Genomic DNA, 54,913 nt, shown 5'->3' with positions numbered 1-54,913 from the left:
GGCGGGCGCGATCCGCCGCACCCTGGCAGGGTCGAGGGCAGAGGCGACCGCGGTGTTGTGGCCGTACGGGTAATCGGCGTCGTGGTCCTGGCCCCAGCCGCCGCCCGGCAGGCCGAGGAGCGTCCCGCAGACCAACAGGGCCGCGGCGGCGGCGAGCGCGGCCCCGCCGTACTGGCGGCGGCGCATCAGATCGGTGGGCCTTGCCTGGAGCGAGCACGGATCGAACTCGGGTGAACGCAACAGCTCGACGGGGTCCGCCGTACCGATCCGCTGCTCGGCGGCGTCCGCCGCCTCGGAGAGCGCGGTCTCCGTGTCCGCTGCCCCGGCCGCGTGAAGCAGCCGGCGTACCTCCTCGTCGGTCAGCAGCTCCAGACCGCGCAGCACGAAGGCCGCGCGAGCCGGTCCCGACAGGCCGGAGAGCCGCTGGTCCAGGGCGAGCTCATCGGCGCCGCCCGAGCGCGGGAACAGCCGCAGCCCCCATACGTGCGGCAGCAGCGGAGGCAGTTGGGCGCGCCGGGGCCGGGCGAGCCGGCGCAACGGCCGCCCGGCGTCGAGCGCTTGGCGCAGCACGCGCCCGCGTACGTACGCGTACCCCGGGTTCCGCCCCGCCCCGGTCGGGGTCCGGCCTTCGGCCCCTTCGGCCTCTTCGGTGCGGCTCTGCGCCGGGATCGCGGACCGGTCGGCAGGCGTCGCCGCCGTACGCCCGCGCGGCAGCGAGCGCTGCACGAGCGCGTGGGCGCTCAGCACGCGCCGGTTGCGGCCGAGCGACGGCGGCAGCACGAGATACGCGAGACGTACGAGACGGGTGTAGTGCTCGACGAGAGCCGCCTCGGCCCGCTCGACACCGGGCATGGCGAGGGGAGCCGTTTCGGATACGGACGTCTCCGCGGGAACGGCTGTGGGGGTGGCGGGCGAGGCGGTGTCGGCGCTGGATGGGGGCACGTTGAGCAGAACGAGCGATTGGTCCGATGGTCACCCCGGAATCCGGCCGTTCCGCCGCGCGGCGACCGGCTGCCGGGGGACGATGGCCGTATGCGTACAGGACGATCTCCAGGGCGTGTTTCAGAAGTAGCGTCGTCCGCCCGCAGGGCGGGCACCGCGGCGGCCGGTGCGTGCGATCGCAAGGCGGAGGATCGCCCGTGTACTGGACGTACTCGGGCGACTCCGACAACGCGGCGAGTGTGCGTGCCGGCCGCCGCGGTGCAGACGGGACTTCGGAAACACGCCCTAGTGGTGCTCGCGGCCCTGGCCCTGGCGCTGACAGCGGGCTGCGGCGGCAACGGCGGCAACGACGGCAAGGCTCCCACGACACCGGAGACGGAGACGGCGACGGCGACGGGGAGCCTCGAACAGATCGCCTCGAAGGCGGAGTGCGAGCCGAACATCCAGACCGACGCCGACGAGTTGCGGCAGGGCAACTGCGCGACGGACGACGGGAAGTACGTGCTGGTCACCTTCGCCACTGACCGGGGTCTGCGGGAGTGGATCAACGAGGCCAAGGACTACGGCGGTTCGTATCTCGTCGGCAGGAAGTGGGTCGCGGTCGGCGACGAAACGGTGGTGACGGCGCTGCGCGGCCGGCTCGGCGGGACCGTGGAGGCCGGCTCGTCGCACCACTCGGGGGGAAGTGGTGGCGGTGGGGGAGACGAGGGGCACTCCGGTCACCACACGGGCTGACCGCGCAGCGCGGATGTGGGGGACGGGACGGGACGGGCACGGGACGTGAGGGCTGGGTCAGCGGGCGGCGGGCCGCCGGCTCACCTGCACTTGCGTCCGCCGTTGATGCAGTTCACGACCTTCTTCATCAGGTTGTCGTCGAAGACGTTGATGAAATCGCCGTGGTCGGTGACGGGCTTGTGCAGTTGCTCCGGGAAGGAGTCCACGGCGAAGCCGGGCCCCGGCGGTACGTCGTACACCACGCGCTGCTGGAGCTGCGGGATCGCCTTGAAACCGTTCTGGCAGCGGCCGTTCCCGTCGGCGAACGCCACATGGGTACGGTGGTTGGCGCTGTCGACGTTCTGGCCGTCCCAGCAACTCTGGAACGTGAAGCTGCGGACCACCTGGCTGCCCTCGGGGCAGATCGGGTATTTGTCCTTGAGCTGGCGGTCCTCGAATCCGGTGCAGCTCCATGAGGCGTTCGCATTGGCGTCGCCATTGGTGAATGCCTTGGCGTCACCGGTGATGATCCGCAGGAACCGCGGCATGGCGGTGACCTTGGACTTCGGGCTGCCGGCGAATGTCAGGGTCACCTGGGACGGCGTCTGGATCTCGCCGACATTTCCCTCCCTGCCGCCGCCGTCCGCATTGGCGTCGGCTTCGTCCTGGCCGTTCTGGAGACGCAGCACCGGCCAGTAATAGGTGGACTTGTCGCCCTGATTACGGCAGCTGGTCTCACCGGCGGCGAGAGAGTCGTCGGTCGCGAACGCGTCATTGGCCTGGTTGCCGACATAGTCGTGCATATGGTGAGCGCCATTGCTCACACCTGGCGCGACGATGACATTGTCCGAATTGAACTTTCCGGCCGCGTTGACCCCGCAATTGGTGCTGAAGGTGCCCTTCGAGCCGCCGCGCGCGGTTCTGGCCTTTTTGACATTGGGCTGGACGGTGGTGATGTCGACGAAGTCGGAGGCCTCGGGGCCGTTGCCGGCCTGGCCGCCACCGCTCTGACCACCGCCGTCCTGACCGCCGTCCTGACCGCCGTCCTGCCCGTCGCCCTGGCCGCCCTGGCCGGGGGAGGTGCCGGCCCGCAGGGTGCAGGGCGCGAGCCCCTCCAGCCCCTGCGGCCGCTCCGCCACCCTGCCGATCGAGAGGGCGATCCGCTCAAGAGTGGCCGCCCGCTTGTCCTTCAGTGGATTGAGAATCGCATTGTCGGCGAATCGCGGATCACGTTCGATCTGGGCCTTCTCATCGGCGAACCGTTTGTACGCCTCGGTGATCTGGCTGTCGATGAGGGCAAGATTCCGGTCGACCTCCGGACGCGCCGCCTCCGGAACATTCGTCAGCTGATCCTGGGTCGCCACATCCGGGCAGTCGATGGTCGACATCCACTGCCCGGTGTTCTGGGTCCGTGGAGCGGACCGGTTGGACTCGCCCTCACCCGCGGATGCGTAGACATTGACCGCTACCAGCCCACCCCCGCCCAGGAGCAAGGCAGCCGAGGCGACAATCGCCCGGTTTGCCAGTGTGGAGCGTTTTCTCGATGTGCGTGGCATGGAACTCCTCAAGCTTCGTCGCCGGTTACGGGAAAGCGCGGCAGGGGAGAAGCGAAGCGCTCCGTTCCATACGGATCTCGGCCGAGGGGTGTTCAGCCGCCGGGGGAATTCATAGAAATCTCCAGCGCCAAACCGGGCGGATGCCCCCCAATCACCTGCCGTGGTCCAGATAGGCGAGAACCGCCAGTACCCGGCGGTTGTCGTCGTCCGACACCGGCAGATCCAGCTTGGCGAAGATGTTCGAGGTGTGCTTGGCCACCGCCCGCTCCGTGACGACGAGTTGGGCGGCGATGGCGGCGTTCGAGCGGCCCTGTGCCACCAGCTCCATCACCTCGCGCTCGCGCGGGGTCAGCCCGCCGATCGGCTTGTCCTGCGCCCGCCTGGAGAGCAACTGCGAGATCACCTGCGGATCCATCGCCGTACCGCCCGCCGCGACCCGGCGCACCGCGTCGATGAACTGGTCCGCGTCGAAGACCCGGTCCTTCAGCAGATAGCCGATGCCGCCGTTACCGTCCGCCAGCAGCTCGCGCGCGTACAACTGCTCAACGTGCTGGGACAGTACGAGGACCGGCAGACCGGGCCTGGCACGGCGCGCCGCGAGCGCGCACTGGAGGCCCTCGTCCGTGTGGGACGGCGGAAGCCGGACGTCGACCACGGCGACATCCGGCTCCAACTCCGCCAGGGCCCGGGTCAGTTCGGGCCCGCTCTCCACCGCTGCCAGGATCTCGAAGTCGTACGCCTCCAGCATCCGCACCAGACCGTCGCGCAGCAGGAAGAGATCTTCGGCTAGGACAACTCGCAAGGGATCTCCATGGTGACCATGGTGGGACCGCCCGCTGGACTGCTGACGGCCATGACGCCGTCGAATGTACCGAGTCGGCGTTCGAGCCCGCTCAGCCCCGAGCCGGTTCCGACCGCCGCGCCCCCGCCGCCGTTGTCCGTGACGGCGATCCGCAGCATCCCCCCGGAGTGCGAGATGTCGATCCACACCCGGTCGGCGCCCGAGTGCTTGACCACATTGGCCAGCGCCTCGCTCACCGCGAAGTACGCCGCCGACTCGACCGGGGCGGCGGCGCGGCCCGCCAGCTCCACCTGTACCTCGGTCCCCACCGGCAGCCGCAGCGCCAGCGCCTTCACGGCGTCCCCGAGACCGCGCTCGGCCAGTACGGGCGGATGGATGCCCCGGACGAGATCGCGCAGTTCGGTGAGCGCCTCGGCGGAGGACTGCCGGGCCTTGCCGATCAGCGCCTTGGCCTTGGCCGGGTCCTTCTCGATGAGCGCCTCGACGGTGCCCAGATCCATGCCCACGGCGACGAGCCTGGCCTGCGCCCCGTCGTGCAGATCGCGCTCGATACGGCGCAGTTCGGCGGCCGAGGTGTCCACGGCGTCGTGCCGGGACTCGGTGAGCCGCTCGATCCGCAGCGCCATCTCCTGGTCACTGCCGGGTGCGAGCAGCGCCTTGCTCAGCAGGAAGTGGCCACGCAGCAGATCGGCGTGGTAGCGCAGCCCGAGTCCGAACAGGACCGCGCCGAGGCCCGCCGCGGCGAGACCGGTCGCCTGGCTGCTGACCGGGACGAACCCGTACCAGTACCGGTCGTCCTCGAACACCCGCCACAGGCCCGCGGCGAGTACGAACCCCTCCACCGCGTAGCCGAGCAGACCGACTGTCAGCACGGCGGTGATGAAGCCCGCCGTCATGTCGACCAGCAGCCACTGGAGATCGCGCCAGGTGGCCGGATCCTTCAGCATCAGGGAGCAGCGCTCCACCCGGCCGGTGAAGCCGGTGCGCGCGTCCGGCGGGAAGGACCGGTACGGGACCGGGATCCGTACGTCCGACCACCGCGTGGCCAACAGCCGGCGCTGATTGGCATGCGCCCTGACCATCGTCAGTACCCAGGGCGTGGTGAAGATCCCGAACCCCAGCACGATGAAGACGAGGGAGAGCACCGTCAGTACGAAGAGTATGATCGATCCGGCGAGCGAGACGACGGCCAGCATCAGTCCTCGCCCGGCCGATACCAGCGGGCCCGGCCTCTTCGCAGTGCTGTCCATGGCGTTCTTCTCCCCTTCGCGGCCCGGACGGCCCGACGGCCCTCCGGCGGCCCGACCCCCGGACCTGGCACCAGTCTGACCTGCGCGGTCCGGCGGCGGCAGCCGGGCGGCCCCCGGTCCTGGGTGGTGCTGGATACACCCTGGTGGGCGCACCGGGATTGTCAGTGGTGCCTGGCACGATCGGTACTACGGGATGAGCGGGACATGGAACGACCGATGTGGAACGACCAGGGGGCAGACCATGGGCACGTGGGACACCGGCCACTTCGACAATGACGCCGCGGTGGACTTCTCGGCCGACTTGGACGAAGTGACCGTCGAGGAACGGACGGAGATCGTGCGGGCGGCGCTGCTGCGCGTGCTCGGTCCGGGTGGTGGGGACAGCGGGAATGGTGGGGACAGCGGGAACGATGGGGATGGTGGGTACGGAGCGGGGGGTCCGCTGGACGGTGGGGGTGGCGCGGGCGGTCCGCTGGACGGCGATGTGGGGGCGGCCGCCGTCGCCGCGGCCGCGCTGGTCGCCGCGCAGTGCCCCGGCGGGCCGCCCGTGGAGTCGGTGTACGGCCCGGAGGAGCCGCTGCCCCGGCTTCCCGAGGAGCTGAGGGAGCTCGCGCTCCTGGCCCTGGACCGGGTGGGCGCGGCCGGGTCCGAAGTGCGCGATCGCTGGGTCAAGGCGGACGGCGAGGACGGCGCGTGGCACCACGGAATCGCCGGGCTGCGGGGCGCGCTGACGGCGGCGACGGCGGAGCGGGCGGGGGACGGACCGGGGCCGGGGGCTCGCTGACACCGTGAGACCGGTCCGGTGGTCCGGGGGGACCCGGGCCGGTCTCACGGCCTCCGCCGTACAGGCCGTCCGGGCCGTACAAGTCGTCCGGGTCGTCCGGGCCGTACAAGTCGTCCGGCCGTAAAGGACTCAGCCCTGTGGGGACAGAACCTTGGCCTCCAGCTCCGGTGCCAGCCCCACCGGCGGACGGTCCGGGCGCTGGGGGGCCCGGCCGCCGATAGAGCCGAGCCAGGACCAGGTGTCCGCCACCGTCTCGGCCACCGGGCGGCAACGCAGGCCCGTGGCAAGGGCCTTGGAGACATCGCTGCCGTGCATGGTGTCGTGCATCTCGCCCGGCGGGATCCAGACCGGCAGGTCGGTCCAGGGCTCGATCCCCGCCGCGAGGATCGTCCCGGGGTCCGTCCAGCGCAGTTCGGCGTCGGATCCGGTGACGCGCACGCACGCGTCGAGCAGTTCACCCATGCTGGTGTGCCCGGCGGGGCTCACCAGGTTGTACGGGCCGCCCAGGCCGTCCCGTACGGCGTCCAGAGTCCATTCGGCGAGGTCACGCGCGTCGATGTACTGCAAGGGGTTGTCGCGCGGCCCCGGCGCCAGTACGGGGCCGCCCCGGGCGATCCGGCCCAGCCACCACGGCAGCCGGCCGATGTTCTCCCCGGGCCCGAGGATCAGCCCGGCACGGACCAGCAGGGCGCGGTCGCCGAAGACCGCCTCGGCCGCCAGCTCGCCGCCCCGCTTGTCCTGGGGGTACGCGGTCTGCCCGGCCGCCGCGGAGGCGCCCTCCACCAGGGGGCCGGCCTCGGGGAGCCCGGCCGGGGCGGGGCTCGCGTACACCGAGCGGCTGGAGACGTACGCATACCGCCCGACGCGGTCCGCCAGCAGCCGGGCCGTGGAGAGCACCGCCGACGGCGCGGCCGACCAGGTGTCGACGACCGCGTCCCAGGTGCCGGCTCCGTCCGAGAGGGCGCCGAGACCGCCGGGTGCGGTGCGATCGCCGCGCAGGGTGGTCACACCGGCGGGCGCTTCGTGACGGCCGCGGTGGAAGACGGTCACCCGCCAACCGCGGGCGAGCGCCGCCTCCGTGACCGCGCGGCCGACGAATTCCGTACCACCGAGGATCAGGAGTCTCATGGCATCGACTGTGCCCGCGCGCCCGCTTCGGGGACAGCCGAATTCGCTGCCAGAAGAATCGTTGATCCGGGATCTGCCGTACGCACCCGCGAGGATGGCAGCATGTGCGCACCATGACAGACGCCGGATCACCGATACGCGCCCTGCGGGCCGCCGCTTTCGCGGCGGTATGCGTGACTCTGGCGGCGATGGGGCATTCGTTCACATCCGGTCATGAGATGCCGCTCGGCGCGCTGTGGACGGCGTTCGGGGTGACCGCGGGCGTGGCCTGGCTCGCGGGTGGCCGGCGGCGCGGGTTCCACTCGATCGGGGCCGGGCTGCTCACCGTCCAGGGCGGACTGCATCTGATCTTCGCCGGAACGCTGCCGTTCGGCGGGTCCGGGGCACCGGACCACACACCTCATGGCGTCGACGGCGCCGCCGGTACCGGCACAGGCATGGACATGCGCGTCGGCGCGGGCACGGGCACGACCATGGGAGAGGACTTCGGAACCGGCGTTCTCCCCATCGACACCGCTGTCCCCTTCGGCCTGGACGGTCCGGTGGGGATGCTGGCCGCCCATCTCCTCGCCGCGGCCGTCTGCGCGCTCTGGCTGGCCCGGGGCGAGGCCGCGCTCTTCCGGCTCGCGACCGCCCTCGGCATCCTGGCCTTCTCCCCGCTCCGGCTGCTGCTGACCGCGGCCCGGCCGCCCGCCGGGCCACGGCCGGCGGGGGCGGTACGACCCGCCGCCGACGCTCCCGCGGCGCACCGCTTCCGGGGCGTCGTTCTCGCGCACACCCTGTCGCGGCGGGGCCCGCCCGCGCGTCCTGGGGCGTGTTGCGAAAGTCCCGCCTGGCTCGCGCTGCGGGCGGAAGGCGCTACTTTCGCACCACGCCCCAGCTTTCACGCGACGGCCCCGGCGACGGCCCTCATCACCACTGTCCGAACTTAGGCAGGCGGGCAGGGCGGGCCCGGGGTCCGCTTCCCCACGCCCACGCCAACTCCTAGGACAGTCATGGCCATTGACGACCCCGTACAGGGGCCCGAGACCGACGACCGGCCGACCACCCCCGCCGGCGAAGCACCGGAGACCGCGACAAGCACCGGCGCCCCCTCCGTCCGGAGTTCCCTGCGCCCCCTCGTGCTGCGGCTCCACTTCTACGCGGGCCTGCTCGTCGCTCCACTGCTGCTGATCGCCGCCACCACCGGATTCCTCTACGCGCTCTCCTTCCAGGCGGAGAAGGTCCTCTACCGCCACGAGCTGCGGGTCCCGGTCGGCGACCGTAGCCTCCCGCTCTCCGAGCAGATCGACGCCGCCCGCGCCGCCCGCCCGGACGGCACGGTCACCTCCGTAACCCTGCCCGCCGAGGACGACGCGACCACCCGCGTCCTGATGAGCACGCCCGACGCCGAGGAGAGCAAGTCCCTCGCCGTCTTCGTCGATCCGTACACCGCGGAGGTACGGGGAGAGCTGACCAGCTACGGCAGTTCGGGCGCCCTCCCGCTGCGCACCTGGACATCCGAGCTGCACCGCTATCTGCTGCTCGGCGAGCCGGGACGCGTCTACAGCGAACTCGCCGCCAGCTGGCTGTGGGTGGTGGCCCTCGGCGGCGTGCTGCTCTGGCTCGCCCGCAAACGCACCTCGAAGCGCGCGCTGCTCACCCCCGAGCGCGGGGCCACCGGCCGGCGCAGAACGCTCTCCCTGCACGGCTCCCTCGGACTGTGGGCCGTGACCGGGCTGGTGCTGCTCTCCGCCACCGGCCTGACCTGGTCGAAGTACGCGGGCGTGAACATCGGCTCGGTCAAGGACCAGCTGGGCGGTGGCACTCCCGTCGTCTCCGCCGCGCTCGAAGGGGGCACCGGCGGAGCGGGCGGCGGTGGCCACGAGGGGCACGAGTCGATGCCCGGTATGGAGAACATGCCCGGTATGGAGAACATGCCGGGGATGGAGGGCATGGCCCACGGGGACGTCGGTATCGATCTGGCGGTCGTCGCCGCCCGTCAGGCCGGTCTCGACGGACCGGTCTCGGTGACCCTGCCGACGGAGGGCAGCGGCTACGTGGTCGCGCAGACCGACAACCAGTTCCCGGTGCGGCTCGACTCCGTCGCCATCGATCCCGCCAACGGCATGGTCACGGACGAACTGCGGTTCGCCGACTACCCGTTGCTCGCCCAGCTCACCCGTTTCGGCATCGACGCCCACATGGGTCTCTTCCTCGGGGTCGTCAACCAGCTGGCACTCGCGGCGCTCGCCCTCTCGCTGATCCTCATCATCTGCTGGGGCTACCGGATGTGGTGGCTGCGCCGGCCCACCAAGGAGCGGAAGCTGAGCGCGGGCAGGGCGATACCGCGCGGTGCCTGGCGCAAGGTGCCGCTGACCGCGCTGCTGCCGCTCGCGGCGGCCGTGGCGCTGATCGGCTGGTTCCTGCCGCTGCTGGGCATCAGCCTGCTGGTCTTCCTCGTCCTGGACGGCCTGCTCGCCCTGCGGGCCCGCGTTCGCGCCCGTACGGCTCCTACGGCTCGTACCTGACGGGGTCGCGGGGGCCCCGCCGACGTCGGCATGGCCCCCGCCTCACCCCTCTCAGGGCGTGTACTTGTATCCGACCCGCCGTACCGTCTGGATGCTGTGGCGGTGGGCGGCCCCCAGCTTGCGGCGTAGCCGCGCCACATGGACATCGACGGTGCGGCCGTCGCCCACATGCCCGTAGCCCCAGACCGTGGTCACCAACTGGTCGCGGGTGTGCACCCGGTGGGGATGGGCCACCAGATGCGCGAGCAGCTCGAATTCGAGATAGGTGAGGTCCAGCTGCTTTCCGTCCACGACGGCGGTCCGCTGGACGCTGTCGATCGAGACGGGGCCGCTGTCGGCGCCCCGGGATCCGGCCCCGGCCCCCGCGCCGTCGGCGCCCGCGCCGGGGCCGCTGCCCGCGGTCTCCGTGGCGGCGAGGTACGGCGCCGAGGCCGCCGCCACGACCGCCGCGTGCTGATCGGCCGGTACGAGGACGAGATAGCCGACCATCGGCGGCTGTCCCGGCAGCGAGGGCAGGGCGTGCTGGGGCGCGGGCAGCCAGGTGGCGCCGGGCGGCAGGAAGTCCACGACCTGCCCGGCCGTGACCCCCGCCGGGAGATCCGGGAGCGCCGGGACGGCCGGCCGGGCGACCGGGGCGGTCTCGTCGCGGTCGACGGCCCGGAGCCGGTGCCGGCGCGGCGCGGCCTGCTTCTGGTTCGGTGCGGCTGCGGTGGCGGCTGCGGTGGCGGTCGCCGACGCGGACGCGGAGGAGAAAGGGCGGGGATTCGCCATGGGAGGTCAGCTCTTTCGCGCGGAGGATTCGTCGAATCGACAGGACGGACGGGACGTACGTCATGCGCGGCGGCCGAAGGCCGGAAAGAAGGCTTTAGAGGGCCGACGCGTTCCTCGCGCGGCAACACACCCGGTCGAAGTCGTGATGCTGCCGGGACGGCCAGAACGGCTCAAGGTCGAAACGACCTGTCGCGGGGTGCTGGAAGCTGGCCATGTCCCCATTGAAGCAGATGGCGGACGGGCGCAGCAGGTCCCTTTCGGCTGTCGATACGGCGCGGTCCCGTGACGGCCGACACAGTGAGGGGGTGCGGCGGTCCGCACCGTGACGGCCGGCTCACCGACGGGGGTGCGGGCCCGTGACGGCGAGGCTCACCGACGGAGGTGCGGGCCCGTGACGGCGAGGACAGCGCGGCGTGGCCGGACGCGACGAGGGGGCGACCGCCGGGTGGCGGCCGCCCCCTCGCGGAGTGCGGTGAGCCGAGAACGAGCCGACGGGTCAGACCTGGCCGGCCTTCTCCAGCGCGCCGCAGCAGGTGTCGACGATCAGCCGCGTCACCACATACGGGTCGACGTTGGCGTTCGGGCGGCGGTCCTCGATGTACCCCTTGCCCTCCTGCTCGACCTGCCACGGGATACGGACCGAGGCGCCGCGGTCGGAGACGCCGTAGCTGTACTCGTTCCACGGGGCGGTCTCGTGCAGACCGGTCAGCCGGTCGTCGATGCCCGCGCCGTAGTTCTTGACGTGGTCGAGCGGCTTCGAGCCCTCGCCGAGCGACTCGCACGCGGTGATGATCGCGTCGTACCCCTCGCGCATCGCCTTGGTCGAGAAGTTGGTGTGCGCGCCCGCGCCGTTCCAGTCGCCCTTCACCGGCTTCGGGTCGAGCGTCGCGGAGACCTCGAAGTCCTCGGCGGTGCGGTAGAGCAGCCAGCGGGCGATCCACAGCTGGTCCGCCACCTCCAGCGGCGCCAGCGGACCGACCTGGAACTCCCACTGTCCCGGCATGACCTCGGCGTTGATGCCGGAGATGCCCAGACCCGCCTTCAGGCAGTTGTCGAGGTGCGCCTCGACGATGTCACGGCCGAAGATCTCGTCCGAGCCGACACCGCAGTAGTAGCCGCCCTGAGCGGCCGGGAAGCCGCCCTCGGGGAAGCCCAGTGGACGGGCGCCCTTGAAGAAGGTGTACTCCTGCTCGATACCGAAGATCGGCTCCTGGGCGGCGAACCGCTCCGCGACATCGGTCAGCGCCGCACGCGTGTTGGACTCGTGCGGCGTCATGTCGATGTTCAGGACCTCGCACATGACGAGGACGTCGTCGCCACCCCGGATCGGATCGGGGCAGGTGAAGACCGGCTTGAGCACCCGGTCGGAGGCGTGGCCCTCGGCCTGGTTGGTGCTCGACCCGTCGAAGCCCCACACGGGCAGCTCCGCGCCGTCGTTGAGGATCTTCGTCTTCGAGCGCAGCTTGGCGGTCGGCTCGGTGCCGTCGATCCAGATGTACTCAGCCTTGAAGGTCACGGGCCTCATCCTTTGCGGGTGCAGCAGGTATGCCCCGAAGCTTCGCAATCCGTGATTTCCCGGCTGTTGCCCTTCCATGAACCACGCGTTACTCAGGTTTCCTTTGTTTCATTTCCCTTGTTTCAGCAGCGCGCCGAATCCGGCGGCGTGAATTCGGCGCACCTGTTCGGTGGGGGTGGTGCCCAGCGCCTCGGCAGTACAGTCCACACGCCAGTCGTGGGCCGCCGGCCGGCTCAGCAGATGGCCCCTTCTGAACTGCGCGTCCGACAGCCGGAACGTTCGGGGTGCGGCACGACGAAGGCGGCGGCGGGCGTTCGCCGGGGAGCGGCAGGACGGATCGCCGTCCACGAACCGCCGTACGCCAAATCCGTCCGCGTCGTATACGGGGTTCAGATGAACCACACTCGTCCTCCCCTCCTGGTCGAGCCGGGTGCGCCAGATCCGGAGCACCTCGCCCGCCGGCCCCGCAGGGGCGTTGTCCCAACCGTCCGAGACGTGAACGGCGGCTCGTAGAGCGTGCCCTGCTCGAAGTGGGCGCGGCCACTGCCCGAGCGGCCACCGGTTTTCGGCACCGCATCCGAAGCACTGCATCCGAAGCACCGCCTCCGACGAGCCGCCTCCGAAGAACCGCATCCGACGAACCGGCGCCGACTCGCTCTCCCCGTACCCGACTCCGGTCACGAGCACCGACACGGCACACTGGCCGTCATGAGCAAGCTACGCATCGGACTCCTCGGCACCGGCCCCTGGGCGGAGCGCACCCACGCTCCCGCCCTCGCCGCCCATCCCGGACTCGAACTCAGCGGCGTCTGGGGGCGGCGCCCCGAGGCCGCCGCGGCTCTCGCCGCCGCCCACGACACCACGGCCCACTCGGGCGAGGTCGGCCTCGACGCTCTCTTCGCCGAGAGCGACGCCGTCGCGTTCGCCCTGCCGCCGGACATCCAGGCACCGCTCGCGGCGCGCGCCGCCGCGGCGGGCTGCCATCTCCTCATGGACAAACCGGTCGCGACGACCGTGGCGGGCGCCCGCGAGGTGGCGGACGCGGCGGCGGCCACCGGGGTCGCGTCCGTCGTCTTCTGCACGCTGCGCTTCGCGGCGGGCACCGCGGGCTGGCTCGGCGAGCAGACCGCTAAGGGTGGCTGGTTCACCGCCCACGCGTTCTGGCTCGGCGCCCTCTACTCGCCGGGCGAGACCAGCCCGTACGCCGACTCCCCCTGGCGCCGCGACAAGGGCGGCCTCTGGGACGTCGGGCCGCACGCGCTGTCGGCGCTGATCCCGGTGCTCGGCGAGGTGACCGACGTGACGGCGGTACGCACCGAGCCGGACCTCACCCACCTGGTGCTGCGGCACGTGTCCGGAGCGGCCAGCTCGGTGGCGCTGAGCCTGAGCGCGCCGAAGGCGGGCGCGGGCACGGGGATCGAGCTGCGGGGCGAGCACGGCACGGCGGTGCTGCCGGGGGACTGGGGAGACCCGGTCACCTCGTTCGGGGCGGCGATCGACGCGCTGCTGGAGTCGGTCCGTACGGGGCAGCCACACGCCTGCGACGTACGGTTCGGGCTCCGGCTGACGGAGATCCTGGCGGAGGCGGAGCAGCAGCTGAACGCGTAGGTCCTGTTGCGAAGGTCGCGCCGGGGCCCGGCCGGTTGGTGAGGACCGGCCGGCCGGCTCCCGGCAGCGCGACGGAACAAGACCGGTCCGGACCTGTCCGATGCCCTGGATCCACCCGTCCCGATCTACCCGAACTACCCGATCTGTTCGATCCGGGCGTTGCGGATCAGGAACTTGCCCGGCTCGCGGACCTGCTCGAAGGCCGCGTCGTTCAGCAGGGCGCAGCTGCCCGACACCGACGTCACCCGCACCGTGGTGGACTTGTCGTTGTCGAGGTTGGTCACGCGGAGCGTGGTGCCCGCGGGGAACTGATTGCTGGAAGCGGCCGGGGCGCCCGCCTCGCCGGAGAGGGTGACGGTGGAGCCCGCGCAGACGACATCGCCCTCGGCCTGTGCGCCGGCCGTGGGTTGCGCCCCGGCCCCGTCATCCGCACCTCCGCCGCCGTCTCCGCCCTGACCGACCTGGCTGACCTCGCAGCCGGACGCCGCCTGCTTCCGCTTGATCTCCTCGATGACGGCGACCCGGTTGGCGATCCGCGCCTCGGACTGCGCGTCCGGGGCGGCCCGCTGCCCGGCGATGAAGCTCTCGTTGTTGCCCAGGGCCGTGGCCAGTCCGTCGCAGACCACCGACGCCTGGCTGGTGCCGGTCATCACCACCGCCGTACCGCCCACCAGCGCTGCCGCGCCGACGAGCAGGGCGAGCTTCTTCCGGCCGCTGAAGGTCTTCTTTCGGGACACGTGTGGGGGCTCCTGTCCCCGGCGCCGCGAACGGCGGCCGGTCGGGTTCCGTGTGCCGTTACGTACGAGCGGCGCGCCCGTTCGTCTCAACAGTCACCGCTGTGACGTGAACAACGCCCTCAACTCCCGCATCGCCCCCCAACTCCCCTTGTCCTGAATCGCGTTCACCTCCCCGGCGGCAGCGCCCGGCACAGCACGTCGAGCGCCCTCTCGTACCCGCGCTCCGGACGCGGTGATCCGCCGGTGGGGAACTGATGCGCCGGCGTCAACACTGAGCCTGCGAGGGGGTTCGTACCCCGGCGGCCGCGGCAGCGGACGCCGGGGCGGAAGAAGACCGTCAAATAGCCTCTGGCCAGGGGCGATTGTCAGTGGGGGGCGGTAAAATGGGGGTAGTTCGTGAGGGAACCACCACCGCGCCGGGAGGTCGCCGATGGCCGTTGCCACCATGCCGACGAAACCCTTCGAGAGTCAGCCAGCCCTCAAGCGCAAGCCACTGCCCGCGGGTCAGCCCCGTGAGTGGTACGAGACCCATAACCGCCGGCTCAAGGCCATGCGCCTCGCCATCGCCCTGCTCGACTCGGGCGTGTACCACCCGGCGAACGCGAACAACGGCAGGATACGGAGGACGGCGGCCCGGATCGGGATCCACCCGCCGTCGGACACCACCTGCCGCATGGTGCGAGCCCTGATCGGATAGCGCCTGTCCGGGGCCGGGCCCGGGGCCGCGTCCGGTCCGGCTCCTGGCCCGGGGCCGGGCGTTGTGCCCCGCCCGGCTTCCCTCCCACCGCTGGGAGAGGGAAGGGGGGCGGAGCGTCGTCGGTCCTGAGCGGTCAGGTCAAGGCCCGGCCGACGGTCGCTGATCGCCGGTCCGACGCCGACGCCACCGCACCTCGCCATCGTGTCGTTCACCGGTGGGCGTCAGCCCAACGGCCGCGGCGACGGCGGCCGATGCTCCATGGTCCGGATGGACATGAGCGACAAGGCTCCGGACGCCCTGCCCCTTCAGCCACCGTACGAGCCCCCGCGCCGCTTCGGTGGCGATACCGCGCCCCTGCCACGCCGTCCCCACGACCCAGGCGATCTCGGCGGTACGACCGTCACCGTCCGGGCCGATAGTGGCTTGTACGTAACCGACCAGCGAGCCCGCGAAAAACTCCACCGAGGACTCCACGGAGGACTCCGCCGAGCGCCGACCTTCTTGCGCCTCCTGCCGGATGCCGATCATCCAGTTGCACCAGACGACCTCCGGGTCGGGTGAGCCCGCGACCTGACGGGCGTAACGCGAGCGCAACTCCTCGACCGTCGGGGGTGCCCCACCGGTATAGGCGTACAGCGCCGGGTCGGAGAGTACGGCGGCCATCTCCTCGGCGTACGCGATACGGAGCGGCAGCAGTGTCAGCCGCTCGGTGTCGATGACCGCGGTACCGATGACCGTGTCACTGATCGAGGTCATGACGGCGCGACCGCGTGCAGCCGCCCGTGGCGGATCGCGAAGTGCGGCAAGGAGACGCCGAACATCTCCGCGATGGCGTCGAGACTCTCGTACTCGTCATCGGGATCCAGGGCCCAACTGCCTTCCGAACCAAGGCTTGAGCCCTCGTCGGAGTCGTCGTCCGAGCCCTCGTACGCGTTGTCGTACGCGTCCTCCTCGTCCCATCCGGGACCCGCGTCCGGGAAGAGATGCCCGGGGTCGAGCGCGTCGGGAATCTCCCCCCACTCCTCGGTCTCGCCGTCGCGCACGGTGAATCCGTACACGCGCTTCCCGTCCTCCGCGTAGGAGAAGTGGAAGGTGCCGGGGAGGGCCGCGGACCGGCCGCCGCGCTCGCACCACACCGTCACCGACTTCGTACCTCGCGACACCGCCTCACTCGGCGGCTCCGTACCGTTCCGCCCGCTCTCGAACGCGAAGCTCCAGCTCTCCGCGCCCGTTTCCCGACCTCCGCCCCGGTTCCCGTCCCCGTTCCCGTTCCCGCTTCCGTCCCCGCATGATCCGATACGTATCGCCTGCCCCGCCTCCGACTCGTCGCACGGTGCCAGCAGCGGTCCCTCGCCGATCCGTCCGGCCAGCTCCTCCGGCGAGACGCCGTGGACGAGGACGAAGCGGTAGGCATCCGGCGCCGGTGGCCGCGTGTCCTCGGCGAGCCAGCCGAGCCCGTCCGCTCTCGCCCGGGGAGCGTCCCGTTCTCCGCCGCCGGCCGTCGCGCCCTGGCCACCGGCACGGGGAGTCTCCAGGAGATACCGCCCGCGCTCCGCGGTGATCACCGGCCCGAGAAGGGGATCGGCGAGCAGTCCGACGGGAGCTATGTGCTCCTCGCCGTACGGCTCCCAGCCGGCCACGGCCGCCGCTACCGTGCGCCACGCGCCGTCCGTATCGCCCCACCGCGCCTGTTCGCGCGCCGAGGCGACCGCGTCGCCGAAGGGCCCGGGGGCCCCGTACCGGAAATTACGCTCATCGATCTCCCGCAGCAGGGCCAGCGCCCGCTTCCGGTCGTCCCCGTCATGATCGTGCCCATCGGAGGACCGGAGGAATTCCGCCTCGCCATGGCCCGCCCGCAGATGCTCCAGCGCGGCCAGCGGCAGAAGCTCGCGCGCGTACAGCGGATCGTCCACCCGCCCGACGACACAGGAAGCCGGCAATCCGCCGAGCCCGCCCCTGACCCCGCCCCCGCTCCCGCTGTTCAGCATCGCCTCCATCTGGACACGCAGCCCATGGGCGCGGGGCCGGCCGCACTCGGCGGCCTCGGTGAGCAGTTCGAGCGCGCCGTCGATGTCCTCACCGTCCAGACAGGCCAGCCGAGCCTCCTCGACATCGGCGTCCAGCTCGCGCGTCGTCTCGTTCGCGAACCCGGGCGTGCCCGCGTGAGCGCGGTGGAACTCCCGGAACAGGGTTTGCATGAGATCCATGAACGACCCGTGGCGCTCAGGCCGTTCGCCGCCCGCCCCGCCCCGGTGGAGATAGGCGGCCCACTCCCCGTTGGCGTCCGGATCGCCGGGGTCGAGGAGGACCTCGACCGTGTCCGGGGCGGTGGACAACCGCAGCGCTCTGCCCCACATACCGGCCCTCAGCGCCTCCTCCTCGGAGGCACGCTCGTCCAACGCGCCCTCGTGGACCGCCTGAAGGCCGTCCGGATCCCCGTACCAGTGCACGCCCTCCGCCGTGCCCACCCGGCTGGCAGCCGTCCCCGCGGGCCGCCACCCGTCGGTGGTCGCCAGAAACGAGCGGTATGTGGGCGGCAGCGTCACCCCCAACCGCTCCTCCAGCTCACTGATCCGGTCCTCCCCGGCGGCCGGGAAACCCAGCCACCGGTCCCGGAGGACCGGCTCGTCCACGTCTCCTCGCTCCCGCGCGTCGGGTGAGTCGAGCCAGTCCGCACTCCACCGCTCAAGGAAGGGGCGCCAGTTGTAGGTCTTCATGCGGTCATGGTGCCAGCGCCCACTGACAACGGACACCCGCCTCCGTCCGGACACCCGCCTCCGTCCGGACACCCGCCTCCGTCCGGACACCCGCCTCCGTCCGGACACAGAGCACGCCTCCCTCTTTGCGGAATCAGCAAGTTGGTTTGTCAAGGCGGCGGCGCGGGCGGACCATCTCCAGTGAACGGAGGTAATAGTGCGCATGAGTGATCAAACATGGCATAACGAGACCATCATCCCCGGGGCCGGGGAGCGCCGCCATGACGTCGTGGTCGTCGGCGGGGGAGCCGCCGGGCTGAGCGGAGCACTGTCCCTGGCGCGGGCACGGCGGTCGGTACTGGTGATCGACGGGGCCCGGCCGCGCAACGCCCCGGCGTCCCACGTCCACAACTTCCTGACGCGTGACGGCACACCCCCTGCGGAACTGCTGGCCGCGGGCCGCGAGGAGGTGACCGGTTACGGCGGCGAGATCATGGCAGGTGACGCCGTGGCGGCCGAGCGCCTGGAGACCGGCGGCTTCCGTGTCGCTCTGGCGGACGGGACGACCGTCCTGGCGCGGCGGCTGCTGGTGACCACCGGCCTGGTGGACGAACTGCCGCCGGTGCCGGGCGTGGCCGAGCGATGGGGACGCGAGGTGCTGCACTGCCCGTACTGCCACGGCTGGGAGGTACGCGACCAGCCGATCGGCGTCCTCGCCACCGGGCCGTTCGCCGCCCACCAGGCGCTGATGTGGCGGCAGTGGAGCAGTGAGGTGACGCTGTTCCTGCACACCGCGCCCGAGCCGGCCGAGGAGGAGTACGAGCAACTCGCCGCCCGCGACATCGCTGTGGTGGACGGCACGGTGACCGGCCTGGAGGTGACGGGCGACCGGCTCACCGGCGTCACCCTGGCCGACGGACGGACGATCCCCACCCGGGCCCTGGTGGTCACGCCGCGCTTCACCGCCCGCGCGGACCTCCTCACGAGTCTGGGCCTGGCACCCGTCGAACTGGAGAGGGGCGGCGAGGTGATCGGTACGCACATCGCCTCCGACCCGGTCGGGGCGACGGCCGTGTCCGGGGTGTGGGTGGCCGGCAATGTCACGGATCTGATGGAGCAGGTCGTGGGAGCCGCGGCCGCGGGTGTACGGGCCGCCGCGGCGATCAACGCCGACCTGACAGCGGAGGACACGCGCCGGGCTGTCGCCGCCCGCCGCGATCCCTTCTCCCCGAGGCGAGAGAGGGAGGCCGCGGAGCACCGCGCGCGTGGCGGCTCCGGGCACGGCCTCTGATCTCTGGGACCGCCGAAAGCGACCCGACCCGACCCGATCAGACCGAACCCCACCCCACCCCACCTCACCGAAGGAGAACACCCCGATGACGCTCGGTTGCACCCCGACGAGGCGTTCTGGGACACCCGCTAGGGCCTGTCTTCAAAGTCCCGCCTGCCCGGCGACCCCAACACCGTCCTGGTGCGGGAAGCCACCGGCCTGGAGGCGGGCAGCGCCCTGGATCCCGGCTGCGTTGCAGGCTGAGCGCGGCCCGCGGATACGGCCGTCGGCCGTGCCTCCAGCGAGCGGAGGGGCACGGCCGACGGCCCATGGACGGCTCGGGTGAGCGAAAACCAGCTCTGATCGAGGGCGTTCTTAAGTGTCGAAGTACAGCTCGACGCACGCTTCGACCCGCATAGATGTCCCGCTGGTGAGTGGACCGGTGCACAAGCGGTGCACATGGCCCGTGAGGCGGAGGGCTGGTGCACCACCATCCCGTATCCACTCGCTGCTGCCGGGACCGAGGAAGTCCCAAGTAGAGCTGTCTCTCTGGGGCGACCAGCCCATGGCCGGCGTATTCTCCGTCAAGTTCGGCGTGTCGGAGATGATCTACCGCCCGGGGGGGCACACGATCAACCGGACCAACCCTGGGCCGTGCGGGTCAGCTCTGACCGCCCTGACCGGCGCTACCGATCGGACCGACCTTCACCGGGGAGCCCGAACCGTCCGAGGCCGGCAGCGTCGCGGAGCCCGGCCACTCGAGCGAGAACGACTTCGTCTCGTCCGGCGGGGTCACCACAAGCCCCGTGACGCGGACGCCGGAGCCGCCCGACTCGTTGATCGGGTAGTTGATGCCGAAGAACGTCGACTCCCCGTCCTTGAGGATGGATGAGTCTGCCTGCTGACCAGTGCGCTCCGCGGACAGCGTCCCCGAGCTGGTCTTCAGGTCGACGCCCGCGTACGCGGACAGCACGCAGTCCCGGCCGCCGCCGTTCTTCAGCTCCACCGCGACGGTGCCCTCGGTGTCGCCGTCGATGGTGCTGTCCGCCGCCGTGATATCCAGATCGTCGGTGCGGCACTTGCCGACCTCGCCGTTCTCGTTGGAGCCGGTCCCAGCGGCCGTGCCCTGCCCGCCGGAGCTGTTCCCGGTGGAGTCCGTCCCGGCGGACTCCTTCCCACCGCCCTGATCCGAACCGGCGGCCGAGGGAGACGCGGTGGACGCCGCCGACGGGGCGCCCTGTCCCACGAGGTCCTCTTCGTTGCAGGCCGTGAGCGAGAGACTCGCGACAACGGCCAGGGCGGCGAAGGTCAGCTTGTGAACGCGCATCGTTTCTTCCTCAGTATCGGTCGGCGGTGCCGGCTGCTCGGTACGAGCGAGCGTTTCTGATCACCAGGACCCGCCCGGCCCGGCAGACCGTTGCACCCAACCGCCCCCTAATACATTGCTGTTACACGCACAGCCAGGCACACCAGGCAACCGCCACCGGGCACACCCCGCCCGCACCCGTCCCTCCCGCACCCCTGCGGTGACCCTCCCCCTGCCCCCCGTCCGGCCCAGGAAATGGGGCCCGCACACGGGTGCGCCGCACCGCTCCGGGGCGTGCCGCCGATGGGCCCGGACGGCGGTTCCGGCCGCCGCCGCGCACCATTTCGCGGCCGGCGCCCGCTGGGACAGACCCGTAACCCGGCGGATCTTGACCCCAACCGGTGCCATAGCCTCCGCAAGGGTCTCTGCGCGCCGGTGGTGCGGGCCCCGTGGACACGCGGTGAAGTTGTTGGACACGGCAGGGAGGTCGTCGAGGAAGTCGTACGTGCTCGTTCCGACCAGCGCCGCTCGCGAGGTTCCAGGGTCTGGCAATACAACAAATGAGGGCTGCCACCCCGGATGGAGGTGGCGGCCCTCACTTTGGGAAGACAAGTGTATTGGGATGGCCATGGCGTGGTGTTGACACCGACTCCCTTAATTGACCGTTGGAGTCTCTTCCTCGTGGGTCCGCGCAGACGTCTCGATGACATGCCTTGTGAGGCTCCTGAGAGCGTCTGCCTGCTGCTCTTGAGATCTGGCCGACTTCTTCGATTGCTCGGCAAGAACGTGGGTGCTCCATTCCAAAGATTCAGTGTCCAACCCGGTATTTCTCAGAATCTCAAGGTCAATAACGTAGCTCAGCGGCTCCATGACGCCGAAGGGTCCGGTGGCCTCGACCTTGACCGTGTAGAGGAGCGGAAGGTTTGAAGAGAACACTTTGTGGCCAACGCCCATGACGAACGGAAGTCGCCGACCAGGGGGCAGCGCAGCGATCTTCCTGGTAACCGCTTGGTTGAGAATGGCCTCTCTCTCCGCACCGAGAGTTGCGCGCAGAGGAGGGTCGACGGACAGTTGGACATCGCGGGCGAGAGTCGGCCCGATGTTTTCGATGACGAAAACTAGTAGCGATGACCCGGGTACTCTCGGTCGAATGTCGGCGATGACGTATGGCTCTGCCTGTTCGCGTTGTGCTCGCTAAGTGAGAGCGTTCGCTCTCGCGGCTGCTTCGGTTTGCTTGTGGCTGTACCGAAAGGTGACGAGAGCAGAGGAAACCGAGATCACAAGTGCGATACACGCGATGACTGATGCGGTATCCATCTTCCGAGTCTACGGTCGAACTGAACTCAGACGTCCTCCACGTGAAACAGCGTCCTAGGCCCCGATGCGCTCGGCGCCCTCCGGCCACACCACGTCGACCGGGATGCCTGTGGTGCGGGCGTCGAGGACCACGTCGGCCGTGCCGCCGCCCTTGCCGCCTGGGGGTTCGCCGTTCCAGACGGCGACCAGACGGTCTGCGTGCTCCAGGAGTACTTGGTTGGCTGCCTCGTATGCCTCACGGCCGGCTGTTTCGAAGGGCATGATCAGCACTTCGTCGGCGGCCTCAATGAGCTTGTCGAAGAGGGGAGCGTGCTGTGGCCTGACCTTTGTCTGACGGTAGTTCTGGGAGGGGATCACCGCTACAAGACGGCCGCCGGCTGCGAGTACGGCTTCGGCGAAGAGGCTGTCCGATCCGGCGGCGATGCAGGAGACCCCGACCAGACCCGGGCCGCTGTATCCGGCGAGCAGGTCTCGCAGAGCGTCGCGGACCAAAGGGACCGATGCGTCCGTGAGGTCCATGTGGCCCGTTACGGCAAGAGTCGTCACAGCGGCTTCTTCCTCTTTCTCAAGCGGCTTCATCAGTCGGCGAGTTGTTCGCGGAGTCTGGCCCGAGCTTCCCGGACCGGGCGGGACGCGCCATGTCCGACGGTGTACGAGTAGAGCCACGCCATGCCCTCCCGTACGCGTCCGGACCGCACCCGCTCGGCGTCCAGCGCGGCGTGAGTCTCCTGGCACCCGGCGGTCAGGTCGCCGCCGAGGAAGTAGACCTCTGCGAGACCGAGCCGGTCGAGGGCGTTGCTGCGGCCTGCTTCCGGGCCGCGCCGGGCGAAGGGCCTGTCGGATCTCCTCGCCCGCGCGGTTGGCGTGCGTACGAGGGTCTTGCCGGGCGAGTTCCAGCAGTCGGCCGCCGGTGGTGCCGGCGAGTTCGGCTTCGTCGAAGTAGGCGATCCAGTGTGGCTCGGTCTGCTCGGGAGCATCCTCGCCAAGGTCCTCTCGTGCCTGTTCGGTCGCCCGTGTGAACGCCGAGGTGGCAGTCCCCGGGCAGGGGACGGTTCCGCGCAACGGGGACCGTGCCGAGTCACGGCCCCCTCACCAGGGGACCGGCGATGGTCTCCACAGCGGGGACGGTCCCCTCGGCCCGGATACCGGAGACCGGTCCCGTCGTGCGGGGACCGGGGACCAGCCGCACCACCGTACTGCTCCGCTGCCACCGAAGGGCGCGCCATGGCCCCACGACCAAGCACGGTCCACGGAGCAGACATCCGCTGACGAGGAAGAGATGAAGGCCAGCGGCGCGCGGACCGAACCACAGGATGTGGACCATTCCGGTCCAGGCGCACCTGCGCCGTCCCCGAAGGCGGACGATAAGCCTGGTCCCGGTCCCCTGGCCCCCATTTTGGGGACCGGTCCCCAGGGCGCGGGGATGGAACCAGGGGACCGCGCGGCAGGGGACCACGGTCCCCAACGAGCTGCGGGGACCGACGGTCCCGTGGGGACCGAGCAGGTGCAGAGCGGGACCGTGGTCCCGGATGACGGTTCGGGGACCGGGGACAGTGGGGGCGCCGGCGCCGAGGCGACCGGTGACGGAGCCGTGCCGCTGGATGAGTTGCAGGCGGCGATCGGCCGGTACGTAGTGCTGCCGAGTGAGGAGGCGCTGACTGCGGTGACGCTGTGGGTGGCGGCCTCTCATATCCAGCCTGCTCTGCAGCACGCGCCGCGTCTGGCGGTGGTGGGGCCGACCAAGGGGTGTGGCAAGTCCCGTGTCCTGGATGTGCTTCACGAGACCGTGCACCAGCCGATGATGACGGTGAACACCTCACCGGCGGTGGTCTTCCGCGTCATAGGCAAGAACCCGCCGACGCTGCTGGTGGACGAGGCCGACACCATCTTCGGTCCCAAGGCGGGCGAGAAGGAGGATCTGCGTGGCCTGCTGAACGCCGGGCATCAGAGCAATCGGCCGGCCTGGCGCATCTCCGGACCGGAGCACAAGCCGACGGCGTTTCCCACCTTCGCTATGGCCGCGCTGGCCGGGATCGGCGACCTGCCCGACACGATCATGGACAGGGCGGTCGTACTTCGCATGCAGAAGCGTAAGCCGGGTGAGCGGATCACCCCGTTCCGCTCGCGCTACTCCGTGCCTGAACTGCACGCGGTGCGTAACCGGCTGGCCGCGTGGCTGACGCCGCTGCGTGGCACGGCTGCCGGTCTGGCGCCGAAGATGCCGGTTGAGGACCGGGCTGCGGACACCTGGGAGCCGCTGGTCATCGTCGCCGACCTGGCCGGCGGCCACTGGCCCACCAGCGCCCGCGCCGCCTGCCTGGCGATGACTCGGCACGAGGCCGTCCAGGATGAGCAAACGACCCTGAAGACGCGGCTGCTGCGTGATGTCCGCCGCATCTTCGAACAGGAGGGCAACAAGGAGGCCCTACGCTCACAGGATCTGCTGGCCGCTCTCCTGGCAGATGCTGAATCTCCGTGGCCGGACTACGGCGCCAAGGGGTTGACCGCCTTCCACCTTTCGGCGCTGCTGCGGGACTTCGGCATCCGCCCGGCGAACTACCGCTTCGAGCAGGGTCGTCAGGCCAAGGCGTACGCCCGCAACCAGTTCCTCGACGCCTGGGCCCGCTACTGCCCTGACCCTGCCCAGCCGACCCTCGCAGCCGGGCATCAGATCACGCCCGAACGCCCAGGCCAGGGCAAGCCGCCTGCCCCTCCGACCGGGCCGCTGCCCATCGGCCCGCCCGGCGGCGCCACAGGCCCCAAGCCCGCCCGCTGACCCACCCCCTGGGTCCGTCTCAATCCGTCCCATCCGTCCCCGCGCAGGTCAGCGCGGGGACGGACTTCCTCACCGGGACGGAGTTATCCGTACCTGCGGCCGAGTCCGTACCTGTCGTGACCAGCCATGGGACGGATGCGACGGACGTGACGAAGCCCTGCCCACATGCCACCGGAGCACCACCATGCACGACAACAACACGGACGACGCCCCCTCCCGCCACCACAGGGGACTGTTCAGGCTGGCCCGCCGAACAGCAGCAAGCTGGAGCGAACGAGCCTCTAACGAGGCTTCGTCCGCGCTTGCCCCCGCCCCAGGGGTGGCGGAGGAAGAGGCCGGGCGCCAGCGGGCGCCCGAGCCTGGGGAGGGGATGACCGAGCCCAGCACCGCACCAGTCGCCGACTGCGCCGCCCTGTGCCCCGAGCAGCCTGCTGACGCCCGACCGCCCGTTGAGCAGTCTGCCGATACGACGCCTTCCGATGAGGAGCCTTCGTGGGGCGAGCCCAGCGCCCCGGCGTTGCCCGCGCTGATGAACCGCAAGCGCACCACCGAGAAGCGCGACCAGGAAAAGACCATCCGCTTCACCCTGACCGCGGTTCGCATCATCGCCGAGGAGGCCGAGCGGCGCGGCCAGAAGTTCGCCGGGTTCGTCGGCGACGCCGCGCTCGCTGTCGCCCTCGGCAAGGCGGACATGGTCGGCAGTCCGGAGGACGATCCCATCCGACCGCTGATCGAGGCCGTCGAGGCTCACACCGTCGCGCTGAACCGCATCGGCAGCAATCTCAACCAGATAACCGGAGCCATCCACCGAGGAACCGTTCCCGAGCAGGCGGAGGCCGTGCTCGCTCACGTCGTGCGGACGGCCGAGAGTAGTTACCGGCTGATCGACCAGCTCCTGACGGAGGGGACCGGCCATGGTGCCTGACGTCTCCACGGGCTCCAGCACCCTCGGCCTGATCAACTACCTCTTCGGCCCAGGGCGGCGGGACGAGCACACCGACCCGCACATCGTCGCGGCCTGGGACATGGTCGGCGCCCCCGATCCCGGCCGCGACCACGAAGCCACCTACAGTCAGCTCGCCAGGCGCCTGGACCACCACGTTGATCTGCGCACCCACGAACTGGGCGGCCACAAACCGCCGCAGCATGTGTGGCACTGCCCGGTACGCACCGCACCCGGCGACCGCTACCTCGCCGACGCCGAGTGGGCAGAAGTCGCCCGCCGCATAGTGGCGGCCACCGGCATCGCGCCCGAGGGCGACGAGAAGGCGTGCCGGTGGATCGCCGTACGGCACGCGGACGACCACATCCATATCCTCGCCACTACCGTCCGCGCCGACGGCCGACGCCCCCGCACCCACCGCGACGGCCAGCGGGCACAGCAGGAGTGCCGGAGGATCGAGGCCGAGTTCGGCCTGCGCCGCCTGAAGTCCGGCGACCTCACCGCACCGCCCACACCGACCGGCGCCGAGCGCGCCAAGGCCGAGAGCCAGGGCCGGGACGTCACCGCGCGGGAGTGGCTGCGCGAGCAGGCGTACGCCGTCGCTGCCGCCGTACGCAGCGTTGACGACTACTTCACCGTCCTCACGTCGCTCGGCATCCAGGTCAAGCAGCGCATCGGCCCCGATTCAGGCGAGGTGACCGGCTACAGCCTGGCCGCCCCCGGCGATACCGCCCAAGGCGAGCCGGTCTGGTACGGCGGCTCCAAACTCGCCCCCGACCTGTCCTTCAACCGCCTGTGCGAACGCCTCCCCACTCAGGACGTAACCGACCGCCCGCAGCACATCGAGGACCCCCACACGGCATGGCGCCGTGCCGAGTGCGCCGTGCGCACAGCCCACACCGTCCTCGACTTGGGCGACGACGTCGCCGCCCAAGGCCACTTGGATGCCTTCAGCGACGCCCTGCACAACCTGGCCCGTGCCACAGATGGCCCGTACCAGGCCGAACTGCAGGCAGCAGCAACGGCGTTCAACCGCGCCCGCCGCTCTGTGATTCGGGCCGACCACCAGGCCGCCACATCCCTGCGGGACGCCGCCAAGGAACTCGCCGACGCCACACACGAGCCTGGCGGGCTCGCCATCGCCCTCATCTTCGCCGCCCTCCACCTGGCCCGCGCCGCCGCCAATTGGCATGCACAGCGCGGCCACCAGCAGCAGGCCGCCGCAGCTGAACAGGCTCTCCTCCACCTGCGGACCGGTTACCAGCAGGCCAGCGAGCCGGTCCTGGCAGACCTCTCCCGCCGAGCCCCACGCCAGCAGACCATTGACCGATTCGAGGCCACCGTGCGCCAAGCACTCCCTGACCACGCCGGCCAGATCCTGGCTGATCCTTTCTGGCCGGCCCTCACCACCACGCTCGCCCGCGCCGAGACCGCCGGCCACAATGCCCGCCAACTCCTGAGCGAGGCTGCCGCCGAGCGTGAACTCGACACTGCGGACTCACCGGCACAGGTCCTGGTGTGGCGCATCACCGTCCAACCGAACAGGCACGTGCAAGCAGCGCGCAGGCGAAGTACCGTCGGCGGCACCTCGTCCAGGTCAGCCGCGCCACAAAAGCCGGCCGCACCAGGGAACGTAAGGCCCGAAGAACGCGGTCGGCACCGCTGATCCCGTCAGATGCCCTCGCCATGAGTCGTGGCGAGGGCATCGATTCTTCTGCCACGGATTCGCGTCAGGCTGCTTCGGTTCCGCCCGGAGCAGCGGTCGCACCAGTCCGCACGGCGAGCAGCCGCCCCGCCCACGCCCGGGCCGCGGCCAGGTGTTCAGCCTGGAGCCCGACACGGGGGTCAGGTTGGATCAGGAGGGTCGCCGCGCCACGGGTTGTGCGCTCTGCGGCCCAGGCGTGGTCGAGGCTGGTGAAGTCGTCGTCGATCCACACAGCCGACGCGTTGCCCAGCCAGGCGTCGACGTGGTCGCGCTTCCACAGGTAGCCGTTGGGGTGACTGGTGGTGATCTGGGGGCGCGGCAGGTCGATGTGCGGCAGGGGCGGGAGGCCGAGGAGTGGTCCGATCAGGGTGGTGGCGTCCTGGCGCCAGCTGGTGCACCAGACGGGGGTGACCAGGCCGCTACGGATCACGTCCATGAGCAGGTAGCCGTGGGCGGGGTCGAGCCAGACGGTGACCGGGTTGTCGGCGCTGCGCCCGGTGGGGACGACGTCGTGGCGGGCGTGGGCGGCCGGGGTCGAACCGTCCGCGTCGGGGAAGGGGATGAGGACGCCGTCGACATCAAGGAGCAGGTATGGCGGGCGCATCGGTTCCTCCAGGGGAAGCCGGGGCGAATGGCTGTCAGAGCTTGCGAGCGCGGATCAGCAGGGTGGTGGGCCAGCGACCCATGCGGGAGTCGTAGAACTCCTGGGCCGAGGTGAGCCAGAAACCCGTCTGACTGAGGTGCTTCTCCCACCGGTCGGTCGAGAACTCCCAGCGGGCAATAGGGAGCCGGGTGCGGTCGGGAAGAGCGACGTAGTCGCGGCGGGGACGGTCGTCACCCGAGGGGCTTCGGCCGCCACGCTGCGGGTGGGGGACGGAGAAGGCGAGCACCCGGCCGGGCGTGAGGCGCTGGGCGATGGCCGACAGAAGGAGTTCAGGGGCGACGAGCCCTACGGCGCCGAAGACGGAGTAGATCGCGTCGAACTGATCGTCGGAGGCGTGCAGGTAGTGCAAGGCGTGTCCGGCGACGAAGGTGAGGTTGTTCAGCCGTCCGTAGTGGGAGCGGGCGCGTCGAACCTGGAGGCCAACCAAGTCGACGCCGGTGACGTGAGCCCCGTGGCGGGTGGCGAGGTTGGCGGCGTTGTGGCCGGGGCCGCAACCGAGTTCTAGAAGCCGCTCGCCGCGCAGGTCGGGCCCGAGGATCTCGGCGCCGGGTCCTTGGCCGGGCCTCGTGGTCCACTCCATCCGGGCGGGTACGGCGAGGGGTTCGGCGAGTCCGGCGGCGGTGCGCTGGAGGGCGTGGGCGTGCCATGGGGAAGCCTGGGCTAGCACGTCAGATCTCCAGGAGGTGGAGGACGTCAGTGAGGTGGCGGCGGACGGCCTTGAGGTAGGCGGGGTCGGTGGCCGGGTCGTTGATCCAGCGGATGGACTGCTCCACGAACCACTCGACGGCCCACATGCGGTGCCAGCCCAGGGCCCAGCTCTCGGCGGTGAGCCCGCCGCGCGGGGCGAGGGCGTCGGGGGTGCCGCCGGCGGTGACGTACTGCTCCAGGAAGACGCGCAGGCGCACGGGGTGGGGAGGCTCGATGGTGCCGTGCCAGCTGGCGAGGTCGAGCAGGCCGGGACCAGTGAAGGCGCGGGCGAAGTCCAGCAGCCTCCAGCCGTGCTTACCGATGTGGAGGCTGGTGGGGTGGAACTCGGAGTGCACCCAGCCGAACGGTGCCAGCGTCGCTCCGGCCGAGCGGGCCTCGGCGGCCTGGGCGATCCGGTCGAGCGCGTCCTCGATGTCGTCGGCGTCCTGCCACCGGTCGGCCTTGCGCAGCCGTTCGAGATGCTCCAGCGTACGGGCCGGCAGCATGCGTAGCCGCTCCTGGTCGAGGACGGGCAAGGGAGGAGCCGTACGGGTGCCGTGCAGGACCACAGCCGCGGCGACACCGTCCAGGTCATCGGCCTCGCGGACAGATGGCCCGAGGTCCTCCATGAGCATGCCGAGCCAGCCGTCCAGAACAGCGGAGGCGTGGACCTGGGGGACGGGAACGCCGAGGGTGTGGGCCAGGCGGAGGGCCTGGTCCTCGCTGTCGAATGGCCTCTTGGCGTACTTGAAGATGGCCGTGGTGCCGTCGGGGAACGTCACACGCTCGACTCCGGACATGGACCACACGCGCACCTCCTCCCGTACGGCGGTGGACTGGCCAGCCACGGTGAGCAGGTTGTCGAGGAGTTCGGCGCTGGGATTCGAGCTCATGGGGGCTCCGGTCGGTTGGAGGCATCCGGGGCGGGCGAGAGATACCGGCTCGCCCCGGAGCCTGGTCGGGAGGCGAGTTACGCGGCAGGGTTCACACGGTGGGCGTAGACCTGCTCGATCCAGCCCGCCTTGAACGCGGCGAGGTCGTCACGGAAGTTCGCCATCGAGGCACCGTAGGGCGCGACGACGCCGCCGGACTGGTCCGGCACGGACTGGCAGCCGTGCACGAGCCGCCCGCCGAGCGCGGCGTGGGCCTTGATGGACTCGATGCGGCGATGCTCGTTGAACCAGCCGCCGTGGTAGACCTCGTCGAGCATCCCGCCCATCTCGTCGTCCAGGTCGAAGACGACGGACGCGGCGGCGGGGAAGAACCAGCACGGGCCGACGTTAGAGATGTGCCCGTCCAGCTCGACCTTGTTGAGCGCCATGAGCGTGGCCGCCTCGCGGAGCATCCGCAGGTGGTCGGCGGTGATCTGGGCGAGGCCGAGGCTGGCGAGGTGCCCGTCGCGGAAGAGGTACGCGTACACCTCGTACGCGGTGGTCAGCACGCGGGCGGCGTCCGAGGTGGACTCGCCGTGGTTCTTGATGAAGTCGAGCGCGAGCTGCTCGACCGCGCTCTCGGTCGTCTCGTCCACACCGAGGAGCTGGGACTTGACCAGCTGCCAGTCGGCGACGAGCCAGGTGTTGGACTCGAAGCGGAAGAAGTACTCGGCCGGGTCGATGGTGATGCGTCGGCCGTCGACCTGGATGCCGGGCAGGCGGCTCCAGCGCGGGTCGAACGCCTCGGGCAGCTCGACCGTGATGGCCGTGGTGTCGATGGTGGTCACCGTGTCTCCGTCTCTGTTCGGCCGGATTCGGGCACAGGAATGCCCGAAGCAGGTTTGGGCGTACGGAACTTCGGGGTGCCGCCCGGACCAAGGGGGAGCCTGGATCACGGTCGCGCCGTTCCGGGCGGCTGCTGATAAGTGAACCGGTGGTCACGCTCAGTGGGTACGGTGGAGGGCAGTTGAAGCGGTATACGCGGTTTACAGCTGCGGAGTGGAGGCGATCGTGGCGGCGCAGCGAGAATCCAACTCCCGCCTGCGTGATGCCATCGACGCGGCCGACTGCACCTACGAGGCTCTCGCCAGAGATGTGCGACGTATCGCCGCCGAGAACGGCGAGATCCTCCAGACCAACAAGTCGGCCATCTCGCACTGGGTGAATGGCACCCGTACCCCTTCGGGCCGGGCAGGCCAGTACCTCGCCGAAGCGCTGTCCCGCCGAGCCGGACGCGCGATCACCCAGACCGAGATCGGCCTCCGTTCCGACGAGGCCGAACAGCAGGCGGAACCCGATCCGGTCCTCGCCGTCACCGACCTCGGCCGCGCCGACGTCGAGCGCCGCCGCTTCCTCGCCATCGCGGCCTTCACCACCGCCGGCGTCGCCATGCCTCTCGCCCACGACCACGAGGCCACCGCCCGCATGCTCCGCGCCCGCACCGGCACGTCCGTGGTCGGGGCGGATGACGTGGACGTCGTACGCCAGATCACCGCGGCCTTCAGCGCCGCCGACGAACGCCTCGGCGGCGGCCACGGCCTGACGACAGTCACCGCGTACCTCGCCGACACCGCCGCACCCACGCTGCGCGGACGCTTCCCCAGCGAAGCCTTACGCCGAGCAGCCTTCGGCGCCGTAGCCGAACTCGCCTACCTCGCAGGCTGGAAACACCACGATCTCGGCCACGAAGGCGCTGCCCAGCGCTACTACCAGGTCGGCTACCAGCTCGCCTGCGAAGCCGACCCCCACGGCCACGCCGCCTGGATGATGCGCGCCCTCGCCCACCAGGCCCTCAGCCTCAAACAGCCCCACCACTGCGTCGACCTCGCCGAAGCCGCCCTCGCCCAAGGCGTCGGCCACATCGACGGCCAGACTGAAGCGCTACTCCACATCACCCACGCCCGCGCTTACGCCGCCATCAACGAGAACCCTCTGGCCGCGCGTGCCCTCCTCGCCGCCGAAGACGCTCTCCTGCGGGAGGACGACCCTCAGCCCAGCTACTCCCGCGTCAGCGGCCCCGCCGCCGGCACCGTGGCCAGCCACACCGCCCGCACGCTGACCGACCTTGCCGACCACGTCGGCACCGAACAGCAGCACCGTGACGCCCTCACCCGCTGGGACCCCAAGAAGTACAAGCGCGTCCACGCTCTCACCCACGCCGACCTCGGCGACAGCCTCGCCACCCAGGCCCGCGCCGACGAGGCCGTAGCGGCCTGGTCCCAGGCACTGACCCTCATGGAGGGCATGACCTCCGACCGCACCCGCAAGGCGATCACGTCGATCCGCTCCACCCTCGCGGTCTATCAGCGGCGCAAGGTACCCGGCGCCGCCGATCTCGCCCGCCGCGCCCGCGAAGCCCTCGCCTAACATGCCCAACAACCCGTCCGATGAAGGGATGATCGTGGTTCAGCCGACAACCGACGACCAGCCGAAGGCCCTCAAGCCGGCGCTCGAATCAATGACCCTGCTGGTCGCTGCCGTGATCGTCCACGACAAGGCCACCAACCGCGTCGTCCTCCTCCAGCGCAGCGAGAACGCCAAGTTCGCCCAAGGCATGTGGGACCTGCCCGTCGGCAAGAGCGAGCCCGGCGAACCCATCACCGAGACCGCAGTCCGGGAGCTGTACGAAGAGACGGGCCTGACGGTGAAGCCGGAAACCTTGAAGGTCGCCCACATCATCCACGGAGCCTGGGGCGTGGAAGCCCCCAACGGCTTCCTCACCGTCGTCTTCGTCACGCACGAGTGGGCTGGCACCCCCGAGAACCGCGAGCCACGCAAGCATTCCCAGGTCCGCTGGGTCGATGCCGACGCCGTCCCCGAGGAATTCGTGGAGACCACCGCCAGCGCCCTTCTCCGCTACCTCAATGGCGGGCCGCAGGTCTCACTTGACGGCTGGAAGTAGGCGAGCGCTACCTCTGTCAGGTAACGCGTGACAACAAACACTGCCCAACTGCTCTATTGGCCAAAGAGATCTGCCACGGCTGTCAGTGCTCTGCGCCAGGATCTCCCCCCATGAACATTGACTGGGAGCGCGCAGCCGCGATTCAGCGGTCGGTGGTTGGCGGTGTACTCCTGGCCGCGATTGTGGTGTCGATCTACCGAGTCCTCGCGTGGATCGCCCGCCGGATTCAGCCACTGCAGGTGCGGTGGGCGGCCTGGAACGCCCGAGTTGCGGAAAGGGATATGGCGCCAACAGCGGTAGCTCTCCAGCGTCTTGGCTTGGTGGACCTGCCGATCCAAGCGTTCCGTGAGGCAGGTCGGAAGACTGCCGGAAGCGTCAAGCTTCGCTACTGGCTACTGACCTTCCCGATCGGTCTCGGTACCGGGGACATCCTGATGGCAGTGATCAAAACGATCGAGACACGGCAGGTGCAGCCGAGTCTGCAACCATCAGCACTTATGCTCGCTGCCGTGACCCTGCCCCTCCTGATGTGGGCAGCCCGGCGCAACAAAGCCATAGCGGGATACAGGTTGATGCTCTCGATCATGGCTGCCATCGAGGCATGTGATGCCGTGGCACGCTCAGACACGAGTGACAGGCCCCAGGCCCTCAGGCATTTGGACGACACCTGCTCCACAGTTCGGCGCTCACTTCTGCGCGTCCACCGGATCACGAACAGTGTCGGCCGCGGGTCTCCACGGCAGCGGAACGCAAAGAACCACGCCGCCCTCGTAGTAGCCAAGCTTCAACTGGTCGAGGCGCAAGTCGACGCCAAGGGCGATGGAGCCCTCCGCAGCCTGGCCGCACTTCTGGCGAAGATCGGAAACACCTTCGCTGTGGGAAGGGTCACCACCCTCCTCCCTGAGCAGAGCCTGCGCGGCACTACCCCGGTGGCTAATCGGGAAGGGCTTCGGCTGGTGGCTGTGGTCGTCGCTGCTGCGGGGGCGCTGTGCTTTGGGGTGCTGTCGGGACTTCCAGCGGGGGTCGATGTCGTCCTGGCTGGTAGCGCCGCCGTGCTGGCCGCAATGGTGGCGTATGGGCCCCGGGCTGCGATTGCCAAGGCAAGCGAAATCATGAGCATCCTGCGCCAGTAGCAATGGCCCTCATGTCAGTCTTGCGGATCCCCCCACACCGGGCTCGCAGTCCGCAAGACACCCGACCAAGATCGTCGCACCCCATCGCCGGCAATCGCCCATGACTAGATCAACGACCTGCAGTAAGGATCACTGCAGCTCGACGGCCCGCCGCACTACTGGAAGAGTAAGAAGGCTGCCGCCGCACAAAGAGCTTGGACGAGCCGACGAGGGCTGCTACCCCGACTATGGGGTAACGGCCCTCGCATATGGGGTAACGGCCCTCGCAGCGATTCTGACACCAAGTCAGAGTATTGGCCGGGCGGTGCACACTCGGTGCACAAGGGGGCGGAAAGCAAGCGGTGACAGTGAGAACTGCTGGGAAGAGTTCTCGCAGGTCACGGACTGTTTCTAGAGCGTCCGCCCAGGTCGCCCGACCCCGCCTCTTAGATGTCGAAGAACTGATGCGCCGGTTCCGTCACCTGCGAAGCACCTCGGGCTCAAGGCTCTGACCTGCGGGAGAGCGGTCGTTGCTGGTCGTTGTTGGTCATCGCTGGCGACCCTCGGACGGCCCCCAGACGGCCCAGAGAGGCACAGTAAAGGGGCCCTCCCCCGGTGATGGGAGAGGGCCCCTCGGACTGCTGACCTTTACTGCGGCAGGAAACCAGGCTTCGCCTGCCCGAGGTCACGAAGGTGAGTCAGATACGACTCTGCTTCAGGCTCTCCGCTGTAACGCCGCCTCATCTCTGCTGCTAGCTCGCGGCTGGTCATGATGAGGGAGGGGATGGACTGGCGCTCGCCCCGTAGGGCGCGCTCGCCATGGATCAGCGCTTGTTCGAGGTCTCCCTCACGGGCCGCTGTAACAGCGAGCGTCACTCGTGCTTCCGCATTGCGCATTGGGGCGCGCTCTGTGCCGTCGAAGTCCGTACCGGCCCTCAGCACCTCCTCAGCCAGGGTGCGCGCGAGCTTGTCCTCCCCGACGAGGCGGTAGCAGTCCATCGCGTAGAAATCGAACTTTGCCGGATCCACGACGAAGTGGTTGTCAAGGTTCTCCGGGTGAGGCATCCCTTCAAGCAGGCGTCGGCCGCGATCGAGCGCTACTTCCACCTGTCGACGGTCCCCAAGTCGGGCCCACGCCTTCGCCTCCTGTGCCGCAAGCTGCACCGCGACACTGTGGGTGGATGCCCGCTCCGTACCGGCTTGAGCCGCTGCGATGACGCCTCGGTAGTCCCCCGTTGTCAGCGCGAACCAAGCGCGCATTTCGTGCGCCCATCCCGCGACCTCCGCATGGTCCGATTCGGTGGCCAGCGATAGGGCAGCCTGCCTGGTGGACTCCGCCGCGTGACGGTCTCCGGAGTCGTATTCCACGCAGCCCACAAGGAGAGCGAGCCATCCGGAAAGCGCCAGTACCTCGCGGTGCTGTGCGAGAGTGAGACTCTTTGAGTGGAGTTCAACCACTCGCCTTAGCCATTGCCGCCCCTCAATGAGGAGCTGTTCACTCGGCATGAATGGGTATTCTGAGCAGAGGCGATCCGTTGTAATTCGAAGCGCATCCAGGGTGGCGTTATCTACGTCTGACCTATTGAGTCGACTGACGATTTCGAGGGTTTCCATGCCGCTTGCGGCGAGGATTTCCTTTTCTCCATTCCTGCGTCCGGGTTCCGGGAACAATGCAGCCGTAACCGTCCCGAATGTGGCCGCGATGATCGGTCGGTAGAAGTCGCCCGGCATGGCGCCGGACTCCCAGCGCTTCCACTGCCGCACCATGCTCTCGTCGGATGGCAACTCGGTGGCGGCATGGGCCCGCAACGCCCGGACCGCGTCGAGTTGGGACCAGTCGCGCGCAAGCCGCTCTGATGCGATGCGCCGCGCCCATGAAGCCCTGTCGTCGCTCATTCGCCCTCCTCGGGGTGCCTACGCGCGAGTCTTCCCTATTGGCCACGGGGACAGGCAAGGGGACGGGGCGGTGACACTCGGGGTGTCCCCTTGTCCAGGTCGCTGCCCCTGGGCTGTCACCTATTCCCCAACTCCCGTGCGCTGCATGGTTGTTCCAGATCGCGCACCACTCGAACGGTCCTGCTCCTCAAGCGCAGCCACCCGTTCAGCCAATGCCTGAATCTGGAGGCGCATTTCCTTGATTTCCTCGGTTGCATCATTGCTAGAAACCGACGCTCGCTCGTTGCCACTTGCGACGAAGTATCCGCGACTTCCGGCGGAAATCGCGACCCCTTCGCGGATCAGGATGGCCATACCATCCCGCACGGTCTGTCCCGCGTATCCGAACTCTTCCGCCAACTCCTTGACTGTCGGCAGCTTCCCGTTGGGGTACTTGCCTTTACCGATCCGATCGCGGATCGCCTCTGCCAGCTTCACCGGCTTGGGCCTTGGGTCACTCGATACGGCGGTCATAGCTCCGAGGGTACCGACTAGTTCAAGCTAACGCACTCCTCCATGGGGGTTGCGCGCTGGCTTGAGCTAGTGCAAGCTAGTTCATGTCGCCGCGAACGAAGCGGAGACGCAGATGCAGGTCCCTTACTTGGGCCGCTTCGAACCGCACGACCGTAGAGCGCCCGGCGGGTCCCGTGAGGACGGGAGCCCCTCTGACCAGGGGTTACCGCGCTTGCCGGGGAGGGTCTGATCTTTGACAACTGCACAGTGAACTCACGACGGGGTTCGAGTCCCTGTCTCCGCAACGGCCCGGGTTACGGCCGCCGGCGGCCACTTCTTGCGTGCCAGCTCTGGAGAACAGCCCTGGGGATCAGCCCTTCATTTCTGGAGGTCAACCCCATGGTTGCCACCTGGTACGCGCCGCCCTGCTGGCGTCAGAGCAGTGACGATGACGCACCACTCGCCCCGGCATCCACGCCGTGAGGGCGCCCGATCGGATCGGGCCCGGGGCACTCCATCCATGACGGCGCGCGGCCCCGGGTCTAGCCACCCGGGGCCGCTGTCGAGCCGTTCCACCTGCTAGGGAGAGACCGACTCATGAATCACATCGCTGCACTTCAGGCGATCGTTACCACCGACCGCTTCGAGGGTGAACCCACGGATGCGGAGCTGGACGCGATCGAGTGGGAGATGCCCGTCATCACGGCGGAGATCGCCCTTCTCGACGCGCAGATCATGACCATCGACCGGCCGGTCACGGAGCTGGACACGCGCCGTGTCCGCCGGGCGCGTCGGCGGGTGCTGGCCGCACGCCGGGGGCTCTCGAACCTGTCCGCCGCGGTGACCGTGCCCGGGGGTGCCGCATGAGCGCCCTGGACACGAGCTTGACCGCCGCGCACGCGGAAGTGAAGGCCGAGATCGCTCGGACGGACAGCAAGACCGGGCTGCTGCTGGCCTTCATCGGCGCGCTGCTGGCCGGTGTGTGGACGGTCGCCAAGGACGCGTCCCTTCCCGCCGCCGCGCTGATGGTCGGCGGTATGGGGGTGGCGCTGCTGGTCGCTGCGGCCGGTCTGCTGCTACGGGCGGTCCGCCCGAACCTCGGTGGTGCCCGGCCGGTGGGCTTCCCCCGGTGGGCGACGCTCACCGCTGATCAGATTCGCACCGAGCTGGACGAGGACAAGCGGGCGCAGCACATCGCGACCCTTGCCCGGATCGCGGTCGGCAAGTTCAAGGCTCTGCGCCGTGCGGTTGATCTGACGTGCGCGGCCGGCGTGCTGCTGATCGTGGCCGTCGTGATCGCGGTGGGGGGTGCGGTATGACGGACGCACTGACGCTTGGCGGACTGGCTGTGCCGATGCGGGCGCTGCGGCTGCTCGCCCTGGACTTCCCGCACCTGCCCGCGCCGGACGTGCACCTGTCGACCATCTCTGTCGAGCGGCTGGAACTGTCACTGCACGACGTGGCGATGGGAGACAGCTTCGCCGCGTTCGAGGCATGGCGTGACGCACTCGGCATCGCCCCGGACACGGTCACCTTCCGCGTGCAGGCCAACGGCGGCACACGGGTACTGCGCGCGGACTGCCGCTTCGGGGATGCGGAAGTGGGCCTCATCGCCTACGCGAGCGTCCCGCAGGCGGCAGCAGGCCGGGGCGAGGGTGCGCGGTGAACGCCAAGAACGTCAAGACCATGCTGCCCGCCGCCGCGATGACGGCGGTGTCCATGGTGCTCACCCTGGCCGTGGTCGTGATGTGGCTGGGCAAGTCGATGCCATGGCCGGTCGCGCTGGTCGTCGGCATCGGGATCGACGGGGGATGGCTGGCCACCCTCGCCTACGAACGCCGCCTGGCCGCACAAGGCGACCACTCCACCGCCGTCACCCGCGTCGGCTGGGCATTCGGCGCGGTCGCGACCGGCGTCCTGGTGGCGCACGCGCTCACCGGCGAGGAGAGCCCCGGCGCGTGGCTCGCCGTCGCCTGGCTCCCCATCGCAGCCAAAGCCTTGTGGCTGGTCCACTCCATGTGGGAGCGGACCGCCCTCACCGGCGAGGCGCTGGAGGCGATCCAGGGCATCCAGCAGGAAGCCCGGGACGAAGCCGCAGTGGCGCGGGCCCGGCTGAGGGCGGAAGCGGCCACCGAGGAGACGCGGTTGACGGCCGTGACGGAGGCAGGGGCACGCGTCGCACGCGTCCAAGCCGCCACCGCTGAGACCCTCTCGGGGGCGTGGTCGACGCTGGCCGTGGCACGGGAGGGCAAGGAGACCGGCAGGGCGCTGACCAGCGTGACGGCCCCCGTCACACCCGGCGTCACACCTCGCTGGGAGCTGCCTCTCTGGGGCCCCACCCAGCCGGTCACCACGCTCGCGCTGGAGACGGGCCCCGCTCTCACGGATGACGCGCTTGACGTGCTGGTCGACCAGATCCGTCACAGCGAAACCCCGGCCCTGTCCTACCGCGAGATGGCCGCGCGTTTCCGTGCGGCCGGCCACTCCGCATCCGAGGTCCGCCTGCGGTCCGCGTGGAAGCGGCTGGCCGCCTGATGTCCCCGGCATTCGGCAAGTGCTACGACCCGACCGGCGCGCGCCACGGGATACCCACGTTCCCGTGGCGCTTCGCCCCCGACGGCTACGCCACCCGCCGCCAGTTACGGGCCCGGGGTCTTCGCCCCGGTGGGCAGTCGGTCGCCGCGCAGGTGATGCGTCGCTCGCGCCGCCGCAAGACGGGCGTGTCGGTCGCCTACCTCTACCGCATCGACCAGGCCAAGCCCGTACGCCCCATGACACCGGGCCGCGCCGCCGCACTCGCCAAGGCCATGGCCGCGCGCCGTACCTGCCCCCAGTGCCGTACGGACGCCGGGTACTGCATCCCGACGTCGCTCGGCATGTGCGTGACGTGCGCGTATCCCTCCTGAACAGCGCAAGGGCCCCGGCGACCAGCCGTGAGGGTGCCGGATCGACTCCGGCCCGGGTTACCCACCGCACCACCAATGACACGACACGAGAGGACATCCCCGTGGACTCCATCACCCGCACCGCCGAACAGATCGTCGCGATCGAGGCCGCGCGCGCCTACGTCGCCGAGATCGAGACCGGCGGCCCTATCGACATGGGCGACACCGGGCGACTGATCGGGCGCCTTATGGGGGCCGAGACGCTGCTCATGGAGATCGCCGCCGCGTACGCGGAGGGAGCCGGACAGTCCGGACCGGAAGGGAGGAACCGATGAGTGACGACCGGTGCGAGCAGTGCGAGGAGCACGCGCGGCTGCACAGCGGTAACTGGCTTGGCATCGGTCGGGACAACGAGCCGTGCGAGCCGTGTGAGGACCACGCCCGCAACGGATGCCCCGACCGCAGGAACAAGAGCTGGTGGTGACTGACCAGCACGAACAGCCCCGGTGGGCACGCCGTGAGGGCGCCGGATCGACTCCGGCCCGGGGCACTCCCGCACCACCCCCGACCACGCACCGGAGGACGCATGGAACAGCTCCCTGTCCCGCGTACGGTCGTCCAGCTCCCGGACGGCACGCACGCCTACATCTCCCCGTCGGACCTGCCCGTACCGCAGCAGACCGGCGCCCCGCAGGTTGTCCACATCCACCAGGCCCCGCCGGACCGGACGGTGCAGCGCGTCGCGCTCGGGTCCGGGATCGGCGCCGGCGCGGTCGGCGCGTCCGTCTACTTCGGTCCGCTGCTGGTCGCCGCCATGACGTCGATGGCGGTGTCCCTGGCCGTGGTCGCGCTGGTCGTCGTCGTCACCGCGTGGGGCCTGGTCACGGTCGTCCGGTCGGTCGGCGGCACGGACGGCAAAGCCGCCGCCAAGAACCTCGCGAAGGCCCGCCGGCGCCGCTGAGCGCCAGCCCCGGCAACCACGCCGTGAGGGCGCCGGATCGACTCCGGCCCGGGGCACGCACCACCACCCCACACCAACCGAAGCAGAGGAACCGCCCGCATGACAGACCGGCAGATGACCAGCCAGGACTACCGGGCCCGCGCCGAAGCGCTCCTTGCCCGCAATCCGTGCAAGCCCCCCATCACGCCCCAGCAGGTGGCCGAGGCCGCCGTCTGGGCCCAACTCGCCCTGGCCGCCGCCACCGAGCAGTACACCGGAGCGCACGGCGAGACCGGCCAGGTGAGCGGCCGTGGCTGAACCGAAGTTGACCGCAGGGGAGAAGGCGCGGGTCGCCGTCCTGGTGGTCCGGATGACCAAGCGGTGCGCGGTCAGCGAGGACATCGACCGCAGCGACCTGGAACGACGGGTCGACCGCATCATCGACGGCGCCCGCAAGCGCGAAGAGCGTGCCGCCAAGACCCGCAAGTGACTGCGCCCCGGGGCGGCCGTACACCGGCCAAGGAAGCCGGCCGCCCCGGGCCAACCCGCCCGCCACGTGGGCAGAGCAGGAGACCCCCATCATGACTGAACTCGCCACGGAGGCGCCCGACATGGGAAGCCTGCACCACCTCGATGACCACCGGCCCGCCGGATCCCCGGTGACGCTGGTCAAGCCCACCGGCCCTGCCGACGCGACCGTGGACGACGCGGGCGCCGGGGTGGAGGCGGTTGACCGGCCCGACAACCCGTTGGCCGACTGGCTGACCGTGCCCGACGCCCCCGTACTCCCGGTGTGGGCCCGCTCCACCGCGTCCATCCTCGCCAACGCCAAGGCGCTCGCGCGGCTGACCTGGTGGCACACCCGCTACCACGGCATCCGCACACCCAAGTACCTGTTCAAGACGGTACTGCTGGCCGCACGCGGCTTCTACCGGGCCACCGTGGGACTGTGGCCCACCCTGTCCGCACAGGACCACAGCGCGGCCGTCAAAGCCCTGCGCGCACAGGCCAAGGCCAAGCCCGAGGACGTCGAACTGGCAACCCGGTTGCAGGCCGCACACGCGGAACGCACCCGCAGCCGCCGGTGGCGCTTCGGCGCCGCCGCCGTCGTCGTCGCCACCTCCGCGATCGGCGTCACCCTCCTCGACCCGCTGGCACAGGCCGGTATCGCGGGCGCCGTCATCACCCCGCTCGCCTACCTCGGGCGCGGCAAGGACACCCACCTCCTCGACCAGGGCGCCCCGCCGCTCAAGGTGGACATGTCCGCGACCCAGCTCAACGACGCTCTGCGTGCCGCCGGCCTCCTGAAAAGCGGCAGTGGCAAGGATGCGGAGAAGGACGCTCCGCGTGTGTCGTGCACGATGGGCCCGGTCCGGGACGGCCGTGGCTGGGCCGTGATCTTCGACATGCCCCGGGGCGGAGGCAAGACCGCCTCGGATGTGCTGGCGAAGCGTGAGGTGATCGCGCAGGAACTCGGGGTCGATGAGATCCAGGTCATCATGTCCCGGGTCCGCGCGGCCAAGGGCGGCAACGCGGGACGGGTGTCGATGTGGGTGGCGGACGATGACCCTTACCTCGCCGACCCGACTCCCTCCCCGCTCGCGACGATGGAGAAGTTCTCGATCTGGGACGCGGTCCCCTTCGGGGCCGACGCCCGGGGCAACCGGGTGAGCGTGCCCGTGATCTGGCAGTCCATGTTCTTCGGCGGACTGCCCCGGCGCGGGAAGACGTTCACGCAGCGCCTGATGACGGCGGCCGGTCTCCTCGATCCGTGGGTGCGGCACTACGTGGCCGACTTCAAGGGCGGGCAGGACTGGATGGGCATGCGGCACGTCGCCCACCGCCTCGTGCTCGGTGCCGAGGAAGACGCGATCACCGCGTTCAAGGAGATGCTGGCCGAACTCCTCGCCGAGATGGAACGGCGCTTCGCCCTGTTCCGTGGCCTGCCCACCTCGATCTGCCCGGAAGGCAAGCTCACCCCGCAGATCATCGAGAAGTACAAGATGCCGTTCATCTTTCTCACCGTCGATGAGCTGCAAGAAGCCTTCCTCGCCATGGACGACAAGGACCGTGAGGCCGTCGTGGACGACCTCGGACGGATCGCACGCAGGGGTCCGGCCGCCGGGTTCATCTCCAACTACGCCTCCCAGCGCCCCGACGCGAAGAGCGTGCCGACCAAGCTGCGGGAGATCATCACCATCCGGTGCTGCACCCAGGTCACCGACAAGACATCGTCGGACATGGTCCTCGGGTCGGGGAAGGCGGCCATGGGCGCGGACGCCTCCCTGCTGTCCGAGGAGCACAAGGGCGTGACCGTGCTGGTCACCGGGCCCGCCTCCTACGCCACCGTCAAGAACGACCTGCTCACCACCGCCGAGTTCAACTCCCTGTGCCTCAAGGGCCGGACACTGCGTGAGGCGGTGGGGCAGATCACCGGCGACGCCGCCGGAGATGTGGCGGCCGGCGCCGGACGCGTCGGGGTCACCATCGCACCCGTGCTCTCCGACGTCCTCGACGTCATGCGGCACTCCGACCGGCTGCACTCCGTCGACCTCCTCGCCCGCCTCGTCAACGCGGATGAGGACCGGTACGGGGACTGGGACCTCGACAAGCTCGCCGCCGAACTCGACGCGGCCGGAGTCAAGCGCACCACCAAGCAGATCAACATCAAGGGCAAGAACCTCGCCGGGTACCGCCGCGCCGATCTCGAAGCCGCCGTACCCGAGGAACTGCTCCTCGCCGCACGGGCGGTAGACCCCTCCCCCTCTACCGGAGCCCCCGCCTGACCCCCTCCCCAACCCCGCTACCCGAACGGCTCCGGTAGCGGGACCCCTCTACCACGGTAGAGACCCCCCATAGAGGGGTCTGACCTGCGAAGTAGAGGGCCCTAGAGGGGTCCCAGCGCCCCCACCCCGGACCCCTCTCAGCGTCAGAACAGCGACCACGCCGGCACTCCAATGAAGGGAGAGCCACCGTGGCTCTGACCATCTCGCTCCTGCTCGGCCTCGCCCTCTTCCTCATGCTCCGCGCGCACATCCTCGGCTGGGGAGCCGCCGCCGTCGCCGCCGGATTCGGGTTCTTCCTCGCCTCCACCGGCGCCGCCGAACCGATCAACCAACTCACCACCGCCCTCATCAACGCCATACCCGACCTGTAGGAGCCTTCGTGACCGACGAGGAAGTCACCGCCACCTTCTACGGCGTCCACATCCTCACCTTCGAGGACAGTGACGCCGCCCTCACTCACGACCGCCGCCGCGCCATCGCCGCCCTGAGCGCCTTCTACCGCACCGAATGCGGCGAACGGCTCACCAACGTCACCAGGCACCCGGACCTCAACTTGTCCACCGGCTGGGTCCAATACGACGCACGAGACGACGACATATGGGTCGTACCCACCACGGCCGACCACCCCTCCGCCCGGCCCGTCACCTGGTTCAGCCCCTGACAACGCCTGCCCCAGCGTCGCCGCGACCACGGCGACGAACCGCCCTTCTAGACACGGCTAGGGCGGCCCGCATCTCGCCAAAGTTCCGGGCCGCCCTGGTCTCCAGCTCACTCAGAACAGGAGACATCCAGCATGACTCAACCGATCCCCATCCGGCGAGTGCCGGACCAGCCGCGGGTGGTGGCGCTGTGCGCCGGCTACGGCGGACTCGAACGCGTCCTCACCCCGGGCATCGGCGGCCAGGTCGTCGCCTATGCCGAGAACGACCCGTACGCCGCGGCCGTGTTCGCCGCGCATCACCCCGGGGTGCCGAACCTGGGGGACATCACCCGCACCGACTGGCAGCGCGTCCGCGACCTGTATCGGCCGGACGTCATCAGCGCGGGTTTCCCGTGCCGCAACATCTCGAACGCTGGACGAAGGGACGGAATCAATGGGCAGTGGTCGCGCGTCTGGAAAAACGTCGCTGAGGCTGTGGGCATCCTTCGACCGCGCTACGTCTTCCTGGAAAATGTGGCGGCGATCCGCTCGCGGGGGCGGGGGCTGGACGTCGTCGCCGCAGACCTGGCCGCGCTCGGGTATGACGTCCGGTGGACATGTCTACGAGCTGGTGACCCCGAAGTCGGCGCCCCGCACCCGCGGGACCGCTGGCTCGCAGTTGCCCATCCCGCTGATGCCGACCCCCACCAGCTCGGACGGCACTGGCGGCCCCGGCACCTCGCCGAAGCGCAAGGGTGGGCTGAACCTGCGCACCGCGGTGACCAGGCTGCCGGTGCCCCCGGAGGCGTGAACCTGCTCCCGACGCCGGCGGCGCGGGACTGGAAGTCCGGGGCCTCCAACCTGCTCGGCAGGAACAGTCGGCCCTTGAACGAGGTGGTCGTCAACCTCCTGCCCACCCCGAAGGCGTCGGACGGGCCGCACGGCGGGCCGAACCAGCGCGACACGTCCGGCCGTTACTACCTGCCCGGCCAGGCCGTGCGGCTCGATGACCGGTGGGTGGCCAGTGACGGTACCGACTACGGTCCCGCGATCCGCCGCTGGGAGCACGTCACCGGCCGGCCCGCCCCGTGCCCGACCGAACCCGGCACCCGCGGCAACCGCCGCCTGTCACCGGCGTTCGCGGAATGGCTCATGGGCCTGCCCGCCGGATGGGTCACCGACGTCCCCGACATCCCCCGCAAGGAACAACTCCGCATCATCGGCAACGGCGTCGTACCCCAACAGGCCCACCACGCCTACGGCTTACTCCTCAACGCCACCAGCCTCCCCGCCACACTTGAGGGGAGCGCCGCCGCATGACCAGCCCCCTCCTGAACGCCGCTCTGGACGCCGCCGAACGCGGCTGGCGCGTCTTCCCGCTCCGGCCCGGCGACAAGCGCCCCGCCCTCCACGGCGAGACCGCCTGCCCCCGCACCGGGGAGTGCACGGCCGGCCACCGCAAGTGGGAGCAGCGCGCGACCACGGACCCGGACCGCATCCGCCGGGCCTGGTCCACGTGCCCGTTCAACATCGGGATCGCCACCGGCCCCTCCGGGCTGGTCGTCGTGGACCTGGACATGCCCAAACGCACGACCAAAGGCAGTACGGACGCGCCTTCCGGCGCGACGACCTTCGAGGCGCTCTGCGAGCGCACCGGGCAGCCCGGCCCCGCCACCTACCGCACCCGGACCGCGAGCGGCGGTCAGCACCTCTACTTCACCGCCCCGCCCTGCACGCGGCTCGCCAACACGGCAGGCAGGCTCGGGCCGCTGATCGACACCCGAGCGTGGGGCGGATACGTCGTCGCCGCGGGCAGCATCGTCCAGGGCGCCGCCTACGCGGTTGTCGATCCCGCGCCGGTAGCTCAAGCCCCGGATTGGCTTCTGGACGCTCTCAAGCCCTCTCAGCCCCCCGCACGGCCCGTTGTGGTGAGCATGCCGAAGTGCGGCACCCGCGCCGCTCAAGCCGCCCTGGACCGCGAATGCGACACGGTCCGCGCGGCCCCTGAGAAGCAGGGCAACACCACGCTCAACCGCAGCGCCTTCAAGGTGGGGCGCTTCGTCGCGTGGGGCGACATTCCCCGCCACGAGGTTGAGCAGGCCTTCCAAGCGGCGGGAGAGGAACGCGGACTCACCGTTGCCGAGTGCCGCGCCACGATCCGCAGCGCCCTGGACAGCTCCATCCGCAGCGCCCGGCCCCGGGAGACGGCATGAGCACCCGACGCCATCCCCGCTTGGAAGGCCCCACCGCCGCAACCGACCACCCTCGCTCCGCCGAACCAGCCCTGGCCCCGTCCGGCAGTAGCGCGCCGAAAGTCGCCGCCGAAGGCGTCCCCACTGCTGTTCGCCTGGACCCGCAGCAGGGCGACGGACGGCACCCGGTCGCCTGGCTCCGCATCACCGCCCCCAAGGGCGCCACGCCGACCGCGGCGTCGTGGTGCGCGTGCGGCCGTGACCTGTTCGCCGCCGGCCACCGCAAGGTGCTCGCCCTGATCGCCGACCACACCGCCCACCGCGACACCTGCCCGCTCCGGAGCCCCCAGGAAGAGAGGAACGCCGCATGACCGACACCAGCATCGACGGCGCGGCCCTGCTCAACGAGGTAGAAGCCTTCCACCGCCGCTTCAACATCTTCCCGATGGAAGCCGCCTACGTCGCGGCGGTCCTGTGGGACGCGCACGCCCACCTGCTCGACTGCTTCGACTCCACCCCGCGATTGGCGTTCCTGTCCCCCGAGCCGGGCTCGGGGAAGTCGCGCGGGCTGGAGATCGTAGAAACCTTGGTCCCTCAGCCCATGGTGGCCGTCAACGCCAGCGCGGCGGCGCTGTTCCGGGCGGTGTCCGGTCCGGACGGTCGGCCCACGATCCTCTTCGATGAGATCGATACCGTCTTCGGCCCCAAGGCAGGCGACAACGAGGAACTGCGAGGGTTCCTCAACGCCGGGCACCGCCGTACCGGAGTCACCTACCGATGCGTGGGCGACAGCCAGACCGTGACCCCCTTCCCCTCCTACACCGCCGTGGCCGTGGCCGGACTGGGGTCCCTGCCGGACACGATCCTCACCCGCTCCGTCATCATCCGCATGCGCCGCCGCGCGAGGAACGAAAAGGTGGAGCCCTACCGGGCCAGGCTGCACGAGCAGGAAGGCAACGCCCTGCGAGACCGGCTCGCCACATGGGCAGAGCAGGTGCACGACAGGGTGATGGGCGCCTGGCCCGAAATGCCAGACGGCGTCACCGACCGCCCCGCAGATGTGTGGGAACCCCTGCTCGCCGTAGCGGACGCGGCCGGCGGCCACTGGCCCAAGCGGGCCCGCGCCGCCTGCCTCGCCCTGGTCAAGGCATCCGAAGCCAACGACAAAGGCAGTCTCGGCGTGCGGCTTCTGACCGACCTGCGTGACCACGTCCTCATCGGCGTCGACAAGCTGCCCACCGTCGCCATCATCGACCGCCTCAACGCGCTCGATGACGCCCCGTGGGCCGACATGGGCGGACGGCCGCTCGACAACAGGCGACTGTCCAAGATGCTCGGCGAGTACATGACGGCGGACAACGAACCCATCGCCTCTCGCAACATCCGCACATCCGGTGGAGTCCTCAAAGGCTTCTTCGTCAAAGACCTCGAAGACGCTTGGACCCGCTACTGCCCCTCCCCCACAGCCGCTACAACCGCTACACCGCTACAGCCCAGCTCAGAGCCATTGAATCTGTAGCGGCAAACCCCGATGTAGCGGCTACGCCCCCGCACTCGCGAACGGCCGTAGCCGCTACATCTCGCCCGTCCGCTACAAAAATCATGCCGCTGACCTGCGATGTAGCGGTGTAGCGGATGTAGCGGACCTGAGAGGGGGGTCCCGGGCCCGGATTCCCCGAAAGGAGAGACCCGTATGGCAACGGCGTCCGCGACGACCACGCTCCGGGCCGGACTCCCGGACCGCTACCTCACCCCCGACGACATCGCCGCCATGTTCGGTGTCCCGCTGGAGACCGTCTACGCCTGGCGCAAGAAGCGCACCGGCCCTCCCGGATTCCGTATCGGCAAACACGTCCGCTACGACCCCGCCGCCGTACGCGCATGGGTCAACGACCGCATGAACGAGACCGAAGCAGCCTGACCCCAGCCAGCCCAGCACCCCGGCCGGTGGCGAGCACCCCTCGCCACCGGCCGCCGCCATACCCAAGGAGCACCCGCCACATGGCAGGCCACATCCAGGACCGCTGGTACAAAACCGAAACCGGCCCCAACGGCAAGACCGTGCGCGTCAAGGCCGACCGCCACGGCACCGGCATGCGCTACCGCGCCCGCTACGTGGCGCCGGACGGGAGTGAGCGCAGCCGCTCTTTTCCTGACAAGCAGAAGCGCTTGGCCGAGTCGTGGCTGACGCAGATCGCGGCTGACATGACGCGCGGCCAGTATGTAGATCCCTCGGCGGGGAAGGTGACGTTCCAACAGTTCGCCGCCGGGTGGTTGGCGTCTGCCACGACGGACGTGTCCACCGTCACGGCCATGGAGCTGCGGTTCCGGCTCCATGTCTTCCCGTACATCGGGTCGCGCTCGCTGAGTGCGTTCCAACCGGGGCACATTCGGTCTTGGGCTCGCGCGTTGAAGGACTCCGGCATGGCCGCGTCGTATCAGCGCGTCATCTTCGCCAACGTGTCCGCAGCATTTGGCGCCGCCGTGGACGATGGCATTATCGTTCGGAACCCCTGCCGCGCTGGTTCTGTCCGCGCGCCCAAATTGGACGCGCGAAAGCTCAAGCCGTGGACTCGTGAGCGGGTCTTCGACGTACGGGCTGGCCTGCCAGAGGAATACCAGGCCCTCGTTGACCCGGGCGCAGGCTGCGGCTTGCGTCAGGGCGAGATCTTCGGGCTGGCACCCGATGAAGTCGACTTCCTTGGGGGAGTCGTGCATGTCGTGCGACAGGTCAAGATGGTGGGTTCGCATCTCGTGTTCGCCCCACCCAAGGGCGGCAAGCTGCGGGACGTCCCGTTGCCGGACGCGGTGTCATACGCGCTTGCCGCGCACATCACCCGCCGGCCGCCGATCGAAGTCACGCTGCCGTGGAAGACACCGGACGGGCCGCCGGTCACGGCGACGCTGCTCTTCTACTCGCGCGAGCGGAAGCCGTTGAACCGGAACTACTTCAACATGTACCTGTGGAAGCCCGCTCTCGTCTCCGCAGGCGTCATCCCGGAGCGCGAGCCGGGGGAGCGGTTCAAGGAGTCGCGCGAGCACGGCATGCACGCGCTCAGGCACTTCTACGCGTCCGTCCTGCTGGACGCCGGGGAGAACATCAAGGCCCTTGCCGAGTACCTGGGTCACTCGGATCCGGGCTTCACGCTCCGGACGTACACGCACCTGATGCCGAACAGCCAGGCGCGCGCCCGTAAGGCCATCGACGCGATGTTCAGCGTTCCCGAGGACGACGACCAGGGGGAGGAAGCGGAGCAAGCCGCAGGGTGAACGCGGCCCGCAGAAAGGGCCGTCTGCCGTGGCTCCGGTGAACGGAGCGCACGGCCGACGGCCCATGGACGGCCCAGGGGAGCGAACAGCCGCTCTGACCTGGGGCGTTCCTAAATGTCGAAGTACAGCTCGAACTCGTGCGGGTGCGGGCGCAGTTGGATCGGGGCGATTTCCTTCGTGCGCTTGTAGTCGATCCACGTCTCGATCAGGTCCGACGTGAAGACGCCGCCGGCCTGCAGGTACTCGTTGTCCGTCTCCAGGGCCTCCAGGACCGCGGGGAGGGATGTCGGGACCTGGGGGACGCCCGCGTGCTCCTCAGGGGCGAGCTCGTAGAGGTCCTTGTCGATCGGCTCGGCCGGCTCGATCTTGTTCTTGATGCCGTCCAGGCCCGCGAGGAGAAGGGCCGAGAAGGCCAGGTACGGGTTCGAGGACGGGTCCGGGGCGCGGAATTCGACGCGCTTGGCCTTCGGGTTCGAGCCCGTGATCGGGATGCGCATGGCCGCCGAGCGGTTGCGCTGCGAGTAGACCAGGTTGACCGGGGCCTCGAAGCCGGGGACCAGGCGGTGGTACGAGTTCACCGTCGGGTTGGTGAAGGCCAGCAGCGAGGGGGCGTGCTTCAGGATGCCGCCGATGTAGTAGCGGGCGGTGTCCGAGAGGCCCGCGTAGCCCTGCTCGTCGTAGAAGAGCGGGGTGCCGCCCTGCCACAGGGACTGGTGGACGTGCATGCCGGAGCCGTTGTCACCGAAGATCGGCTTGGGCATGAAGGTCGCGGTCTTGCCGTTGCGCCAGGCGACGTTCTTCACGATGTACTTGAAGAGCATCAGGTCGTCGGCCGCGGCGAGCAGCGTGTTGAACTTGTAGTTGATCTCCGCCTGGCCGGCCGTGCCGACCTCGTGGTGCTGGCGCTCGACCTGGAGACCGGACGCCTCCAGCTCCAGGGAGATCTCGGCGCGCAGGTCGGCGAAGTGGTCGACCGGCGGGGCCGGGAAGTAGCCGCCCTTGTAGCGGACCTTGTAGCCGCGGTTGTCCTCGAGCGCACCGGTGTTCCAGGCGCCGGCCTCGGAGTCGATGTGGTAGAAGCCCTCGTTCGCAGTGGTGTTGAAACGCACGCTGTCGAAGACGTAGAACTCGGCCTCGGGGCCGAAGTACGCGGTGTCCGCGACGCCGGTGGAGGCGAGGTACGCCTCGGCCTTCTTGGCGATGTTGCGCGGGTCGCGGCTGTACTGCTCGCCCGTGATCGGGTCGTGGATGAAGAAGTTGAGGTTCAGCGTCTTGTCACGGCGGAAGGGGTCCAGCCGGGCCGTCGACAGGTCCGCGCGCAGCGCCATGTCCGACTCGTGGATGGCCTGGAAGCCGCGGATCGACGAGCCGTCGAAGGCCAGCTCCTCAGCCGGGTCGAACGCCTTCGCCGGGATCGTGAAGTGCTGCATCACGCCAGGAAGGTCGCAGAAACGGACATCGACGAACTTGACGTCCTCGTCCGAGATGAACTTCTTGGCCTCGTCGGCGTTCTGGAACATCCAGCTCCTCCTCCTCCCGACCCGGGGAGGGGCGGGGGTTAACGGTCGTGCGGCCAGTGCGGTGGCACACGCTGGACCCGACCATAGGTTTCCGGGATTTCTCCAGCATGACCCATTTGTTTCGCCGAAGTTAACCAGCCCGGGTGCGCGCCGGGGCGTACGGCGCCTCCGTCAGCGCCCGCGTACCCCCCGTTCCCGGGGCCGAAAACAGGTCGCAGTACCGTGGACGGGTGGACAACAGGGAAGCAATCGGATCGTGGCTCTCCGGACCGCGCGCGGCAGCCGAGGACATGGGTGTCGACTTCGGTTACCGGGGCGAGCGGCTCGGTCTGCCGGAACACGGACCGGGCTCCGTCGCCCCGCTCGGCCGGCGCTTCGGCGCCCTCTTCGTCGACTGGGCGCTGTGCATGCTGATCGCATACGGGCTGCTCGCCCGGGGTGACTGGCAGGCATCGGGCAACTGGGCCCTCGGCGTCCTTCTCGTACTCAGCGTGCTCACCCTCGGTACGGTCGGCTTCACCCCCGGCAAGCGCCTGTTCGCCCTGCGAGTCATCACCGAGAGCGGCGAGCGGATGGGGTTCGGCCGCGCGCTCGTACGCAGCGTGCTGCTCTGCCTGGCCATCCCCGCGCTGATCTGGGACCGCGACGCTCGCGGGCTCCACGACCGCCTCGCCCGCGCCGTGCAGGTGCGGATCTAGAGTCCCATCGGGTGCGGATCCAGCGTCCAGTACCAGTAGGGGGCCAATAGAGACCAGTAGGGGTCCAATAGAGAGGGCGGTTCGGAACTCGCGTTCCGGACCGCCCTCTTGAACGTCTACAACGTCTGCCCAACCGTGTACACGGAGATCAGCGCGGCTTTCCGCCGCCCTTCGGCATCCGCATGCCCTTCGGCATCGGCCCCTTCGGCAGCGGCATGTTGCTCATCAGGTCGCCCATCGCCCGCAGCCGGTCGTTGGCCGCCGTCACCTGCGGGCCCGCCAGCACCCGGGGCAGCTTCAGCATCGTCGTACGGACCTTCTTCAGCGGCACCTGGCCATCGCTGTCACCGACGATGATGTCGTGCACCGGTACATCCACCACGATGCGCGCCATCCGCTTCTTCTCGGCCGCCAGCAGGCCCTTCACCCGGTTCGGGTTGCCCTCGCCCACCAGCACGATGCCCGCCTTGCCGACGGCCCGGTGGACGACGTCCTGGTTGCGGTTCATCGCCACCGCGGGCGTGGTGGTCCAGCCGCGTCCGACGTTCTCCAGGACGGCCGCCGCCGCTCCCGGCTGGCCCTCCATCTGCCCGAAGGCGGCTCGCTCGGCGCGGCGGCCGAAGATGATCGCCATCGCGAGGAACGCCAGGATGAAGCCCAGGATGCCCAGATAGATGGGGTGGTTGATCAAGAAGCCGACCGCGAGGAAGACACCGAAGGTGACGATTCCCACACCCGCGACGACAAGACCGACCTTCGAGTCGGCCCGCCGGGTCATCTTGTAGGTAAGGGCGATCTGCTTCAGTCGCCCCGGGTTCGCAGCAGTGTCTGCGTTTTCCTTCCTCGCCATGCCCAGAAGTTTACGTGGCGTGGGAAGTGGCCTCCGACACCGCCTCCAGTACATGCTCCGCCTCGACCCGGTCCTTGGCCCTGCGGCGGTCCTCCAGCACGGCCGTCCAGGCGTTTCGGCGGGCCGTACGCTGGCCACCGCTCAGGAGCAGGGACTCCACGGCGCGCAGCGCGGTGGAGACGGAGGGCAGCACCATGCGGGTGCGTGGTGCGGCTGCCGCCACCGCTTTCGTGACGGGTTGTACGGGGCGTACGGGTCGTACCGGCGCGACCTGCATGGCGGCGGTCCCTTCAGGAGCTGTGAAGGTGAACGTGAACGTAGAGGCGAAGACGCGGACACCTGTACGCGGAACGTGCATTCAGGGTCACTCACTGGTGTTACCAGTGCGTGACCGACCGGTCAAACGCGAATGAAACCCCGGAAGCGGTCCCCGGGCCGCCCCCGGAGACACCGACGCGGCCCGTACGACCCATGACCTGCGGGTGAGTACGGACCGCGTGACGCTTCGCCTCTACTGCCGGGTAGCCACTTGTGCTCGGATTCACACAGCCTGGCCGAGGCCCGGATCCCTTATACGGCCTGGGCCGTGACCACCGCGCCGCGTCGCTCCATCGCCTGCTGGTACAGCCGGCCCGCCCGGTACGACGACCGCACCAGCGGTCCCGACATCACGCCCGAGAAGCCGATCTCCTCGGCCTCGTCCTTCAGCTCCACGAACTCGTGGGGCTTTACCCAGCGTTCGACCGGATGGTGTCGTACGGACGGACGCAGGTACTGCGTGATCGTGATCAGCTCGCAGCCCGCCTCGTGCAGCTGCCGCAGCGCCTCGCTGACCTCGGCGCGCTCCTCGCCCATCCCCAGGATCAGATTGGACTTGGTGATCAGGCCCGCCTCACGGGCGCGCGTGATCACTTCGAGGGAGCGCTCGTACCGGAATCCGGGGCGGATCCGCTTGAAGATCCGCGGCACCGTCTCGACATTGTGCGCGAGCACCTCGGGCCGGGAGGAGAAGACCTCGGCCAGCTGCTCCGGAACGGCGTTGAAGTCCGGTACGAGCAGCTCGACCTTGGTGGCGCCGCTCTCGCGCAGCGCCGTCTGCGCGTGGATCTGGCGCACGGTCTCCGCGTACAGCCAGGCGCCGCCGTCCTCCAGGTCGTCGCGCGCGACGCCGGTGATCGTGGCGTAGTTCAGGTCCATCGTGACGACGGACTCACCCACGCGGCGCGGCTCGTCGCGGTCCAGCGCGTCCGGCTTGCCCGTGTCGATCTGACAGAAGTCACAACGCCGGGTGCACTGGTCACCGCCGATGAGGAAGGTCGCCTCGCGGTCCTCCCAGCACTCGAAGATGTTCGGACAGCCCGCCTCCTGGCAGACCGTGTGCAGCCCCTCGCTCTTCACGAGATTCTGCAGCTGCTTGTACTCGGGACCCATTTTCGCCCGGGTCTTGATCCACTCGGGCTTGCGCTCGATGGGGGTCTGGCTGTTCCGGACCTCCAGGCGCAGCATCTTGCGTCCGTCGGGTGCGACAGCGGACACGTCCGGCACCTCTCTCTGCTGGCGCGGCATTCGATTCTTCGGCGAACACCAGGTTACGCCCGATATTTGCGTGGCATTACGTCTGGCCAACCCGTGGCCAGAGGGGCACATTCCCCCGGTCGGCCCAGGAGCCGGGCCCAGGGCGCGAGAGACCCTAGGCGCTCGCGCGCTCACTCTCCCGCTCGATCTCGCGCGGCATCGGCTCCGCGTGGTCCAGTACGTCCCGCAGATGCCTCTCCACCACCGGGACGACCTCCTCCACCGTGATGTCCCGGCCCAGCTCGTACGCCAGTGAGGTGACGCCCGCGTCCCGGATACCGCACGGCACGATCCGGTCGAACCAGGTGTTGTCCGGATTCACATTGAACGAGAAGCCGTGCATGGTCACGCCCTTGGCGACCCGGATACCGATCGCCGCCAGCTTGCGGTCCTCCCGGCGCTGGCCCGCGTTGGACGGCGCGTACTCCGGGCCGTTCAGCCGCGGGTCGAACTCCTCGTCCGCCACCCGGGGATCGAAGTCCAGCGAGAGCCCGCCCACCGCCGGCCGCTCCGCCAGCGGATCCCCGAGCACCCACACCCCGCTGCGGCCCTCGACCCGGGACGTCTCCAGACCGAATTCGGCGGCCGTACGGATCAGGGCCTCTTCGAGCCGGCGGACATGCGCCACGACATCCACCGGGCGCGGCAGCTTCAGGATCGGGTAGCCCACCAGCTGGCCGGGGCCGTGCCAGGTGATCCTTCCGCCGCGGTCCACATCGACGACGGGGGTGCCGTCCAGCGGGCGTTCACTGTCCGCCGTACGCCGTCCGGCCGTATAGACCGGCGGGTGCTCAAGCAGCAGACAGGTGTCGGGGATCTCGTCCGCGAAGCGGGCCGCGTGTATCCGGCGCTGCTCCTGCCATGCCTCCTGGTACTCGACGGATTCCGCGCCGAACCCCAGGCGGATGTACCGCAGCTCACTCACGGCAGTGCCTCCTTCAGAACCTTCACAGTGCACATATCGCGCCCTCGCCACTGTACGGCGGGCCCTCGGCGGTGAGCCGGGCAGGTGCTTCCGGACCCCTCCCGCCGGGCCTCCGCCGGGTCGCCCGCGCGGCCCCATGCCATACCGCCGCCGCCCGCTCGTCAGCGACGCCATCGATCCTCACACGAACGGATGAATATGGGGCGAACGTGCCGGTGAAACCGGTCACTGCTACTAAATTCGCGCCGTTCCATGAGGGCTGCTCCCCGGGCCCGGAAGGCAGGAGACCGTACAGCTGATGTCGGAACGACCTCCGCAGCGCATCCCCAACCGCCAGCTCGCCGCGCTCATCTCAGAAGCCGGTTTCTCCCACGCAGGTCTCGCCCGCCGGGTGGATCAGCTCGGTCTGGAGCACGGCCTCGATCTGCGGTACGACAAGACGTCGGTGACGCGCTGGCTGCGCGGACAGCAACCACGCGGCACCACCCCCGCACTGATCGCCGAGGTCTTCACCCGCCGTCTCGGCCGCCGGCTCTCCGCCCAGGACCTCGGCCTGGACGCCTGCGCCCCCGTCTACGCGGGCCTCGAATTCGCCTCCACCCCCGAGGAGGCCGTCGACATCGTCGGCGGACTCTGGCGCAAGGACTCCGGCAGCCACAGCGAACTGCGCAAGATCGCGTTCACCCCGGCCGGGCTGGTCGTCCCCAGCCGCGACTGGCTGATCGGACGTCCCGACGAGCGGGTGGCCCACCCGGCCGCCCTCCCGCAGAACGCCGCCCGCGTGCCCACCCAGGGAAGGCCCGTGTCCCCGCCCGTCCCCCGGCAGCGCACCGAACGCGCGGTCGGCCAGCGGGTCACCGTAGGAGACATCGAGGCCCTGCGCTCGGTCGGCGACCTCTTCCGCACCCTCGACCACGCC

General features: G+C 69.8%; 58 protein-coding genes and 1 pseudogene (2 of these 59 running past the window's edge). 34 read left to right on the top strand and 25 right to left on the bottom strand.

Going from position 1 to position 54,913, the window contains the following annotated elements:
• Window positions 1-852, bottom strand: the 5' portion of a protein-coding gene (locus ACIRQP_RS02210; RefSeq protein WP_403882147.1) for a hypothetical protein. Its footprint begins 1,185 nt before the window's first position; the window shows 852 of its 2,037 coding nt (coding positions 1-852); the start codon lies at window positions 850-852; its stop codon lies beyond the left edge, outside the window.
• 381 nt (window positions 853-1,233) lie between these two features.
• Between ACIRQP_RS02210 and ACIRQP_RS02205 the strand changes: the two genes are divergently transcribed.
• Window positions 1,234-1,677, top strand: coding sequence for a hypothetical protein (locus ACIRQP_RS02205; RefSeq protein WP_403881974.1), 444 nt, complete (start codon window positions 1,234-1,236; stop codon window positions 1,675-1,677).
• 80 nt (window positions 1,678-1,757) lie between these two features.
• On the opposite strand, the gene ACIRQP_RS02200 is transcribed toward ACIRQP_RS02205, so the two are convergent.
• The 3 genes from ACIRQP_RS02200 to ACIRQP_RS02190 all read right to left on the bottom strand — a co-directional run bounded on the left by ACIRQP_RS02200 (window position 1,758) and on the right by ACIRQP_RS02190 (window position 5,264).
• Window positions 1,758-3,212, bottom strand: a complete 1,455-nt coding sequence (locus tag ACIRQP_RS02200; protein ID WP_403881971.1) for a DUF1996 domain-containing protein — start codon at window positions 3,210-3,212, stop codon at window positions 1,758-1,760.
• Window positions 3,213-3,363: 151 nt separating this feature from the next.
• Entirely contained in the window at window positions 3,364-4,014 is a 651-nt protein-coding gene (locus tag ACIRQP_RS02195) for a response regulator transcription factor (protein ID WP_365742719.1), read from the bottom strand.
• A complete protein-coding gene (locus ACIRQP_RS02190; protein ID WP_403881968.1) occupies window positions 3,999-5,264 on the bottom strand; it encodes a sensor histidine kinase in 1,266 nt (421 codons plus the stop codon). The genes ACIRQP_RS02195 and ACIRQP_RS02190 overlap by 16 nt, the downstream gene beginning before the upstream one ends.
• A gap of 241 nt (window positions 5,265-5,505) precedes the next feature.
• Between ACIRQP_RS02190 and ACIRQP_RS02185 the strand changes: the two genes are divergently transcribed.
• Entirely contained in the window at window positions 5,506-6,048 is a 543-nt protein-coding gene (locus tag ACIRQP_RS02185) for a DUF4259 domain-containing protein (RefSeq protein ID WP_403881965.1), read from the top strand.
• 129 nt (window positions 6,049-6,177) lie between these two features.
• Here the strand turns inward: ACIRQP_RS02185 and ACIRQP_RS02180 are convergent, their stop codons facing one another.
• Complete coding sequence (locus ACIRQP_RS02180; RefSeq protein WP_403881962.1) at window positions 6,178-7,176, bottom strand: NAD-dependent epimerase/dehydratase family protein; 999 nt, start codon at window positions 7,174-7,176, stop codon at window positions 6,178-6,180.
• A 113-nt stretch (window positions 7,177-7,289) separates the two neighbouring features.
• Between ACIRQP_RS02180 and ACIRQP_RS02175 the strand changes: the two genes are divergently transcribed.
• On the top strand, window positions 7,290-8,108 hold the full coding sequence (locus ACIRQP_RS02175; protein ID WP_403882144.1) for a hypothetical protein: 819 nt from the start codon (window positions 7,290-7,292) through the stop codon (window positions 8,106-8,108).
• Between the two features lie 63 nt (window positions 8,109-8,171).
• Window positions 8,172-9,686: a PepSY-associated TM helix domain-containing protein gene (locus ACIRQP_RS02170; RefSeq protein WP_403881959.1), complete on the top strand. Its 1,515-nt coding sequence runs from the start codon at window positions 8,172-8,174 to the stop codon at window positions 9,684-9,686.
• A 51-nt stretch (window positions 9,687-9,737) separates the two neighbouring features.
• Here ACIRQP_RS02170 and ACIRQP_RS02165 read toward each other — a convergent pair whose 3' ends face one another.
• The 3 genes and pseudogenes from ACIRQP_RS02165 to ACIRQP_RS02155 all read right to left on the bottom strand — a co-directional run.
• Complete coding sequence (locus ACIRQP_RS02165) at window positions 9,738-10,457, bottom strand: winged helix-turn-helix domain-containing protein (RefSeq protein WP_403881956.1); 720 nt, start codon at window positions 10,455-10,457, stop codon at window positions 9,738-9,740.
• 496 nt (window positions 10,458-10,953) lie between these two features.
• Window positions 10,954-11,973: a glutamine synthetase gene (glnII, locus tag ACIRQP_RS02160; RefSeq protein WP_403881953.1), complete on the bottom strand. Its 1,020-nt coding sequence runs from the start codon at window positions 11,971-11,973 to the stop codon at window positions 10,954-10,956.
• Between the two features lie 330 nt (window positions 11,974-12,303).
• A pseudogene (locus ACIRQP_RS02155) lies at window positions 12,304-12,507 on the bottom strand (hypothetical protein); the annotation flags it as partial.
• 174 nt (window positions 12,508-12,681) lie between these two features.
• On the opposite strand from ACIRQP_RS02155, the gene ACIRQP_RS02150 reads away from it, so the two are divergent.
• Window positions 12,682-13,581 carry a Gfo/Idh/MocA family protein gene (locus ACIRQP_RS02150; protein WP_403881951.1) on the top strand — a complete coding sequence of 300 codons (900 nt, stop codon included), beginning with the start codon at window positions 12,682-12,684 and terminating at the stop codon, window positions 13,579-13,581.
• A gap of 134 nt (window positions 13,582-13,715) precedes the next feature.
• On the opposite strand, the gene ACIRQP_RS02145 is transcribed toward ACIRQP_RS02150, so the two are convergent.
• A complete protein-coding gene (locus tag ACIRQP_RS02145) occupies window positions 13,716-14,318 on the bottom strand; it encodes a hypothetical protein (RefSeq protein ID WP_403881948.1) in 603 nt (200 codons plus the stop codon).
• A 430-nt stretch (window positions 14,319-14,748) separates the two neighbouring features.
• On the opposite strand from ACIRQP_RS02145, the gene ACIRQP_RS02140 reads away from it, so the two are divergent.
• On the top strand, window positions 14,749-15,015 hold the full coding sequence (locus tag ACIRQP_RS02140) for a hypothetical protein (protein ID WP_365915807.1): 267 nt from the start codon (window positions 14,749-14,751) through the stop codon (window positions 15,013-15,015).
• Window positions 15,016-15,153: 138 nt separating this feature from the next.
• Here ACIRQP_RS02140 and ACIRQP_RS02135 read toward each other — a convergent pair whose 3' ends face one another.
• Together ACIRQP_RS02135 and ACIRQP_RS02130 are read right to left on the bottom strand one after the other, a co-directional pair.
• Entirely contained in the window at window positions 15,154-15,771 is a 618-nt protein-coding gene (locus ACIRQP_RS02135) for a GNAT family N-acetyltransferase (protein WP_403881944.1), read from the bottom strand.
• Window positions 15,768-17,732, bottom strand: a complete 1,965-nt coding sequence (locus ACIRQP_RS02130; RefSeq protein ID WP_403881940.1) for an SMI1/KNR4 family protein — start codon at window positions 17,730-17,732, stop codon at window positions 15,768-15,770. Before ACIRQP_RS02130 ends, ACIRQP_RS02135 begins: the two co-directional genes overlap by 4 nt.
• 202 nt (window positions 17,733-17,934) lie before the next feature.
• On the opposite strand from ACIRQP_RS02130, the gene ACIRQP_RS02125 reads away from it, so the two are divergent.
• Window positions 17,935-19,002: an NAD(P)/FAD-dependent oxidoreductase gene (locus ACIRQP_RS02125; RefSeq protein WP_403881938.1), complete on the top strand. Its 1,068-nt coding sequence runs from the start codon at window positions 17,935-17,937 to the stop codon at window positions 19,000-19,002.
• Between the two features lie 640 nt (window positions 19,003-19,642).
• Here the strand turns inward: ACIRQP_RS02125 and ACIRQP_RS02120 are convergent.
• The 3 genes from ACIRQP_RS02120 to ACIRQP_RS02110 form a co-directional block, all read right to left on the bottom strand.
• Window positions 19,643-20,308: a DUF4232 domain-containing protein gene (locus ACIRQP_RS02120; protein WP_403881935.1), complete on the bottom strand. Its 666-nt coding sequence runs from the start codon at window positions 20,306-20,308 to the stop codon at window positions 19,643-19,645.
• Window positions 20,309-21,658: 1,350 nt separating this feature from the next.
• Window positions 21,659-22,150: a hypothetical protein gene (locus tag ACIRQP_RS02115; protein ID WP_403881932.1), complete on the bottom strand. Its 492-nt coding sequence runs from the start codon at window positions 22,148-22,150 to the stop codon at window positions 21,659-21,661.
• A gap of 32 nt (window positions 22,151-22,182) precedes the next feature.
• Window positions 22,183-22,581, bottom strand: coding sequence for a hypothetical protein (locus ACIRQP_RS02110; RefSeq protein WP_403881929.1), 399 nt, complete (start codon window positions 22,579-22,581; stop codon window positions 22,183-22,185).
• Window positions 22,582-23,123: 542 nt separating this feature from the next.
• Between ACIRQP_RS02110 and ACIRQP_RS02105 the strand changes: the two genes are divergently transcribed.
• From ACIRQP_RS02105 to ACIRQP_RS02095, 3 genes are all read left to right on the top strand, one after another.
• The gene (locus tag ACIRQP_RS02105) at window positions 23,124-24,380 is read left to right on the top strand and encodes a DUF3631 domain-containing protein (RefSeq protein WP_403882141.1); all 1,257 of its coding nucleotides are present in this window, start codon (window positions 23,124-23,126) and stop codon (window positions 24,378-24,380) included.
• Between the two features lie 319 nt (window positions 24,381-24,699).
• Complete coding sequence (locus ACIRQP_RS02100; protein ID WP_403882138.1) at window positions 24,700-25,305, top strand: hypothetical protein; 606 nt, start codon at window positions 24,700-24,702, stop codon at window positions 25,303-25,305.
• Complete coding sequence (locus tag ACIRQP_RS02095; RefSeq protein WP_403881926.1) at window positions 25,295-26,989, top strand: relaxase/mobilization nuclease domain-containing protein; 1,695 nt, start codon at window positions 25,295-25,297, stop codon at window positions 26,987-26,989. Before ACIRQP_RS02100 ends, ACIRQP_RS02095 begins: the two co-directional genes overlap by 11 nt.
• A 64-nt stretch (window positions 26,990-27,053) precedes the next feature.
• Here the strand turns inward: ACIRQP_RS02095 and ACIRQP_RS02090 are convergent, their stop codons facing one another.
• The 4 genes from ACIRQP_RS02090 to ACIRQP_RS02075 form a co-directional block, all read right to left on the bottom strand.
• Entirely contained in the window at window positions 27,054-27,632 is a 579-nt protein-coding gene (locus ACIRQP_RS02090; protein WP_403881923.1) for an HAD domain-containing protein, read from the bottom strand.
• Window positions 27,633-27,666: 34 nt separating this feature from the next.
• The gene (locus ACIRQP_RS02085; protein ID WP_403881920.1) at window positions 27,667-28,359 is read right to left on the bottom strand and encodes a class I SAM-dependent methyltransferase; all 693 of its coding nucleotides are present in this window, start codon (window positions 28,357-28,359) and stop codon (window positions 27,667-27,669) included.
• Window position 28,360: 1 nt separating this feature from the next.
• Window positions 28,361-29,272, bottom strand: coding sequence for a phosphotransferase family protein (locus tag ACIRQP_RS02080; protein ID WP_403881917.1), 912 nt, complete (start codon window positions 29,270-29,272; stop codon window positions 28,361-28,363).
• Window positions 29,273-29,349: 77 nt separating this feature from the next.
• Window positions 29,350-30,099, bottom strand: a complete 750-nt coding sequence (locus ACIRQP_RS02075; RefSeq protein WP_403881914.1) for a hypothetical protein — start codon at window positions 30,097-30,099, stop codon at window positions 29,350-29,352.
• Between the two features lie 223 nt (window positions 30,100-30,322).
• Between ACIRQP_RS02075 and ACIRQP_RS02070 the strand changes: the two genes are divergently transcribed.
• The 3 genes from ACIRQP_RS02070 (at window position 30,323) to ACIRQP_RS02060 (ending at window position 33,346) form a co-directional block, all read left to right on the top strand.
• On the top strand, window positions 30,323-31,678 hold the full coding sequence (locus ACIRQP_RS02070) for a tetratricopeptide repeat protein (RefSeq protein WP_403881911.1): 1,356 nt from the start codon (window positions 30,323-30,325) through the stop codon (window positions 31,676-31,678).
• Window position 31,679: 1 nt separating this feature from the next.
• The gene (locus ACIRQP_RS02065; RefSeq protein ID WP_403881908.1) at window positions 31,680-32,213 is read left to right on the top strand and encodes an NUDIX domain-containing protein; all 534 of its coding nucleotides are present in this window, start codon (window positions 31,680-31,682) and stop codon (window positions 32,211-32,213) included.
• Between the two features lie 110 nt (window positions 32,214-32,323).
• Window positions 32,324-33,346, top strand: a complete 1,023-nt coding sequence (locus ACIRQP_RS02060) for a hypothetical protein (RefSeq protein ID WP_403881906.1) — start codon at window positions 32,324-32,326, stop codon at window positions 33,344-33,346.
• Between the two features lie 627 nt (window positions 33,347-33,973).
• On the opposite strand, the gene ACIRQP_RS02055 is transcribed toward ACIRQP_RS02060, so the two are convergent.
• Both ACIRQP_RS02055 and ACIRQP_RS02050 read right to left on the bottom strand, forming a co-directional pair.
• Window positions 33,974-35,221 carry an XRE family transcriptional regulator gene (locus tag ACIRQP_RS02055; RefSeq protein ID WP_403881903.1) on the bottom strand — a complete coding sequence of 416 codons (1,248 nt, stop codon included), beginning with the start codon at window positions 35,219-35,221 and terminating at the stop codon, window positions 33,974-33,976.
• A gap of 120 nt (window positions 35,222-35,341) precedes the next feature.
• Window positions 35,342-35,734: a GntR family transcriptional regulator gene (locus ACIRQP_RS02050; protein WP_403881900.1), complete on the bottom strand. Its 393-nt coding sequence runs from the start codon at window positions 35,732-35,734 to the stop codon at window positions 35,342-35,344.
• Between the two features lie 576 nt (window positions 35,735-36,310).
• Here ACIRQP_RS02050 and ACIRQP_RS02045 point away from each other — a divergent pair.
• The 19 genes from ACIRQP_RS02045 to ACIRQP_RS01955 all read left to right on the top strand — a co-directional run bounded on the left by ACIRQP_RS02045 (window position 36,311) and on the right by ACIRQP_RS01955 (window position 48,426).
• A complete protein-coding gene (locus ACIRQP_RS02045) occupies window positions 36,311-36,580 on the top strand; it encodes a DUF6284 family protein (RefSeq protein ID WP_403881897.1) in 270 nt (89 codons plus the stop codon).
• Window positions 36,577-37,032, top strand: a complete 456-nt coding sequence (locus ACIRQP_RS02040) for a Pycsar system effector family protein (RefSeq protein ID WP_403881895.1) — start codon at window positions 36,577-36,579, stop codon at window positions 37,030-37,032. Before ACIRQP_RS02045 ends, ACIRQP_RS02040 begins: the two co-directional genes overlap by 4 nt.
• Window positions 37,029-37,379 (top strand): hypothetical protein, encoded by a 351-nt coding sequence (locus ACIRQP_RS02035; RefSeq protein WP_403881892.1) that lies wholly within the window; start codon window positions 37,029-37,031, stop codon window positions 37,377-37,379. The genes ACIRQP_RS02040 and ACIRQP_RS02035 overlap by 4 nt, the downstream gene beginning before the upstream one ends.
• A 20-nt stretch (window positions 37,380-37,399) precedes the next feature.
• Entirely contained in the window at window positions 37,400-38,248 is an 849-nt protein-coding gene (locus ACIRQP_RS02030) for a protein spdB (protein ID WP_403882135.1), read from the top strand.
• Window positions 38,248-38,619 carry an RRQRL motif-containing zinc-binding protein gene (locus ACIRQP_RS02025; RefSeq protein WP_403881889.1) on the top strand — a complete coding sequence of 124 codons (372 nt, stop codon included), beginning with the start codon at window positions 38,248-38,250 and terminating at the stop codon, window positions 38,617-38,619. The genes ACIRQP_RS02030 and ACIRQP_RS02025 overlap by 1 nt, the downstream gene beginning before the upstream one ends.
• A 101-nt stretch (window positions 38,620-38,720) precedes the next feature.
• Complete coding sequence (locus ACIRQP_RS02020) at window positions 38,721-38,933, top strand: hypothetical protein (protein ID WP_403881886.1); 213 nt, start codon at window positions 38,721-38,723, stop codon at window positions 38,931-38,933.
• The gene (locus ACIRQP_RS02015; RefSeq protein ID WP_403881883.1) at window positions 38,930-39,082 is read left to right on the top strand and encodes a hypothetical protein; all 153 of its coding nucleotides are present in this window, start codon (window positions 38,930-38,932) and stop codon (window positions 39,080-39,082) included. Before ACIRQP_RS02020 ends, ACIRQP_RS02015 begins: the two co-directional genes overlap by 4 nt.
• 102 nt (window positions 39,083-39,184) lie before the next feature.
• Window positions 39,185-39,559, top strand: a complete 375-nt coding sequence (locus ACIRQP_RS02010; RefSeq protein ID WP_403881880.1) for a DUF6251 family protein — start codon at window positions 39,185-39,187, stop codon at window positions 39,557-39,559.
• 99 nt (window positions 39,560-39,658) lie between these two features.
• On the top strand, window positions 39,659-39,856 hold the full coding sequence (locus tag ACIRQP_RS02005; RefSeq protein ID WP_403881877.1) for a hypothetical protein: 198 nt from the start codon (window positions 39,659-39,661) through the stop codon (window positions 39,854-39,856).
• Window positions 39,849-40,028, top strand: coding sequence for a DUF6257 family protein (locus ACIRQP_RS02000; RefSeq protein WP_403881874.1), 180 nt, complete (start codon window positions 39,849-39,851; stop codon window positions 40,026-40,028). The genes ACIRQP_RS02005 and ACIRQP_RS02000 overlap by 8 nt, the downstream gene beginning before the upstream one ends.
• A 91-nt stretch (window positions 40,029-40,119) precedes the next feature.
• On the top strand, window positions 40,120-42,324 hold the full coding sequence (locus ACIRQP_RS01995) for a cell division protein FtsK (protein ID WP_403881872.1): 2,205 nt from the start codon (window positions 40,120-40,122) through the stop codon (window positions 42,322-42,324).
• A 188-nt stretch (window positions 42,325-42,512) separates the two neighbouring features.
• Window positions 42,513-42,695: a hypothetical protein gene (locus ACIRQP_RS01990; protein ID WP_403881869.1), complete on the top strand. Its 183-nt coding sequence runs from the start codon at window positions 42,513-42,515 to the stop codon at window positions 42,693-42,695.
• Window positions 42,696-42,703: 8 nt separating this feature from the next.
• Window positions 42,704-42,985 carry a hypothetical protein gene (locus tag ACIRQP_RS01985; protein ID WP_403881866.1) on the top strand — a complete coding sequence of 94 codons (282 nt, stop codon included), beginning with the start codon at window positions 42,704-42,706 and terminating at the stop codon, window positions 42,983-42,985.
• A 132-nt stretch (window positions 42,986-43,117) separates the two neighbouring features.
• The gene (locus ACIRQP_RS01980) at window positions 43,118-44,284 is read left to right on the top strand and encodes a DNA cytosine methyltransferase (protein ID WP_403881864.1); all 1,167 of its coding nucleotides are present in this window, start codon (window positions 43,118-43,120) and stop codon (window positions 44,282-44,284) included.
• Window positions 44,281-45,177, top strand: coding sequence for a bifunctional DNA primase/polymerase (locus ACIRQP_RS01975; RefSeq protein ID WP_403881861.1), 897 nt, complete (start codon window positions 44,281-44,283; stop codon window positions 45,175-45,177). Before ACIRQP_RS01980 ends, ACIRQP_RS01975 begins: the two co-directional genes overlap by 4 nt.
• Window positions 45,174-45,527, top strand: a complete 354-nt coding sequence (locus tag ACIRQP_RS01970; RefSeq protein ID WP_403881859.1) for a hypothetical protein — start codon at window positions 45,174-45,176, stop codon at window positions 45,525-45,527. The genes ACIRQP_RS01975 and ACIRQP_RS01970 overlap by 4 nt, the downstream gene beginning before the upstream one ends.
• Window positions 45,524-46,675, top strand: a complete 1,152-nt coding sequence (locus ACIRQP_RS01965) for a DUF3631 domain-containing protein (protein ID WP_403881857.1) — start codon at window positions 45,524-45,526, stop codon at window positions 46,673-46,675. The genes ACIRQP_RS01970 and ACIRQP_RS01965 overlap by 4 nt, the downstream gene beginning before the upstream one ends.
• A 174-nt stretch (window positions 46,676-46,849) precedes the next feature.
• Window positions 46,850-47,077: a helix-turn-helix transcriptional regulator gene (locus ACIRQP_RS01960; protein WP_403881854.1), complete on the top strand. Its 228-nt coding sequence runs from the start codon at window positions 46,850-46,852 to the stop codon at window positions 47,075-47,077.
• 80 nt (window positions 47,078-47,157) lie between these two features.
• Window positions 47,158-48,426, top strand: a complete 1,269-nt coding sequence (locus ACIRQP_RS01955) for a tyrosine-type recombinase/integrase (protein WP_403881852.1) — start codon at window positions 47,158-47,160, stop codon at window positions 48,424-48,426.
• A gap of 110 nt (window positions 48,427-48,536) precedes the next feature.
• Here the strand turns inward: ACIRQP_RS01955 and glnA are convergent, their stop codons facing one another.
• Complete coding sequence (gene glnA / locus ACIRQP_RS01950; protein WP_403881849.1) at window positions 48,537-49,946, bottom strand: type I glutamate--ammonia ligase; 1,410 nt, start codon at window positions 49,944-49,946, stop codon at window positions 48,537-48,539.
• 230 nt (window positions 49,947-50,176) lie between these two features.
• On the opposite strand from glnA, the gene ACIRQP_RS01945 reads away from it, so the two are divergent.
• Complete coding sequence (locus ACIRQP_RS01945; RefSeq protein ID WP_403881847.1) at window positions 50,177-50,644, top strand: RDD family protein; 468 nt, start codon at window positions 50,177-50,179, stop codon at window positions 50,642-50,644.
• A 148-nt stretch (window positions 50,645-50,792) separates the two neighbouring features.
• On the opposite strand, the gene ACIRQP_RS01940 is transcribed toward ACIRQP_RS01945, so the two are convergent.
• The 4 genes from ACIRQP_RS01940 to lipB all read right to left on the bottom strand — a co-directional run bounded on the left by ACIRQP_RS01940 (window position 50,793) and on the right by lipB (window position 53,994).
• Window positions 50,793-51,494: a DUF4191 domain-containing protein gene (locus tag ACIRQP_RS01940; RefSeq protein WP_403881844.1), complete on the bottom strand. Its 702-nt coding sequence runs from the start codon at window positions 51,492-51,494 to the stop codon at window positions 50,793-50,795.
• A gap of 10 nt (window positions 51,495-51,504) precedes the next feature.
• Window positions 51,505-51,690, bottom strand: a complete 186-nt coding sequence (locus ACIRQP_RS01935; protein ID WP_030352759.1) for a hypothetical protein — start codon at window positions 51,688-51,690, stop codon at window positions 51,505-51,507.
• 374 nt (window positions 51,691-52,064) lie between these two features.
• Window positions 52,065-53,030: a lipoyl synthase gene (gene lipA / locus ACIRQP_RS01930; protein WP_403881842.1), complete on the bottom strand. Its 966-nt coding sequence runs from the start codon at window positions 53,028-53,030 to the stop codon at window positions 52,065-52,067.
• A 154-nt stretch (window positions 53,031-53,184) separates the two neighbouring features.
• Window positions 53,185-53,994 (bottom strand): lipoyl(octanoyl) transferase LipB, encoded by an 810-nt coding sequence (gene lipB / locus ACIRQP_RS01925; RefSeq protein WP_403881839.1) that lies wholly within the window; start codon window positions 53,992-53,994, stop codon window positions 53,185-53,187.
• Between the two features lie 298 nt (window positions 53,995-54,292).
• On the opposite strand from lipB, the gene ACIRQP_RS01920 reads away from it, so the two are divergent.
• Window positions 54,293-54,913: the 5' end (the start) of a regulator gene (locus ACIRQP_RS01920; RefSeq protein WP_403881837.1), read on the top strand. 831 nt of this gene lie beyond the right edge of the window; 621 of the gene's 1,452 nt are visible here — the first part of the coding sequence; the start codon lies at window positions 54,293-54,295; its stop codon lies beyond the right edge, outside the window.

The sequence above is a fragment of the Streptomyces sp. NPDC102274 genome, assembly GCF_044766385.1.
GTDB lineage: Bacteria > Actinomycetota > Actinomycetes > Streptomycetales > Streptomycetaceae > Streptomyces.
Note: the sequence above shows the minus strand (reverse complement) of the source record. Positions and strands in the feature narration are given on the sequence as shown.

What these genes read in the sequence shown, in the direction of transcription:
- ACIRQP_RS02200 (WP_403881971.1), bottom strand. Translation starts at nt 3,212, where the DNA reads ATGCCACGCACATCGAGAAAACGCTCCACACTGGCAAACCGGGCGATT.
- ACIRQP_RS02190 (WP_403881968.1), bottom strand. Translation starts at nt 5,264, where the DNA reads ATGGACAGCACTGCGAAGAGGCCGGGCCCGCTGGTATCGGCCGGGCGA.
- ACIRQP_RS02185 (WP_403881965.1), top strand. Translation starts at nt 5,506, where the DNA reads ATGGGCACGTGGGACACCGGCCACTTCGACAATGACGCCGCGGTGGAC.
- ACIRQP_RS02180 (WP_403881962.1), bottom strand. Translation starts at nt 7,176, where the DNA reads ATGAGACTCCTGATCCTCGGTGGTACGGAATTCGTCGGCCGCGCGGTC.
- ACIRQP_RS02175 (WP_403882144.1), top strand. Translation starts at nt 7,290, where the DNA reads ATGACAGACGCCGGATCACCGATACGCGCCCTGCGGGCCGCCGCTTTC.
- ACIRQP_RS02170 (WP_403881959.1), top strand. Translation starts at nt 8,172, where the DNA reads ATGGCCATTGACGACCCCGTACAGGGGCCCGAGACCGACGACCGGCCG.
- ACIRQP_RS02165 (WP_403881956.1), bottom strand. Translation starts at nt 10,457, where the DNA reads ATGGCGAATCCCCGCCCTTTCTCCTCCGCGTCCGCGTCGGCGACCGCC.
- ACIRQP_RS02150 (WP_403881951.1), top strand. Translation starts at nt 12,682, where the DNA reads ATGAGCAAGCTACGCATCGGACTCCTCGGCACCGGCCCCTGGGCGGAG.
- ACIRQP_RS02140 (WP_365915807.1), top strand. Translation starts at nt 14,749, where the DNA reads ATGGCCGTTGCCACCATGCCGACGAAACCCTTCGAGAGTCAGCCAGCC.
- ACIRQP_RS02135 (WP_403881944.1), bottom strand. Translation starts at nt 15,771, where the DNA reads ATGACCTCGATCAGTGACACGGTCATCGGTACCGCGGTCATCGACACC.
- ACIRQP_RS02130 (WP_403881940.1), bottom strand. Translation starts at nt 17,732, where the DNA reads ATGAAGACCTACAACTGGCGCCCCTTCCTTGAGCGGTGGAGTGCGGAC.
- ACIRQP_RS02125 (WP_403881938.1), top strand. Translation starts at nt 17,935, where the DNA reads ATGAGTGATCAAACATGGCATAACGAGACCATCATCCCCGGGGCCGGG.
- ACIRQP_RS02120 (WP_403881935.1), bottom strand. Translation starts at nt 20,308, where the DNA reads ATGCGCGTTCACAAGCTGACCTTCGCCGCCCTGGCCGTTGTCGCGAGT.
- ACIRQP_RS02110 (WP_403881929.1), bottom strand. Translation starts at nt 22,581, where the DNA reads ATGCTCCCGAGCAGACCGAGCCACACTGGATCGCCTACTTCGACGAAG.
- ACIRQP_RS02095 (WP_403881926.1), top strand. Translation starts at nt 25,295, where the DNA reads ATGGTGCCTGACGTCTCCACGGGCTCCAGCACCCTCGGCCTGATCAAC.
- ACIRQP_RS02090 (WP_403881923.1), bottom strand. Translation starts at nt 27,632, where the DNA reads ATGCGCCCGCCATACCTGCTCCTTGATGTCGACGGCGTCCTCATCCCC.
- ACIRQP_RS02080 (WP_403881917.1), bottom strand. Translation starts at nt 29,272, where the DNA reads ATGAGCTCGAATCCCAGCGCCGAACTCCTCGACAACCTGCTCACCGTG.
- ACIRQP_RS02065 (WP_403881908.1), top strand. Translation starts at nt 31,680, where the DNA reads ATGCCCAACAACCCGTCCGATGAAGGGATGATCGTGGTTCAGCCGACA.
- ACIRQP_RS02060 (WP_403881906.1), top strand. Translation starts at nt 32,324, where the DNA reads ATGAACATTGACTGGGAGCGCGCAGCCGCGATTCAGCGGTCGGTGGTT.
- ACIRQP_RS02055 (WP_403881903.1), bottom strand. Translation starts at nt 35,221, where the DNA reads ATGAGCGACGACAGGGCTTCATGGGCGCGGCGCATCGCATCAGAGCGG.
- ACIRQP_RS02050 (WP_403881900.1), bottom strand. Translation starts at nt 35,734, where the DNA reads ATGACCGCCGTATCGAGTGACCCAAGGCCCAAGCCGGTGAAGCTGGCA.
- ACIRQP_RS02045 (WP_403881897.1), top strand. Translation starts at nt 36,311, where the DNA reads ATGAATCACATCGCTGCACTTCAGGCGATCGTTACCACCGACCGCTTC.
- ACIRQP_RS02040 (WP_403881895.1), top strand. Translation starts at nt 36,577, where the DNA reads ATGAGCGCCCTGGACACGAGCTTGACCGCCGCGCACGCGGAAGTGAAG.
- ACIRQP_RS02035 (WP_403881892.1), top strand. Translation starts at nt 37,029, where the DNA reads ATGACGGACGCACTGACGCTTGGCGGACTGGCTGTGCCGATGCGGGCG.
- ACIRQP_RS02030 (WP_403882135.1), top strand. Translation starts at nt 37,400, where the DNA reads ATGCTGCCCGCCGCCGCGATGACGGCGGTGTCCATGGTGCTCACCCTG.
- ACIRQP_RS02025 (WP_403881889.1), top strand. Translation starts at nt 38,248, where the DNA reads ATGTCCCCGGCATTCGGCAAGTGCTACGACCCGACCGGCGCGCGCCAC.
- ACIRQP_RS02015 (WP_403881883.1), top strand. Translation starts at nt 38,930, where the DNA reads ATGAGTGACGACCGGTGCGAGCAGTGCGAGGAGCACGCGCGGCTGCAC.
- ACIRQP_RS02010 (WP_403881880.1), top strand. Translation starts at nt 39,185, where the DNA reads ATGGAACAGCTCCCTGTCCCGCGTACGGTCGTCCAGCTCCCGGACGGC.
- ACIRQP_RS02005 (WP_403881877.1), top strand. Translation starts at nt 39,659, where the DNA reads ATGACAGACCGGCAGATGACCAGCCAGGACTACCGGGCCCGCGCCGAA.
- ACIRQP_RS01995 (WP_403881872.1), top strand. Translation starts at nt 40,120, where the DNA reads ATGACTGAACTCGCCACGGAGGCGCCCGACATGGGAAGCCTGCACCAC.
- ACIRQP_RS01980 (WP_403881864.1), top strand. Translation starts at nt 43,118, where the DNA reads ATGACTCAACCGATCCCCATCCGGCGAGTGCCGGACCAGCCGCGGGTG.
- ACIRQP_RS01975 (WP_403881861.1), top strand. Translation starts at nt 44,281, where the DNA reads ATGACCAGCCCCCTCCTGAACGCCGCTCTGGACGCCGCCGAACGCGGC.
- ACIRQP_RS01970 (WP_403881859.1), top strand. Translation starts at nt 45,174, where the DNA reads ATGAGCACCCGACGCCATCCCCGCTTGGAAGGCCCCACCGCCGCAACC.
- ACIRQP_RS01965 (WP_403881857.1), top strand. Translation starts at nt 45,524, where the DNA reads ATGACCGACACCAGCATCGACGGCGCGGCCCTGCTCAACGAGGTAGAA.
- ACIRQP_RS01960 (WP_403881854.1), top strand. Translation starts at nt 46,850, where the DNA reads ATGGCAACGGCGTCCGCGACGACCACGCTCCGGGCCGGACTCCCGGAC.
- ACIRQP_RS01955 (WP_403881852.1), top strand. Translation starts at nt 47,158, where the DNA reads ATGGCAGGCCACATCCAGGACCGCTGGTACAAAACCGAAACCGGCCCC.
- glnA (WP_403881849.1), bottom strand. Translation starts at nt 49,946, where the DNA reads ATGTTCCAGAACGCCGACGAGGCCAAGAAGTTCATCTCGGACGAGGAC.
- ACIRQP_RS01940 (WP_403881844.1), bottom strand. Translation starts at nt 51,494, where the DNA reads ATGGCGAGGAAGGAAAACGCAGACACTGCTGCGAACCCGGGGCGACTG.
- ACIRQP_RS01935 (WP_030352759.1), bottom strand. Translation starts at nt 51,690, where the DNA reads ATGGTGCTGCCCTCCGTCTCCACCGCGCTGCGCGCCGTGGAGTCCCTG.